This window comes from Streptomyces sp. NPDC058145 (genome assembly GCF_042884245.1).
Classification (GTDB): domain Bacteria; phylum Actinomycetota; class Actinomycetes; order Streptomycetales; family Streptomycetaceae; genus Streptomyces.
In genome coordinates, this window is sequence record NZ_JBHVUH010000001.1 from 247,142 (window position 1) to 288,868 (window position 41,727).

The 41,727-nt window shown below is 71.7% G+C and carries 40 protein-coding genes and 3 pseudogenes (1 of these 43 running past the window's edge); 28 read left to right on the forward strand and 15 right to left on the reverse strand.

Features of this window, described 5'->3' with window-relative positions; translation table 11 throughout:
• Both rplQ and truA read left to right on the forward strand, forming a co-directional pair.
• Positions 1-455: the 3' portion of a 50S ribosomal protein L17 gene (rplQ, locus tag ACFVVO_RS01265; RefSeq protein WP_390050892.1), read on the forward strand. Its footprint begins 25 nt before the window's first position; only the last 455 of its 480 coding nucleotides appear in the window; the start codon falls outside the window, past its left edge; the stop codon is at positions 453-455.
• Positions 456-529: 74 nt separating this feature from the next.
• Positions 530-1,384 (forward strand): tRNA pseudouridine(38-40) synthase TruA, encoded by an 855-nt coding sequence (truA, locus tag ACFVVO_RS01270; protein WP_390050893.1) that lies wholly within the window; start codon positions 530-532, stop codon positions 1,382-1,384.
• Position 1,385: 1 nt separating this feature from the next.
• On the opposite strand, the gene ACFVVO_RS01275 is transcribed toward truA, so the two are convergent.
• Positions 1,386-2,267, reverse strand: coding sequence for a hypothetical protein (locus ACFVVO_RS01275; protein ID WP_390050894.1), 882 nt, complete (start codon positions 2,265-2,267; stop codon positions 1,386-1,388).
• 291 nt (positions 2,268-2,558) lie between these two features.
• On the opposite strand from ACFVVO_RS01275, the gene rplM reads away from it, so the two are divergent.
• From rplM to glmM, 3 genes are all read left to right on the forward strand, one after another.
• Complete coding sequence (gene rplM / locus ACFVVO_RS01280) at positions 2,559-3,002, forward strand: 50S ribosomal protein L13 (protein WP_390050895.1); 444 nt, start codon at positions 2,559-2,561, stop codon at positions 3,000-3,002.
• A gap of 42 nt (positions 3,003-3,044) precedes the next feature.
• On the forward strand, positions 3,045-3,557 hold the full coding sequence (rpsI, locus tag ACFVVO_RS01285) for a 30S ribosomal protein S9 (RefSeq protein WP_276110718.1): 513 nt from the start codon (positions 3,045-3,047) through the stop codon (positions 3,555-3,557).
• 178 nt (positions 3,558-3,735) lie between these two features.
• Positions 3,736-5,094 carry a phosphoglucosamine mutase gene (gene glmM / locus ACFVVO_RS01290; protein WP_390050896.1) on the forward strand — a complete coding sequence of 453 codons (1,359 nt, stop codon included), beginning with the start codon at positions 3,736-3,738 and terminating at the stop codon, positions 5,092-5,094.
• Positions 5,095-5,118: 24 nt separating this feature from the next.
• Here the strand turns inward: glmM and ACFVVO_RS01295 are convergent, their stop codons facing one another.
• On the reverse strand, positions 5,119-6,066 hold the full coding sequence (locus ACFVVO_RS01295) for a DUF389 domain-containing protein (RefSeq protein ID WP_390050897.1): 948 nt from the start codon (positions 6,064-6,066) through the stop codon (positions 5,119-5,121).
• A 37-nt stretch (positions 6,067-6,103) separates the two neighbouring features.
• Entirely contained in the window at positions 6,104-7,072 is a 969-nt protein-coding gene (coaA, locus tag ACFVVO_RS01300; protein ID WP_390051546.1) for a type I pantothenate kinase, read from the reverse strand.
• Positions 7,073-7,549: 477 nt separating this feature from the next.
• On the opposite strand from coaA, the gene glmS reads away from it, so the two are divergent.
• The 3 genes from glmS to ACFVVO_RS01315 all read left to right on the forward strand — a co-directional run bounded on the left by glmS (position 7,550) and on the right by ACFVVO_RS01315 (position 11,319).
• Entirely contained in the window at positions 7,550-9,397 is a 1,848-nt protein-coding gene (gene glmS / locus ACFVVO_RS01305) for a glutamine--fructose-6-phosphate transaminase (isomerizing) (protein WP_390050898.1), read from the forward strand.
• 41 nt (positions 9,398-9,438) lie between these two features.
• The gene (locus tag ACFVVO_RS01310) at positions 9,439-9,810 is read left to right on the forward strand and encodes a holo-ACP synthase (protein WP_143627861.1); all 372 of its coding nucleotides are present in this window, start codon (positions 9,439-9,441) and stop codon (positions 9,808-9,810) included.
• Between the two features lie 66 nt (positions 9,811-9,876).
• Positions 9,877-11,319, forward strand: a complete 1,443-nt coding sequence (locus ACFVVO_RS01315) for an NAD(P)H-hydrate dehydratase (protein ID WP_390050899.1) — start codon at positions 9,877-9,879, stop codon at positions 11,317-11,319.
• Between the two features lie 70 nt (positions 11,320-11,389).
• Here the strand turns inward: ACFVVO_RS01315 and ACFVVO_RS01320 are convergent, their stop codons facing one another.
• Entirely contained in the window at positions 11,390-13,486 is a 2,097-nt protein-coding gene (locus ACFVVO_RS01320) for a neutral/alkaline ceramidase (protein WP_390050900.1), read from the reverse strand.
• A 253-nt stretch (positions 13,487-13,739) separates the two neighbouring features.
• Between ACFVVO_RS01320 and alr the strand changes: the two genes are divergently transcribed.
• The 3 genes from alr to tsaE all read left to right on the forward strand — a co-directional run bounded on the left by alr (position 13,740) and on the right by tsaE (position 16,797).
• On the forward strand, positions 13,740-14,906 hold the full coding sequence (alr, locus tag ACFVVO_RS01325; RefSeq protein WP_390050901.1) for an alanine racemase: 1,167 nt from the start codon (positions 13,740-13,742) through the stop codon (positions 14,904-14,906).
• Positions 14,907-15,047: 141 nt separating this feature from the next.
• On the forward strand, positions 15,048-16,319 hold the full coding sequence (locus tag ACFVVO_RS01330; protein ID WP_390050902.1) for an alpha/beta fold hydrolase: 1,272 nt from the start codon (positions 15,048-15,050) through the stop codon (positions 16,317-16,319).
• Positions 16,276-16,797 carry a tRNA (adenosine(37)-N6)-threonylcarbamoyltransferase complex ATPase subunit type 1 TsaE gene (tsaE, locus tag ACFVVO_RS01335; protein ID WP_390050903.1) on the forward strand — a complete coding sequence of 174 codons (522 nt, stop codon included), beginning with the start codon at positions 16,276-16,278 and terminating at the stop codon, positions 16,795-16,797. The genes ACFVVO_RS01330 and tsaE overlap by 44 nt, the downstream gene beginning before the upstream one ends.
• A gap of 404 nt (positions 16,798-17,201) precedes the next feature.
• On the opposite strand, the gene ACFVVO_RS01340 is transcribed toward tsaE, so the two are convergent.
• Complete coding sequence (locus ACFVVO_RS01340; protein ID WP_390050904.1) at positions 17,202-17,759, reverse strand: hypothetical protein; 558 nt, start codon at positions 17,757-17,759, stop codon at positions 17,202-17,204.
• 113 nt (positions 17,760-17,872) lie between these two features.
• On the opposite strand from ACFVVO_RS01340, the gene tsaB reads away from it, so the two are divergent.
• The 5 genes and pseudogenes from tsaB to ACFVVO_RS01365 form a co-directional block, all read left to right on the forward strand.
• Positions 17,873-18,529, forward strand: a complete 657-nt coding sequence (tsaB, locus tag ACFVVO_RS01345; RefSeq protein ID WP_390050905.1) for a tRNA (adenosine(37)-N6)-threonylcarbamoyltransferase complex dimerization subunit type 1 TsaB — start codon at positions 17,873-17,875, stop codon at positions 18,527-18,529.
• A gap of 20 nt (positions 18,530-18,549) precedes the next feature.
• Entirely contained in the window at positions 18,550-19,077 is a 528-nt protein-coding gene (rimI, locus tag ACFVVO_RS01350; protein ID WP_390051548.1) for a ribosomal protein S18-alanine N-acetyltransferase, read from the forward strand.
• Positions 19,070-20,161 carry a tRNA (adenosine(37)-N6)-threonylcarbamoyltransferase complex transferase subunit TsaD gene (gene tsaD, locus ACFVVO_RS01355; protein ID WP_390050906.1) on the forward strand — a complete coding sequence of 364 codons (1,092 nt, stop codon included), beginning with the start codon at positions 19,070-19,072 and terminating at the stop codon, positions 20,159-20,161. The genes rimI and tsaD overlap by 8 nt, the downstream gene beginning before the upstream one ends.
• The gene (locus tag ACFVVO_RS01360) at positions 20,158-20,415 is read left to right on the forward strand and encodes a hypothetical protein (protein WP_390050907.1); all 258 of its coding nucleotides are present in this window, start codon (positions 20,158-20,160) and stop codon (positions 20,413-20,415) included. Before tsaD ends, ACFVVO_RS01360 begins: the two co-directional genes overlap by 4 nt.
• Before the next feature lie 106 nt (positions 20,416-20,521).
• Positions 20,522-20,641: pseudogene (locus ACFVVO_RS01365) on the forward strand (hypothetical protein); the annotation flags it as partial.
• 327 nt (positions 20,642-20,968) lie between these two features.
• Here ACFVVO_RS01365 and ACFVVO_RS01370 read toward each other — a convergent pair.
• The gene (locus ACFVVO_RS01370) at positions 20,969-23,278 is read right to left on the reverse strand and encodes a glycoside hydrolase family 3 N-terminal domain-containing protein (RefSeq protein WP_390050908.1); all 2,310 of its coding nucleotides are present in this window, start codon (positions 23,276-23,278) and stop codon (positions 20,969-20,971) included.
• Between the two features lie 182 nt (positions 23,279-23,460).
• Between ACFVVO_RS01370 and ACFVVO_RS01375 the strand changes: the two genes are divergently transcribed.
• From ACFVVO_RS01375 to ACFVVO_RS01395, 5 genes and pseudogenes are all read left to right on the forward strand, one after another.
• Positions 23,461-24,492 carry a LacI family DNA-binding transcriptional regulator gene (locus ACFVVO_RS01375; RefSeq protein ID WP_390050909.1) on the forward strand — a complete coding sequence of 344 codons (1,032 nt, stop codon included), beginning with the start codon at positions 23,461-23,463 and terminating at the stop codon, positions 24,490-24,492.
• 103 nt (positions 24,493-24,595) lie between these two features.
• On the forward strand, positions 24,596-25,954 hold the full coding sequence (locus tag ACFVVO_RS01380) for an endo-1,4-beta-xylanase (protein WP_390050910.1): 1,359 nt from the start codon (positions 24,596-24,598) through the stop codon (positions 25,952-25,954).
• A gap of 138 nt (positions 25,955-26,092) precedes the next feature.
• Positions 26,093-26,224: pseudogene (locus tag ACFVVO_RS01385) on the forward strand (LytR family transcriptional regulator); the annotation flags it as partial.
• 135 nt (positions 26,225-26,359) lie between these two features.
• The gene (locus tag ACFVVO_RS01390; protein ID WP_390050911.1) at positions 26,360-26,716 is read left to right on the forward strand and encodes a YciI family protein; all 357 of its coding nucleotides are present in this window, start codon (positions 26,360-26,362) and stop codon (positions 26,714-26,716) included.
• 45 nt (positions 26,717-26,761) lie between these two features.
• Positions 26,762-28,015, forward strand: coding sequence for an RNA polymerase sigma factor (locus tag ACFVVO_RS01395; RefSeq protein ID WP_390050912.1), 1,254 nt, complete (start codon positions 26,762-26,764; stop codon positions 28,013-28,015).
• A gap of 17 nt (positions 28,016-28,032) precedes the next feature.
• Here the strand turns inward: ACFVVO_RS01395 and ACFVVO_RS01400 are convergent, their stop codons facing one another.
• The gene (locus ACFVVO_RS01400) at positions 28,033-29,199 is read right to left on the reverse strand and encodes a methyltransferase domain-containing protein (protein ID WP_390050913.1); all 1,167 of its coding nucleotides are present in this window, start codon (positions 29,197-29,199) and stop codon (positions 28,033-28,035) included.
• 90 nt (positions 29,200-29,289) lie between these two features.
• On the opposite strand from ACFVVO_RS01400, the gene ACFVVO_RS01405 reads away from it, so the two are divergent.
• The 4 genes from ACFVVO_RS01405 to groL all read left to right on the forward strand — a co-directional run bounded on the left by ACFVVO_RS01405 (position 29,290) and on the right by groL (position 33,368).
• Complete coding sequence (locus tag ACFVVO_RS01405) at positions 29,290-30,237, forward strand: polysaccharide deacetylase family protein (RefSeq protein ID WP_390050914.1); 948 nt, start codon at positions 29,290-29,292, stop codon at positions 30,235-30,237.
• A complete protein-coding gene (locus ACFVVO_RS01410) occupies positions 30,234-31,082 on the forward strand; it encodes a polysaccharide deacetylase family protein (RefSeq protein WP_390050915.1) in 849 nt (282 codons plus the stop codon). Before ACFVVO_RS01405 ends, ACFVVO_RS01410 begins: the two co-directional genes overlap by 4 nt.
• A 231-nt stretch (positions 31,083-31,313) precedes the next feature.
• On the forward strand, positions 31,314-31,622 hold the full coding sequence (groES, locus tag ACFVVO_RS01415) for a co-chaperone GroES (protein ID WP_390050916.1): 309 nt from the start codon (positions 31,314-31,316) through the stop codon (positions 31,620-31,622).
• Positions 31,623-31,745: 123 nt separating this feature from the next.
• Entirely contained in the window at positions 31,746-33,368 is a 1,623-nt protein-coding gene (groL, locus tag ACFVVO_RS01420; protein ID WP_390050917.1) for a chaperonin GroEL, read from the forward strand.
• A 94-nt stretch (positions 33,369-33,462) separates the two neighbouring features.
• Here the strand turns inward: groL and ACFVVO_RS01425 are convergent, their stop codons facing one another.
• The gene (locus tag ACFVVO_RS01425) at positions 33,463-33,942 is read right to left on the reverse strand and encodes a carboxymuconolactone decarboxylase family protein (protein WP_390050918.1); all 480 of its coding nucleotides are present in this window, start codon (positions 33,940-33,942) and stop codon (positions 33,463-33,465) included.
• Positions 33,943-34,132: 190 nt separating this feature from the next.
• On the opposite strand from ACFVVO_RS01425, the gene ACFVVO_RS01430 reads away from it, so the two are divergent.
• On the forward strand, positions 34,133-35,050 hold the full coding sequence (locus tag ACFVVO_RS01430; protein WP_390050919.1) for an RNA polymerase sigma-70 factor: 918 nt from the start codon (positions 34,133-34,135) through the stop codon (positions 35,048-35,050).
• 33 nt (positions 35,051-35,083) lie between these two features.
• Here ACFVVO_RS01430 and ACFVVO_RS01435 read toward each other — a convergent pair whose 3' ends face one another.
• From ACFVVO_RS01435 to ACFVVO_RS01465, 7 genes are all read right to left on the reverse strand, one after another.
• Positions 35,084-35,317: a hypothetical protein gene (locus tag ACFVVO_RS01435; RefSeq protein ID WP_390050920.1), complete on the reverse strand. Its 234-nt coding sequence runs from the start codon at positions 35,315-35,317 to the stop codon at positions 35,084-35,086.
• A gap of 103 nt (positions 35,318-35,420) precedes the next feature.
• The gene (locus ACFVVO_RS01440; protein ID WP_390050921.1) at positions 35,421-35,951 is read right to left on the reverse strand and encodes a hypothetical protein; all 531 of its coding nucleotides are present in this window, start codon (positions 35,949-35,951) and stop codon (positions 35,421-35,423) included.
• A 7-nt stretch (positions 35,952-35,958) separates the two neighbouring features.
• The gene (locus tag ACFVVO_RS01445) at positions 35,959-36,639 is read right to left on the reverse strand and encodes a DNA/RNA non-specific endonuclease (protein ID WP_390050922.1); all 681 of its coding nucleotides are present in this window, start codon (positions 36,637-36,639) and stop codon (positions 35,959-35,961) included.
• Positions 36,640-37,204: 565 nt separating this feature from the next.
• Positions 37,205-37,558, reverse strand: a complete 354-nt coding sequence (locus ACFVVO_RS01450) for a hypothetical protein (protein ID WP_390050923.1) — start codon at positions 37,556-37,558, stop codon at positions 37,205-37,207.
• 276 nt (positions 37,559-37,834) lie between these two features.
• A complete protein-coding gene (locus tag ACFVVO_RS01455) occupies positions 37,835-38,299 on the reverse strand; it encodes a type II toxin-antitoxin system VapC family toxin (RefSeq protein WP_390050924.1) in 465 nt (154 codons plus the stop codon).
• The gene (locus ACFVVO_RS01460) at positions 38,286-39,107 is read right to left on the reverse strand and encodes a hypothetical protein (RefSeq protein ID WP_390050925.1); all 822 of its coding nucleotides are present in this window, start codon (positions 39,105-39,107) and stop codon (positions 38,286-38,288) included. The genes ACFVVO_RS01455 and ACFVVO_RS01460 overlap by 14 nt, the downstream gene beginning before the upstream one ends.
• 179 nt (positions 39,108-39,286) lie before the next feature.
• The gene (locus tag ACFVVO_RS01465) at positions 39,287-40,309 is read right to left on the reverse strand and encodes a hypothetical protein (protein WP_390050926.1); all 1,023 of its coding nucleotides are present in this window, start codon (positions 40,307-40,309) and stop codon (positions 39,287-39,289) included.
• A gap of 255 nt (positions 40,310-40,564) precedes the next feature.
• On the opposite strand from ACFVVO_RS01465, the pseudogene ACFVVO_RS01470 reads away from it, so the two are divergent.
• Together ACFVVO_RS01470 and ACFVVO_RS01475 are read left to right on the forward strand one after the other, a co-directional pair.
• A pseudogene (locus tag ACFVVO_RS01470) lies at positions 40,565-41,404 on the forward strand (Scr1 family TA system antitoxin-like transcriptional regulator).
• On the forward strand, positions 41,401-41,601 hold the full coding sequence (locus ACFVVO_RS01475) for a DUF397 domain-containing protein (protein ID WP_390050927.1): 201 nt from the start codon (positions 41,401-41,403) through the stop codon (positions 41,599-41,601). The pseudogene ACFVVO_RS01470 and the gene ACFVVO_RS01475 overlap by 4 nt, the downstream one beginning before the upstream one ends.
• Positions 41,602-41,727 lie beyond the last annotated feature (126 nt).

The window sequence follows — 41,727 nt, forward strand, 5'->3', positions numbered from 1 at the left end:
GTCTGGGCGGCAGCGCCGCGCACGAGAAGCTGCTCCTCGCGAACCTCGCGAAGGCGCTCTTCGAGCACGGCCGTATCACCACCACCGAGGCGAAGGCCCGCCGCCTGCGCCCGTACGCCGAGCGTCTGGTCACCAAGGCGAAGAAGGGCGACCTTCACAACCGCCGTCAGGTGCTCCAGGTGATCACGGACAAGAGCATCGTCCACACGCTCTTCACCGAGATCGGCCCGCGCTACGAGAACCGTCCGGGTGGCTACACGCGCATCACCAAGATCGGTAACCGCCGTGGCGACAACGCGCCCATGGCCGTCATCGAGCTGGTCGAGGCGCTGACGGTGCAGCAGAAGGCCGTGGGTGAGGCCGAGGCCGCCACCAAGCGTGCGGTCAAGGAGTCGGACGACGCCAAGGCGCAGGAGACCGCCGAGGCTCCGGCCGAGGAGTCTAAGGACGCCTGAGGCTCTGCCTGACGCGGGAAGCGGGTTCGCCCTCCGGGGCGGGCCCGCTTTCGCGTACTTGAGAGGATTCCTGTGTGAGTGACGAAGTACAGCCCGGACACGTACGCATCCGCCTCGACCTCTCCTACGACGGCACCGACTTCCACGGCTGGGCCAAGCAGGCCGGCGGCAGGCGGACCGTGCAGGGGGAGATCGAGGACGCCCTGCGGACCGTGACGCGGTCGAAGGAGACGTACGAACTGACGGTGGCCGGGCGGACGGACGCCGGGGTGCACGCGCGCGGCCAGGTCGCGCATGTCGACCTGCCCGCCGAGCTGTGGGCGGAGCACCGGGAGAAGCTGCTGAAGCGGCTCGCCGGACGGCTGTCCAAGGACGTCCGGGTGTGGCGGCTCAGCGAGGCCCCGGCCGGCTTCAACGCCCGTTTCTCGGCCGTCTGGCGGCGCTACGCGTATCGCGTCACCGACGACCCCGGCGGAGTGGATCCCCTGTTGCGGGGCCACGTCCTCTGGCACGACTGGCCGCTCGACGTGGACGCGATGAACGAGGCCGCGCGGGCGCTCGTGGGTGAGCACGACTTCGCCGCCTACTGCAAGCGGCGCGAGGGCGCGACCACGATCCGCACCCTCCAGGAGCTGAGCCTGGTGCGCGGCGGGGACGGGGTCGTCACGGCCACGGTCCGGGCCGACGCCTTCTGCCACAACATGGTGCGCTCGCTGATCGGTGCGCTGCTGTTCGTCGGGGACGGGCACCGGGGGCCGGAGTGGCCCGGGAAGGTGCTCGCCGCCGGGGTGCGGGACAGCGCCGTGCACGTCGTACGGCCGCACGGGCTGACCCTGGAAGAGGTCGGCTACCCCGCCGACGAGCTGCTGGCCGCCCGGAACAAGGAGGCCCGGAACAAGCGGTCGCTTCCGACGGCGGGGTGCTGCTGAGCTACCGGTTCGCCGCCGCGGAGGCCTGTGCCTGGCCGCGGCGGTGGATCTGGTTGACGGTGAACTGGGCCAGGTCGTCGCCGGTGCGGAACACCTTGGTGTCCTTGGTGGTGACGTTCTTGCCGTCGGTGAAGCCGCTGATCGTGAAGTAGGCGTAGCGGCCGTAGGCGTTCGTGGTCGTCCGGCAGATCGCGGAGACGCAGAAGTTCTTGATGCCCTTGCCGGCCAGGGCGTTCACCAGGCTCTTCTTGCTGCCCGCCTGGGACTTGACCTTCGTGGCCTGCGCCTCGTCGTCGAAGACCGCGACACCGACCGTGACGGCGATGTCGCCGTTGACGTAGCTCACCCGCATCAGCCGGGTGCAGCCGCCCGCCGTGAGGATCTTCGGCAGGTTGCCGCCGGTGGCCGAGGCGCAGTTCTTGGTGTCAGCGGTGGCGCCCTTCTTGTACACCGTCTCGCCCATGGTGAGCCGCGTGCCGGGGAAGAGTGTCTCCGGGCTCAGCGGGGCGGTGTCCTTCTTGGCGCTGGCTATGAAGTCCTTCGGGTCCAGCGGCGGCGGGGCGCTGGTGGGCGCGAAGGACGGCGCCGTGGCCGAGCCGCTGGGCAGGGAGGCGCTGGGGGGCAGCTTGGCGGGCTTGCCCGAGGCGCCGTTGTCGCCGTTCGCGGAGACCACGGCCATGGCGACGGCCGTGCCGACGCCGATCGTGGCGAGCGCGCCACCGCCGATGAACAGCAGCCGGCGACGCTTGTTCCGCGTCTCGGACGCCTCGGCGAGCGCGGCCCAGTCGGGGGTTCCGTCGTCACCGCCGCTGCTCCAGGGCTGCTGGGAATTAGGTTTCCAGGGATCCCACTGCGACTGGGGTCCCCCCTGCCCGTAACTCATGGGGCGCATCTTAGACGGGGGACGGGCGATACTGGAGCGCGAGCGGCGGCATGCCACCTTTGTCCGTCGGCATGCCTCGTTTTGACCCGTCCGGGGGCGTCCAGGTAACCTACTTCTTCGTTGTGTATTGGCTTGCTCATTCTCACGGGACGGGCCCTTACACCGGTCCACCGGGCCGATGACCAGCGACCCCACGTACGCGGTATGCGTCGCCGCCGTGCGGTCCAGGCTGTCGTGATCGTTTCGGTGACCTTGTTTAGGACCATTCACTCGAAGCGAAGGCTACGAACCGTGCGTACGTACAGCCCCAAGCCCGGCGATGTGACGCGCCAGTGGCACGTCATCGACGCCCAGGACGTTGTCCTGGGCCGTCTCGCCACCACCGCGGCGACCCTCCTCCGGGGTAAGCACAAGCCGATCTACGCGCCGCACGTCGACACTGGTGACTTCGTCGTCATCATCAACGCCGACAAGGTGCACCTCTCCGGCAACAAGCGGACCCAGAAGATGGCGTACCGCCACTCCGGCTACCCGGGTGGTCTGCGCTCCGTCCGCTACGACGAGCTGCTCGCGAAGAACCCCGAGAAGGCCGTCGAGAAGGCCGTCAAGGGCATGCTCCCCAAGAACACCCTGGGCCGTCAGATGCTCTCGAAGCTGAAGGTCTACTCGGGCGACCAGCACCCGCACGCTGCCCAGCAGCCGGTGCCGTTCGAGATCACCCAGGTCGCGCAGTAGTTCCGGCCACCCCCTAAGACCGAAGAGAATCTGAGGAGCATCGTGGCCGAGACCACTGCCGAGCAGCCGCTCGAAGAGATCGACATCGACAGCTACACCACCGAGTCCGAGGTCCCCGTCGAGGGCGAGTACACCTCGGAGTCCATGGCCTCCCGCTTCGGCGAGCCGCAGCCGGCCGCCGGCCTGGGCCGTCGCAAGAACGCCATCGCCCGCGTCCGGATCGTGCCGGGCACCGGCAAGTGGAAGATCAACGGTCGCACCCTCGAGGACTACTTCCCGAACAAGGTGCACCAGCAGGAAGTCAACGAGCCCTTCAAGGTGCTCGAGCTCGAGGGCCGCTACGACGTCATCGCCCGTATCGCGGGTGGCGGCGTCTCCGGTCAGGCCGGTGCGCTCCGTCTCGGTGTCGCCCGTGCGCTGAACGAGGCCGACGTGGACAACAACCGCGGCGCGCTGAAGAAGGCCGGCTTCCTCAAGCGCGACGACCGTGCGGTCGAGCGCAAGAAGGCCGGTCTGAAGAAGGCCCGTAAGGCCCCGCAGTACAGCAAGCGCTAATCACAGCTGCCTGCTCGTACTCCGAACGCCCCGGCGGCACGCCTCTGTGCCGCCGGGGCGTTCGTTTATCCCAGCCCAAGGGCGTATAACGACACAAGACGCTCAAAGGCTCGTGTGATCGGGTGTCGTGGCGTCTGCCATGATTCCGGGCAGCATGGACGCTTCCTCAGGAGGACAAGTGGGACGACTCTTCGGTACGGACGGCGTGCGCGGGGTCGCCAACGCGGACCTGACGGCCGAGATGGCGCTCGGCCTGTCCGTGGCGGCGGCGCACGTGCTGGCCGAGGCGGGCACCTTTGAAGGCCACAGGCCGACGGCCGTGGTCGGACGGGACCCGCGCGCGTCCGGGGAGTTCCTGGAGGCGGCCGTGGTCGCTGGCCTGGCCAGCGCGGGCGTGGACGTCCTGCGGGTCGGCGTGCTGCCGACGCCGGCGGTGGCGTTCCTGACCGGCGCGCTCGGCGCCGACCTCGGCGTGATGCTCTCCGCCAGCCACAACGCCATGCCGGACAACGGCATCAAGTTCTTCGCCCGCGGCGGCCACAAGCTCGCCGACGAGCTCGAGGGCCGGATCGAGTCGGTCTACGAGTCCCACCGCCACGGTGAGCCCTGGGAGCGGCCCACCGGTGCCGGGGTCGGGCGGGCGCGTTCGTACGACGAGGGCTTCGAGCGTTACGTCGGCCACCTCCTCGGCGCGCTGCCGAACCGGATCGACGGCCTGAAGATCGTCCTGGACGAGGCACACGGCGCGGCCTCATGGGTCTCGCCGGAGGTGTTCTCGCGGGCGGGCGCCCAGGTCGTCACGATCGGTGCCGAGCCGGACGGGCTCAACATCAACGACGGCTGCGGCTCCACCCACCTGGAGAAACTGAAGGCGGCCGTCGTCGAGCAGGGCGCCGACCTCGGCATTGCGCACGACGGTGACGCCGACCGCTGCCTCGCCGTGGACCACACCGGCGAGGAGGTCGACGGCGACCAGATCCTCGCCGTGCTCGCGCTGGCGATGCGGGAACGTTCCGAGCTGCGCTCCGACACCGTCGTCGCGACGGTCATGTCGAACCTCGGCTTCAAGCTGGCGATGGAGCGTGAGGGCATCCACTTCGTGCAGACCGCCGTCGGCGACCGGTACGTGCTGGAGGAGATGAAGGAGAAGGACTACGCCCTCGGTGGCGAGCAGTCCGGACACGTGATCATCCTCGACCACGCGACGACCGGGGACGGCACGCTGACCGGGCTGCTGCTGGCGGCGCGGGTGGCGCAGACCGGCCGTACGCTGCGGGAGTTGGCGTCGGTGATGGAGCGCCTGCCGCAGGTCCTGATCAACGTCCCGGACGTGGACAAGTCCCGGGTGAAGACGTCTGCCGACCTGGCCGCCGCCGTCGCCGAGGCGGAGCGCGAGCTGGGCGAGACCGGGCGCGTGCTGCTGCGTTCCTCGGGGACCGAGCCGCTGGTACGGGTGATGGTCGAGGCGGCCGACATCGACCAGGCCCGGTCCGTCGCCGGACGCCTCGCCGACGCGGTGAAGTCGGCCCTGGGCTAAGGCTTTTCGACCAGGTCCTTTCGACTAGGTCCGTTCGACGTTCGGCTGCTGCCGCCGCTGCCTGGCCCAGAACCACTTCTGGGTCAGGAGGGTCATGATGCCGGCCAGGACGATGCCCAGCAGGTTCAGCAGGAGCTGGTTCGTCGAGCCGACCGTCTGGGCCGTGTCCCCGTAAGCGAGGGCCACGGCCGCGTTGGCGGCGGCGGGCACGGTCGTCACCGAGATGGCCACGCCCACCAGCGCGCCCGACTTGGCGGAGGTCAGGGACAGGGTGCCGGCGATCCCGGCCAGCACCGCCACGACGAACGAGAAGGCGTCGGGGGCGTAGACGAACGCCGTGTTGGGGCGCTCGCCCTCCAGCCCGGACCGGTGGAACAGCCCGATGGCGTCCATGAACAGGCTGAAGCCGACCGTCACCGCCATCGCCGCCGCGAAGCCCACGAGCAACGCGGTCACCGAGCGCAGCGCCAGGCGCGGGCGGCGCTGCACCAGGGCCGTGGAGATACCGGCCAGCGGACCGAACTCCGGGCCGACCGCCATCGCGCCCACGATCAGGACCGCGTTGTCCAGCACCACGCCGCAGGCCGCGATCATGGTGGCCAGGGTGAGGAACGCGACGTAGGTGACCGACAGGGTCGACTCCTCGTGCGTCGCCTCCGTCAGGTGCTCCCACAGCACCGCGTCCGCGGCCTCGCCGGGCGCCTCGTCCTCGGCCCGGTCGGCCCGCCGGGACAGCGAGAGGTCGATGTTCTCGACCGCGATGGAGCCCGTCCGCTCCAGGTCCAACCGCTGCAGGGCGCTGAGGAGTTCGTCGCCCGCCTCGCGTGCCACGTCGCACTGGACGACGTCCCCGGCGGGGTCGCGGGCGGCGCCCGGCAGTACGACGAGGTGGGCCGTGCCGACCGTCGTCTCGATCAGCCGCACCACCTCGTCGGTCTTCTCGGCCGGGGTGATCAGGCGCAGATGCAGCATGGCGCCTTTCTAACAGGCTTCCATGCGCACGTCACACCTACAGTTTGCGCAGCCGCAGCCGCTGCACCTTGTGGTCGGCGCCCTTGCGGACGACGAGGGTGGCGCGGCCGCGGGTGGGCGCGATGTTCTCGACCAGGTTGGGCTTGTTGATCGTGCGCCACAGGGTGCGGGCGTAGTCGAGGGCCTCGTCCTCGGACACCTGGGTGTACTTGCGGAAGTACGAGTCCGGCTTCTGGAAGGCGGTCCGGCGCAGCTTCCTGAAGCGGCTGAGGTACCAGCTCTCGATGTCCTCGGCGCTCGCGTCGACGTACACGCTGAAGTCGAAGTAGTCGGCGAGGCCGACCCGGGTGCGGCCGTCCTTGCCGGGCAGGGCGGGCTGCAGGACGTTGAGCCCCTCGACGATCAGGATGTCCGGGCGGCGCACGGTGAGCCGGCTGTCCTGGACGATGTCGTAGATCAGGTGGGAGTAGACGGGGGCCGTCACCTCGTCCTTGCCCGCCTTGATGTCGGCGACGAAGCGGGTCAGCGCCCGGCGGTCGTACGACTCGGGGAACCCCTTGCGCGACATCAGGCCGCGGGACTCCAGCTCCCTGGTGGGCAGCAAGAACCCGTCGGTGGTCACCAGTTCGACCCGCGGGTGCTCGGGCCAGCGGGACAGCAGGGCCTGCAGCAGGCGGGCGACGGTGGACTTGCCGACCGCCACCGAACCGGCGACGCCTATCACGAACGGGGTGCCGGACTGGGAGCCCTGTTCGCCGAGGAAGGTGTTGAGCGCGCTTCGCAGGCCGTCCGTGGCACCGACGTAGAGGTTGAGCAGGCGCGACAGCGGGAGGTAGATGTCCCGCACCTCGTCGAGGTCGATGACGTCGCCGAGCCCGCGCAGCTTCTCCACCTCCTCGGCGGTGAGCGGCAGCGGCGTCTTGTCCCGCAGCGCACTCCACTCGGCACGCGTGAGGTCGACGAAGGGAGTCGCCTCCGGCCTGGACCGGTGGGCGCTCCTGGGCATCGGGGAGACCGGTGAGATCACAGTCCATTGTTAACGGAGTTTGAACGGGGGTGCGGGGTGGGGTACGTCACGTAGCGGGACGAGGAGAGGGCGGCTCCCCGGCAGCGCAGCCGCCCTCGCCATGGTCAGGCCGGGTGCCGGCGGTCGGACGCCCGCCAGTACGCCGGCCGCCACCAGTACAGAGCGGTTCTGTCCGGCGGCCGTATCCGGACTCCGTCCGCTGGTCCGGACTCCCGTCCCGCGCCACGTCGAACGGCTTCCAGCCCGCTTCCCGCCGGTCGCACGCACGTGGGGCGGTGGCCCAAGGGCGTCGGCGCGGATCACTCACACCACGGCACGGCCGCCGTCGGCAGGATGACGCCGGGCTCGCGCAACAGCGCGCCGGGGCGGGAGGGTTCTGCCCGCCGCGGTGGGAATTTCTGATTTCGGGCACGCGGCGGCTCTTTCGGGGGGCGGGTCGCCCGTAGGCTGCGGCACATGTGCGGAATCGTGGGATACGTGGGGTCGCAGTCGGCGCTCGATGTCGTGATGGCCGGGCTGAAGCGGCTGGAGTACCGGGGCTACGACTCGGCGGGTGTCGCCGTGCTCGCGGACGGCGGGCTGGCCGCCGGGAAGAAGGCCGGGAAGCTGGTCAACCTGGAGAAGGAGCTCGTGGACCGGCCGCTGCCGGCGGGTACGACGGGTATCGGCCACACGCGCTGGGCCACCCACGGGGGTCCCACGGACGCGAACGCGCACCCGCACCTCGACAACGCGGGCCGGGTCGGGGTCGTGCACAACGGCATCATCGAGAACTTCGCGGCGCTGCGGGCCGAGCTGGCCGAGCGCGGGCACGAGCTCGCGTCCGAGACGGACACCGAGGTCGTCGCACACCTGCTGGCGGAGGAGTTCTCGTCCTGCGCCGATCTCGCCGAGGCCATGCGGCTGGTGTGCCGGCGCCTGGACGGCGCGTTCACGCTGGTCGCGGTGCACGCCGACGCGCCGGACGTGGTCGTGGGCGCCCGCCGCAACTCGCCCCTGGTGGCGGGCGTCGGCGAGGGCGAGGCGTTCCTGGCCTCCGACGTCGCCGCGTTCATCGAGCACACCCGCTCGGCGATCGAGCTGGGCCAGGACCAGGTGGTGGAGCTGCGCCGGGACGGTGTGACGGTGACCGGCTTCGACGGCCGTCCCGCCGAGGTGCGTTCGTACCACGTGGACTGGGACGCGTCGGCCGCGGAGAAGGGAGGCTACGACTACTTCATGCTCAAGGAGATCGCCGAGCAGCCCAAGGCGGTCGCCGACACCCTGCTCGGGCGCATCGACGCGGCCGGTTCCCTGACGCTCGACGAGGTCCGGATCACGCCGTCGGAGCTGCGCGAGGTGGACAAGGTCGTCATCGTCGCCTGCGGTACGGCCTTCCACGCCGGCCTGATCGCCAAGTACGCCATCGAGCACTGGACGCGCATCCCGTGCGAGGTGGAGCTGGCGAGTGAGTTCCGCTACCGGGACCCCATCCTCGACGGGCGTTCCCTGGTCATCGCCATCTCGCAGTCCGGCGAGACCATGGACACCCTGATGGCGCTGCGGCACGCCCGTGAGCAGGGCTCCAAGGTGCTGGCGATCTGCAACACCAACGGCTCGACGATCCCGCGTGAGTCGGACGCGGTGCTGTACACCCACGCCGGGCCGGAGGTGGCCGTCGCCTCCACCAAGGCGTTCCTGACCCAGTTGGTGGCGTGCTACCTGGTGGCCCTGTACCTGGGCCAGGTGCGCGGCACCAAGTGGGGCGACGAGATCAGCGCCGTCATCAAGGACCTGTCCCACATCGCCGGCGCGGTCGACCGGGTGCTGGAGACCATGGAGCCGGTACGGGCGCTCGCGCGGTCGCTGGCCGACAAGGACACGGTGCTGTTCCTGGGCCGGCACGTGGGCTATCCGGTCGCCCTGGAGGGCGCGCTCAAGCTCAAGGAACTCGCCTACATGCACGCCGAGGGCTTCGCGGCGGGGGAGCTGAAGCACGGCCCGATCGCCCTGATCGAGGAGGACCTGCCCGTGGTGGTGGTCGTGCCGTCGCCGCGCGGCCGGTCGGTGCTCTACGACAAGATCGTCTCCAACATCCAGGAGATCCGGGCGCGCGGGGCACGGACGATCGTGATCGCGGAGGAGGGCGACGAGGCGGTGGTCCCCTACGCCGACCACCTGATCCGCATCCCGGCCACGCCGACCCTGCTGCAGCCGCTGGTGGCGACGGTGCCGCTCCAGGTCTTCGCCTGCGAGCTGGCCACGGCCCGGGGCAACGAGGTCGACCAGCCGCGGAACCTGGCGAAGTCCGTCACGGTGGAGTGACCTGCCGACGGCAGCGCACCCGCGCGCCATAGGGTCTGCCCATGAGCATCATCGGGGTCGGTATCGATGTCGCCGAGATCGATCGGTTCCGGGCGTCGCTGGATCGGACGCCTGGGCTGGCCGATCGGCTGTTCGTCGACAGTGAGTTGCTGCTGCCGAGCGGGGAGCGGCGCGGCATCGCGTCCCTCGCGGCACGGTTCGCCGCCAAGGAGGCGCTGGCCAAGGCGCTGGGCGCGCCACCGGGGCTGCACTGGACCGACGCCGAGGTGTACGTCGAGGACAGCGGGCAGCCGCGGCTGCGGGTGAAGGGGACCGTCGCCGCGAAGGCGGCGGAACTCGGCGTGCGCTCCTGGCATGTGTCGCTCAGCCACGACGCCGGGATCGCCTCGGCCGTGGTGGTCGCCGAGGGCTGAGCGCCGCGGGTGGCTCCGGCAGGCGCCGGGTGTGGCGGGTGGCCTTTCCGGGGCAGACTCGAAGCCATGCGTACTGCGTACAGCGTGGAGACGGTGAGGGCGGCCGAGCGGGAGCTGATGGCACGGCTTCCGGAGGGTGCGCTGATGCAGCGGGCCGCCGCCGGGCTGGCCGCCGCCTGCGCCGACCTGCTCGGGCGGGTCTACGGCCGGCGGGTGGTGCTGCTCGTCGGCAGCGGGGACAACGGCGGGGACGCGTTGTACGCGGGCGCCCGGCTGGCGCGGCGGGGCGCGGGCGTCACGGCCGTACTGCTTGCGCCGCCCGAGCGCACCCACCCGGGCGGTCTCGCGGCGCTGCGCCGGGCGGGCGGCTTTGTCACGGTGCCCGGCCGCGCCGGGGAGTGGATCGCGCGGGCCGACCTCGTGGTGGACGGCATCGTCGGCATCGGCGGCAAGGGCGGGCTGCGGCCGCAGGCCGAGGCACTGGCCGACGCCGTCGAGCGGTCGGGGGCCGCCGTCGTCGCGGTGGACCTGCCGAGCGGGGTGGAGGCCGACACCGGGGAGGTGCGGGGCACGGCGGTCCGGGCCGACCTCACCGTCACCTTCGGCACGCACAAGCCGGGGCTGCTGATCGACCCCGCGCGCGAGTACGCCGGAACCGTGCGGCTGGTCGGCATCGGTCTCGGCCTGCCGCCCGTCGCCGAGGTGGAGGCGCTGCAACACGTGGACGTGGCCCGGCTGTTGCCGCGTCCGGCGGCGGAGAGCGACAAGTACCGGCGGGGCGTGGTCGGGATCGCCGCCGGGTCGGCGCGCTATCCGGGGGCCGCCGTGCTGGCCGTCTCCGGGGCGCTGCGCGGCGGGGCCGGTGCGGTGCGGTACGTCGGGCCCGCCGCGGACGCGGTGATCGCCCGGTTCCCGGAGACGCTCGTGTCCGACCAGGGCCCGGCGAAGGCCGGGCGGGTGCAGGCGTGGGTCGTCGGGCCCGGTGCCGGGGACGACGCGGCGACCGTGGCGGAGGTGCTGGACACCGATGTGCCCGTGCTGCTCGACGCCGACGGGCTGCGGCTGGCGGAGCGGGACACGGTGCGCGGGCGTACGGCGCCGACGCTGATGACCCCGCACGCGGGGGAGGCGGCGGCGCTGCTCGGGGTGCGCCGGGAGGAGGTCGAGGGGGCCCGGCTGGCCGCGGTGCGGGAGCTGGCGGCGGTGTACCGGGCGACCGTGCTGCTGAAGGGGTCGACGACGCTGGTCGCGGACAGCGGGGGCGGCGCGGTGCGGGTGAACCCCACGGGCACGGGATGGCTGGCCACCGCCGGGAGCGGGGACGTGCTGTCGGGGCTCGCGGGGTCGCTGCTGGCCTCCGGGCTGGCCGCGCCGGACGCGGGGAGCGCGGCGGCGTATCTGCACGGGCTGGCCGGGCGGTTCGCCGCTTCGGGGGCGCCGGCCGGGGCGCACGACATCGCGGAGCGGCTGCCCCAGGCGTGGCGGGACGTCCGGGACGCCCTGGGCTGAGCACCGTTGGGGGAGACGAGGGCCCGGCGCACCGTGGGGGAGGCGCGCCGGGCCCTCGTCGGCCTGTGGGTCAACGCACGGTGAAAGCCGGTGACTTGCCGGTGATCGGGGTGATGGTGCCGAGCAGGTTCCGGGCGTCGCCGTGGTACACGATCCGGTACGCACCGGGGGTGGTGCCCTGCGGGATGTCCCAGGTGATGGTGACCTTGGAGGCGGCGACGCCGTAGCGCTCCCAGTGGAACCTGGTCGCCCAGTCGCCGTCGTCGGCGACCCGGTGCCAGGTCCCGCCGGAGTCCTGGCGCTGGATCTCCAGGTAGGTGTCGCCCCGGTGCAGGTCGTTGCCCGGATGGGCGCCCGCGAAGACGCCCCGGGCCTGGTCGCCCGCCTTGTAGCCGTCCTGGGGCGTCTCCAGCACGTCCCCGAAGGACTTGAGGACCGGCGGCGCGTCCAGCACCACCCCGGGCTGCAGGGAGAGGGCCTTGCCGGACAGGTCCGGTGCCCCGGGGCCGATGGGTACCTGGGTGCCGTCGCGCAGCGCGGTGGCGAGGGCGGCCGCCGTCTGCTGCAGCGCCGGGAGCTGCCAGCGGCCGAAGAGGGTGCTGCCGCCCTCGTACTGCTGGGAGTCGTACTCCTCGGGGGTGGTCAGGTAGTGGAAGTACGCGTTGGCGTATCCGGCGACCAGCACGTCCTCGAGGTCGGCGCCGACGATCGCGGCGACCGTGCGCCGCAGCCGCAGGCCCGCGCAGATGGTGACCTCGCCCGGGATGCCGACGAGGTACAGCCGGCCGATGCGCACCAGCATCACCGGCACCCGCTCCTGCACCCACGGGTAGACGCGGTTCATCTCCCCGATGGGCACGAAGACGTCCTTCGGCGCCTGTGCCTCCTTCAGCTCCGGCGAGACGGTGTAGACGACGGAGTCGGACACCGCGTCCCAGAAGGGGTTCTCGCCCTCCTTGAATCCGGGGAAGGCCGGCCCGTCCTCCATGCTCCCGGCGGCCATGGAGGCGCCGATGCAGGGCTTCGAGGTCCGATGGGTCCGCCCGTCTCCGGTGAACTCGGGGCGCACCGTGATGTCGGAGAGGTCGATGTGGACGAGCCGGGAGTCCACCGGACCGGACAGCCTGACGCCCGGCTGGTGCAACTGCGCCGCGGCGGCCTCGTACTGCCGGAGCCCGCAGGCGTGGGTGTGGGCGAAGTCCTCCGGTGTGGTCGGGGGCTCCAGGTCGAGGTTGGGGGACATGTCGCCGCTGTTTGTCTGGGCGAACGCCGAGACGAACGCCGGGGAGCCGTCGGCCAGGTAGTCGACGCCGTTGACCTCCCGCTCCCAGTGGTAGGCGGCGAACCCCTTGTTGTCCGCGCTGATCAGGCGGTTGTCCCCGGACATGCTGGTGCCGTGCACCGGGAACCAGTTGATGGCGCCCACCGCCCGTCCGGCCCGCTCCACCCGCAGCAGCGTGGTGTGCGGGTCGACGGCGTCCGGGAAGTGGTCGCGGTCGGCCTTCGGGTTGCGGTCGAAGGCCACCCGGGAGCGGTTGGCGCTGGCCCCGGTCAGGGTTCCGTGGCTGAGAACCAGGTCGGACGGTGCCAGGTCGTCGTGGGCACGCCGGGCGGCCTCGAGGAGACCGTCCGTCACGGCCTCGAAGGTCTTGCGGTGGAACCCGAACGTGGTCGCGTTGTACAGCAGATGGTGCGAGTAGCCGCCGGGACCGGCGTGGGTGTGGGTGGCGGTGATGAGCACGTTCTGCTCGGTGTAAAGGTCGCCGTACCTCGCGGCGAGACGCCGCAGCACCTCCTGGTGCACGCTCTCGAAGATCATCGGCGAGTCCGCCACGATCAGCATGACGCGCCGGCCGGTGGCCCTGTCCACCACCACGAACCCGCGGGCCCTCAACCGGGTGTGCAGCCCGGCGGCCTGCTGGTCGAACCGGCCGTAGCCCATCATGCCGACCTCGGCGACCTCACCGGTGGCGTCGGCGACGCCTCGCCCGACGAGGTAGGCGGTCTCACCACCGGACGGCGTGTCACCCGCGGACGACGTGCCGTCGGCGGTCGCGGCGCCGGCCGGTCCCGGGCCGGCCAACTGGGCGCCCGCCAGGCCGAGGCCGGTGAGGGCTCCCGCCGCCAGGACAGTACGCCGGCTGCGGGCGGGGCGTTCCGTGGACATCTGCTGCTCCTCGGCTCGGTGGGGGGTACGAACGCGAAGTGATGCGAAGTGACGGCGGCCAGAAACTTGAACAATGTTCAAGTTTTCCGTCGCGCCATTGCTACACCTGCCGCCGCGGCCGTCGCAAGACCCCTGCGGCAACCTCCGCGCCGTCTCGGGACGTCCACCGCGACGACCGGGCCGTCACCCGCCGGCGGCCCTTCGGCCGGTGCGCCCGGGGGCCGCCGTGGTCCTCTGAGAGACTGGGGGCGCCATGAGTGAGACTGTTGCTGAGCCGACCCCGCCTCTGCGGGCCCGTGCCGAGATCGATCTGGCCGCCCTGCGTGCCAATGTGCGGGTCCTGCGGGCCCGGGCGGAAGGCGCGGCCCTGATGGCCGTCGTCAAGTCCGACGCGTACGGCCACGGGGCGCTGCCGTGTGCCCGCGCGGCCGTCGAGGCGGGCGCGACCTGGCTCGGCACCGCCACGCCGGAGGAGGCGCTCGCGCTGCGCGCCGCCGGTCTGGACACCCGCGTCCTGTGCTGGCTCTGGGTGCCCGGCGGGCCCTGGCGGCAGGCCGTCGAGGCGGACATCGACGTGTCCCTCAGCGGGATGTGGGCGCTGCGCGAGGTCACCGAGGCCGCCCGGCAGGCGGGCCGGCCCGCGCGCGTGCAGCTCAAGGCCGACACCGGACTCGGGCGCAACGGCTGCCAGCCCGCCGACTGGCCCGAACTGGTCGGCGAGGCCCTGCGGGCCGAACACGAGGGCCTGCTCCGGGTCACCGGTCTGTGGTCGCACTTCGCCTGCGCCGACGAGCCCGGGCATCCGTCCATCGCCGCCCAGCTCACCCGGTTCCGGGACATGGTGGCGTACGCCGAGGAGCGGGGCGTGCGCCCCGAGGTGCGGCACATCGCCAACTCCCCGGCCACGCTGACCCTTCCGGAGACCCACTTCGACCTCGTCCGGCCGGGCATCGCCATGTACGGCATCTCGCCCAGCCCGGAGATCGGCACCCCGGCGGACTTCGGCCTGCGCCCGGTGATGACGCTGAGCGCGTCGCTGGCGCTGGTCAAGCACGTCCCGGCCGGACACGGCGTCAGCTACGGGCACCACTACGTCACCCCGGGCGCGACCACCCTCGGCCTCGTCCCCGTCGGCTACGCGGACGGCATCCCCCGGCACGCCTCCGGTACCGGCCCGGTACTGGTGGACGGCAAGTGGCGGACCGTCGCGGGGCGGGTGGCCATGGACCAGTTCGTGGTGGATCTCGGTGGGGACGAGCCCGAGGCCGGTGCGGAGGCGGTGCTGTTCGGTCCCGGTGACCGCGGTGAGCCCACCGCCGAGGACTGGGCGCAGGCGTGCGGCACGATCGCGTATGAGATCGTCACCCGGATCGGAACGCGTGTTCCCCGCGTCCATGTGAACGGGCACCAGGAGGGGTAACCCCTTCAGGGGGGCGGACACCCATGCCCGGTTACTCCTGCCGCCACTGGTGACACGGACAACATCGGCACCACCCGTACCATCCCGGCACCACCCGTTTCACCCACCCAGCGAACTGCAGTACGGCGAAGAGGAGCGGAAGTGAGCGAGAGCAGCGCGGAGGCACTGGTGGACGCCGTCGCCTCGGCGGCCGTCGCCGCCTCCGCCGCGGGGGCGGCCGGTAACTGGCGCAGGACGACCGGCATCGCCGGTGCCGCGATAGGCGTCCTGGCCGCGGGCGCGGCCGCCGGGGTGGCCGTCGAGCGGATGACCGTGGGCCGCGGGATGCGCCGCCGGGCCCGGCTCGTGCTCGACTCGGCCGGCCCCTACGGCACCCTGCGCGGCACCCCCGGCAAGGCGTACGCCGACGACGACACCGAGCTGTACTACGAGGTCGACGACGTGGACCCCGACCCGGGTCCGAACGTCTCCCCCCGCCGCCGCAGGCTCTTCGGCCGCAAGGCCCCCGCCCCCGTCACCGTCGTCTTCTGCCACGGCTACTGCCTCAACCAGGACTCCTGGCACTTCCAGCGGGCGGCCCTGCGCGGGGTCGTGCGCACCGTGCACTGGGACCAGCGCAGCCACGGCCGGTCCGGACGCGGGGTGGCCCAGACCCAGGACGGCGTGACCCTCACCATCGACCAGCTCGGCCGCGATCTGAAGGCCGTCCTCGACGCGGCCGTACCCGACGGGCCGATCGTGCTGGTCGGGCACTCCATGGGCGGGATGACCATCATGGCGCTGGCCGCCCACTTCCCGGAGCTGATCCGCGACCGGGTCGTCGCCACCGCCCTCATCGGCACCTCCTCCGGGCGGCTCGGCGAGGTCAACTTCGGGCTGCCGGTGGCCGGCGTCAACGCGGTGCGCCGGATACTGCCGGGAGTGCTGAGGGCGCTCGGGCAGCAGGCGGAACTGGTGGAGAAGGGGCGCCGGGCCACCGCCGACCTGTTCGCCGGGGTCATCAAGCGCTACTCGTTCGCGTCCCGGGACGTCGATCCCGCCGTCGAACGGTTCGCCGAACGGATGATCGAGTCGACGCCGATCGACGTGGTCGCCGAGTTCTATCCGGCCTTCACCGAGCACGACAAGACCGAGGCGCTGCTCTGCTTCCGGGACTTTCCGGTGCTGGTGCTGGCCGGTGTGCAGGACCTGGTCACGCCCAGCGAGCACAGCGAGGCCATCGCCGACCTCCTCCCGGACGCCGAACTGGTGCTCGTGCCGGACGCCGGGCACCTGGTGATGCTGGAGCACCCCGAAGTGGTCACCGACCGTCTGGCCGACCTGCTCACCCGCGCGGGCGCCGTGCCGGCAGGGGCTACGGTAAGTGGCTATGGAACAGCCAGCAGCACCAGCAGTACCGCACGACCCCGCTGAGACCCGGCTGACCATCACCTCTCCCGAGCAGATGCGGGAGCTGGGCCGCCGCCTGGCCAAGCTGCTGCGCTCGGGTGACCTGGTGATGCTCAGCGGCGAGCTGGGTGCGGGCAAGACGACGCTGACCCGCGGGCTCGGCGAAGGGCTCGCCGTGCGCGGCGCGGTCACCTCGCCGACCTTCGTGATCGCCCGGGTGCACCCCTCCCTCGGCGACGGGCCGCCGCTCGTCCACGTGGACGCCTACCGGCTCTCCGGCGGCCTCGACGAGATGGAGGACCTCGACCTCGACGTCTCCCTGCCCGACTCGGTGATCGTCGTGGAGTGGGGCGAGGGCAAGGTCGAGGAGCTGACCGAGGACCGGCTCCAGGTCGTCATCCACCGGGCCGTCGGCGACACGACCGACGAGGTCCGGCAGGTGACGGTCACCGGGCTCGGGGAGCGGTGGGAGAGCGCGGATCTGGGCACGCTCGCGGCCTGAGCGCGGCCACTTTCCGACAAGGCGTCGGTAACATATTGCGCAGGATGTCCCGGGCGTGGTCACATGGTGTCCTGCTCACGGTTAGGCATACCTAACCGTGCCCGCCCCCGCACTTCAGGAGGCGTCCATGTCCGCTTCTCGGCCCACGGAGCCGCCGGTCGAGCCGCCCGTGTTCGGCGGGGTGTCGATGCGTGAGCTGCTGGCGTCGTGCGAGGCCGCTCTCGCGGTCTCCCGGCCACCGTGCGAGCCTGCGCCCTCCAGGCCGGAACACCCGGTGAGGCCGGAACGGCGCCGGGCCGCCTAGCCGCCGACCGGACCGCGTCGGCCGCGGGCCGCCTCTCCCGGTGCCGCCCGTCCGCCCGGCCTCGATACCGGTACCGCCCGCGGCTGTCGCGGCGCCGCCGTCAGCGGATCACCACCACCGGTACGCCGATCGTGGCGAATTTCCACATCGCGTCGCCGTCCTCACGCCGCTCCCGGATACCGCCCGTCTTCACCCCGTCCCCGGTGACGGAGGCCTCGCCCCGCACCGCCGCGCTGAAGCCGATCACCACTTCGTCCACGCTGGTGAACCGCACGACGTGCTCGATGGGCAGACCGTCGGTCCCGGTGACCGCGTTCGAGCGGGACGTGACCCAGTATCTGCCGGCCGGCGGGTCCACGGTGCCGGGGCTCACCCCGAAGCTGCGCTGCACCCGGTTGTGGTCGTCGACCAGCCAGACCCGGTCGTCGTCCACCGAGTACACGACCCGTTCACCCGTTCCGGAACCGCTCGGCAGGGCGCCCGGATGCAGCCGGTCGCGCGGTGCCTTCCCGGCCGCCCCGGCGGACGCCGCGTTCGGCCCGGGTCTGCCGCTCAGGCTCGGCGGAACGGTCGCCTGTGCCTGGTAGGCGAGGAATCCGACGACACCGATGGCCACCGCGGTGAGGCCGGCCACGATCCCCGAGCTGGTCCCTGCCACGCGCGTCCACCTCTGTTTCGTACCATATGTCGCACTTCTTACGAACCGTAGCAGTCGGTGACCGCCGCACCGGGACGGCGATGCGAGCGGCGCGGGCGCCGTAGGCTGTTCGCGTGCTCTTGCTCGCTCTGGATACCGCCACCCCCGCCGTCACCGTCGCGCTGCACGACGGGACGGACGTCATCGCGTCGTCGAGCCAGGTGGACGCCCGCCGGCACGGAGAGCTGCTGCTGCCGGCCGTCGACCGGGTGCTCGCCGAGGCCGGGCTCAAGCTGGAGGCCGTCACCGGGATCGTCGTCGGTGTCGGGCCCGGCCCCTACACCGGTCTGCGGGTCGGCCTGATGACTGCCGACACCTTCGGCCTCGCGCTCGGCGTCCCTGTGCACGGTGTGTGCACCCTGGACGGCCTCGCCTACGCCGCCGACATCGAGAAGGGCCCCTTCGTCGTGGCGACCGACGCCCGGCGCAAGGAGGTCTACTGGGCGACGTACGCCGACTCCCGCACCCGCCTGACCGGCCCGGCCGTCGACCGCCCCGCCGACATCGCCGAGCGGGTCGCCGGACTGCCCGCGGTCGGCGCCGGCGCGCTGCTCTACCCGGACACGTTCCCGAGCGCCCACGAACCGGAGCACGTGTCCGCCGCCGCCCTCGCCGCGCTGGCCGCCGGGAAGCTGGCCGCGGGCGAGGAACTGCCGGCGCCACGCCCGCTGTACCTGCGCCGCCCCGACGCGCAGGTCCCCAAGAACTACAAGGTGGTCACCCCGAAGTGACGGAGCCTCGACTGCGTGAGATGCGCTGGTGGGACATCGACCCGGTGCTGACGCTGGAGCGGGAGCTGTTCCCCGATGACGCCTGGTCGAGGGGCATGTTCTGGTCCGAGCTGGCCCACTCCCGGGGCGCCGAGGCCAACCGGCGGTACCTCGTGGCCGAGGGGGAGGGCCGGATCGTCGGATACGCGGGCCTCGCCGCCTCCGGCACCGCATCCGAACCCGACAGCGGCGCCGCCGCGGTCGGCGACGTCCAGACCATCGCCGTCGCCCGCTCCCACCAGGGCACCGGCCTCGGCGGACGGCTGCTGACCGAGCTGCTGAAGGCGGCCACCGCCTTCGAGTGCGCCGAGGTCATGCTCGAGTGCCGGGTCGACAACGTCGCCGCCCAGAAGCTCTACGAGCGCTTCGGCTTCGTGCCCATCGGCTTCAGACGCGGCTACTACCAGCCGGGGAACGTCGACGCCCTGGTGATGCGCCTGACCACAGCATCCGACAGCGGCCCCGCCGCGGACTCCCCCCCAGTACAAGGAACCGAGATCAATGGCTGACGAACCTCTCGTCCTCGGCATCGAGACCTCCTGCGACGAGACCGGCGTCGGCATCGTCCGAGGCACCACCCTGCTGGCGGACGCCATCGCCTCCAGCGTCGACGAGCACGCCCGCTTCGGCGGCGTCGTGCCCGAGGTGGCCTCCCGGGCGCACCTGGAGGCGATGGTCCCGACCATCGACCGCGCGCTGAAGGAGGCGGGCGTCACCGCGAAGGATCTCGACGGCATCGCGGTCACCGCGGGCCCGGGACTCGCCGGCGCCCTGCTCGTCGGAGTCTCGGCGGCCAAGGCCTACGCCTACGCCCTCGGCAAGCCCCTGTACGGCGTCAACCACCTGGCCTCGCACATCTGTGTGGACCAGCTGGAACACGGCCCGCTGCCCGAGCCCACCATGGCCCTGCTGGTGTCCGGCGGCCACTCCTCCCTGCTGCTGTCCGAGGACATCACCTCCGACGTCCGCCCCATGGGCGCCACCATCGACGACGCGGCCGGCGAGGCCTTCGACAAGATCGCTCGGGTGCTGAACCTGGGCTTCCCCGGCGGCCCGGTCATCGACCGCTACGCCCGTGAGGGCGACCCGCGGGCGATCGCCTTCCCGCGTGGTCTGACCGGCCCGCGCGACCCCGCGTACGACTTCTCCTTCTCCGGTCTGAAGACCGCCGTGGCCCGCTGGATCGAGGCCAGGCGCGCGGCCGGCGAGGAGGTCCCGGTCCGTGATGTGGCCGCGTCCTTCCAGGAGGCCGTGGTCGACGTGCTGACCCGCAAGGCCGTCCGCGCCTGCAAGGATCAGGGGGTCGACCACCTGATGATCGGCGGCGGTGTCGCGGCCAACTCCCGGCTGCGCGTCCTCGCCCAGGAGCGCTGCGAGGCGGCCGGGATCCGGCTGCGCGTCCCGCGTCCCAAGCTGTGCACGGACAACGGCGCGATGGTCGCGGCCCTCGGCGCCGAGATGGTCTCCCGCAACCGGGCCGCCTCCGACTGGGACCTGTCCGCCGACTCCTCGCTGCCGGTGACCGACCCGCACGTGCCGGGGCAGAACCACGACCATGTGCACGAGGTGAGCAAGGAGAACCTCCACTCGTGACGGTCGCCCTGATGTGGGAGGCCCGGGCCGCCGCGGGCCGGGGCGCGGAGCTGCTGGCCTGGGTGCGTGCGCAGGACCTGGCCCGGGAGCCGCTGCGCCGGGAGACCTTCCGGGCCCCGCAGGACCGGGTACTGGTCATCACCTGGTGGGACGCGCCGTACGACGCCGACCTTCCGGAACTGCCCGAACCGACGGGTGGGTTGGTGACGCGGGCGGTCCACCGGTGGCGGTTCGAGCCGGTGGCGGAGCGATAGGCCGTCCGCCGAGATGCACCCGCGTGGGCCGCACGTCAGCATGGAATGAGAGGACGGCTCGGGGCGCCGCGGGGGAAAGGCTTCACCACAGGGGGGTGGAGACACGGTGGTCGTCGAGTACGCCGGCGACGGGACGCAGACCGGCGATCTGGTCCTGCACGCCGGCACCCTGCCCGCCACCGGGCGTCACGTCACGGTGCACGCCTGCGACATCTACGAGATCAAGGACGGCAAGATCCAGGAAGGCCGCGTCTATCTGGACACCGGCGGCATCATGGCCCAGCTGGGCATGACCGAACGCACGGGCGCCATCGCGCCCGCGGGGTGCCACGAACGCCGGGCCCCGCGGCGCCCGAGCGCCAGGGGATGCGCGCACCCCTGTCGGTGGGCTATGATCATCACACGCGAACGGCCGGAACCCCGGTCCGGACGCAGTGCGTTGGTGGTCCAAGGAAAGACGTCCCACTTCCTGTGGGGAGATGCAGGTGCAAGGCCTGCCCGGCGCTCCATTCGACACCCCGCCACCGGATTTCCGGTGGCGGGGTGTTCGCGTTCACCCCGCCTCGGCCACGTCCACCTCGCAGCGCAGCATCCGCTCGGGCCCGACCACCCGCACCGGACCGGTCAGCCGCAGCCGCGCGGTGTGCCGTACCTCCGCGCTGGACGGTCCGAGCCGCAGTTCCAGCGCGCCCGGCTCCACCACGCGGGCGCCCGTGCGGTCGGTGAAGGACGACAGGTCGGCGTGGAAGCGGAAGGTCAGCCGGCGGGACTCGCCGGGGGACAGCTCCAGCCGCCGGTAGCCGGTCAGCCGGACGTCCGGGCGGGTCACGGACGCCACCGGGTCGTGCAGATAGAGCTGGACGACCTCGGCGCCCGCGCGGTCACCGGTGTTGCGGACGGTCAGCGAGAGGTCGTACGAGCCGTCCGTGCCGATCTCCGTGACATCGTTGCCGGTGAAGTCCTCCCAGGCGAACGTCGTGTACGAGCGGCCGTGGCCGAAGGGGTACAGCGGGGTCGGGTCCAGGTTGCTGACCTCGCCGGCCAGGCCCAGCGGGGGCTGGAGATAGGTCCAGGGCTGGCCGCCGGGCGCGCGCGGGACGCTCACCGGGAGACGCCCCGAGGGGTTCACCCGGCCGGACAGGACGCCCGCGAGAGCCGGTCCGCCCTCCTCGCCCGGGAAGAAGGCCTGGACGGCCGCGCCCAGCCGGCCGTGCCAGCGGCCCAGCGCGTACGGGCGGCCGGTGAGCAGGACCAGGACGACGGGGACGCCGGTGGCGACCAGCGCGTCCAGCAACTCGCCCTGGGCCCCCGGCAGTCGCAGGTCCGCCACGTCGCAGCCCTCGCCGGAGGTGCCCCGGCCGAACAGGCCCGCGCGGTCGCCGAGTACCGCCACGCACACGTCCGCCTCGGCTGCCCGGGCCACCGCCTCCGCGAAGCCCGCGGTGTCCGGGTCCAAGACTCCGCAGCCCTCGGCGAACGTCACCTTGGCGTCCGGGAGTTCGGTGCGCAGGGCGTCCAGGACCGTCGGGATCGAGACGCCGAGCGGGACCTCGGGGTGGTGGGGGAGGACATGGGAGGGGAAGGAGTAGCAGCCGAGCATCGCCAGGGCGTCCGCCGCACGGGGGCCCACCACCGCGATCCGGGTGTCGGGGGCCAGCGGGAGCAGCCCGTCGGGGTTGTCGAGCAGGACCACCGACTCCTCCGCCAGTCGGCCGGCCAGGGCCCGGTTGCGGGCCGAGTCCAGGTCGACGGGGACGTCCGGCTCCGGCCGCCAGTCCTCGTCCAGCAGGCCCAGCTCGCACTTCTGCAGCAGGACCCGGCGGGCGGCGCGGTCCACCAGCGACTCCGGCACACGGCCCGCCCGTACGGCGGTGACGAGCGGGGTGCCGTAGCACTTCAGGGTCGGCAGTTCGACGTCGATGCCCGCCGCGAGGGCCAGGTGCGCCGCGCCGGCCTCGTCCTCCGCGACCCGGTGCTGGCTCCGCAGGAAGCCGATGCCGAAGTAGTCCGCGACCACCGTGCCGGTGAACCCCCACTCGCCGCGCAGGAGTTCGTCGAGCAGCCGGGGGTCCGCGGAGACCGGTACGCCGTCGGTCTCGGTGTAGGAGGCCATCACCGAGCGCGCCCCGCCCTCGCGCAGCGCCATCTCGAACGGCGGCAGGATCACGTCCGCGAACTCCCGTACGCCCGCCCGTACGGGGGCGAGGTTGCGGGCGCCCACCGAGGAGGCGTACCCGGCGAAGTGCTTGAGCGTGGCGATGACCCCGGTCGACTCCAGACCGCGCACATAGGCCGTGCCGACCGTACCGACCAGGTAGGGGTCCTCGCCGATCGTCTCCTCCACCCGGCCCCAGCGCGGGTCGCGGACCACGTCCAGCACGGGGGCGAGGCCCTGGTGGACGCCGACCGAGCGCAGGTCGCGGCCGATGTGCCGGCCCAGCTCGGCGACGAGTGCCGGGTCGAAGGCCGCGCCCCAGGCCAGCGGTACCGGGTACGCGGTCGCGCCCCAGGCCGTGAAGCCCGCCAGGCACTCCTCGTGGGCGACCGCCGGGATGCCGAAGCGGCTCGCCCCGGCGATGCGGCGCTGGGCACGGGCCAGCGCCTGCGTGCCCAGCGCCGGGTCAACGGGGGCGGTGCCGAAGGAGCGGGTCAGCTGGCCGAGGCCGCGGGTGATCAGCTCGTCCCAGTCGTGGTCGGCGGTCATCTCGCGCTGCAGCGGGGCGACCCCGTCGCCGTCCGTGGCGGCGCCCACCCACACTCCGTAGAGCTGGGCGGTCTTCTCCTCGAGGGTCATGCGGGAGAGCAGGTCGTCGACGCGCGCGGTGGCGGGCAGGGCGGGGTCGCGCCAAGGAGCGGTGGTCATGGAACTCCCGTCGGAAGGTTCGGGACGCCGGGCGGTACCCCGTTCGTCGGCACACTCTCGGGCTCTCGGGCGGTCGGACTCTCGACGCTCCCGAATGTTTCGGGCAATGCATCGAATGTTCCGGAAACCTATGGCGCGAGAACACCTTCGTCAAGAGGTCCCGCAGGGATACGATCGCGGGCATGAAGCCTTCGAAGCCCGCAGAAACGCAGACGGCGACCCTCGCCGAAATCGCCCGGGAGGCCGGGGTCTCCGCTCCGACTGTTTCGAAGGTCCTCAACGGCCGCGCCGACGTGGCCCCGGCGACCCGCACCCGTGTCGAGGGGCTGCTGCGCGCCTACGGCTACCGGCGCCGGCGCGCCGAGGCGTCCCGTTCCCCGCTGATCGACCTGGTCTTCCACGAGCTGGAGAGCGCCTGGGCGATGGAGGTCATCCGGGGCGTGGAGAACGTGGCCCGGGACGCGGGTCTGAGCGTGGTGCTGTCCGAGTCGGCCGGGCGGCTCACCCCGGGCCGCACCTGGGCCGACCAGGTCGCCGCCCGCCGCCCGCACGGCGTGGTCCTGGTGCTGTCCGGCCTCGACGAGTCCCAGCGCGCGCTGCTGACCAGCCGCTCCATCCCGTTCGTGGTGATGGACCCGGCGGGCGACCCGGGCCCGGACGTGCCCTCGATCGGCGCCACCAACTGGCAGGGCGGCCTCGCCGCCACCCGTCACCTGGTGGAGCTCGGCCACACCCGGATCGGTGCCATCAGCGGCCCCTCCCGGATGATGTGCAGCCGGGCCCGCGTCGACGGCTACCGGGCCGCGCTGGAGACGGCGGGGCTGCCGGTCGACCCCTCGCTCGTCGTGACCGGCGACTTCCACCACGACGCCGGCTACCGGCTGGGCCTGGAGCTGCTGCGCCGCCCGGACCGGCCCACCGCCGTCTTCGCGGGCAACGACCTGCAGGCGCTCGGCCTGTTCGAGGCCGCGCGCGAGCTGGGGCTGCGCATCCCGGAGGACCTCAGTGTGGTCGGCTTCGACGATCTGCCGGTGGCCCGCTGGGTGGGGCCGCCGCTGACGACCGTGCGCCAGCCGCTGACCGAGATGGCCGAGGCCGCGGCCCGGCTGGTGCTGGAGCTGGGCCGCGCGGAGGACGAGCGGGCGGCGACCCGGGTGGAGCTGGCGACCAGCCTGGTGGTGCGCAGCAGTACGGCGGCCCCGGCCGCCGGGTGACGTGAGTGGCCGGAAGTTGACGTATTGACGGGTGGGGCGTGCGCCCCCACACTCCTCCGAAGTCAATCGGTTGCACGACCGAAACTTTCGGAGGCCCCCCGCCATGAGAACCTCCAGAACTCCCTTACGCGCCTGTCTGACCGCCCTGGTGGCTGCCGCGGCCCTGCTCGCCGCCGGTACCGGCACCGCCCGTGCCGCCGACCCGCCGCTGCGCGACCTCGCCGCGGCGAAGGGCAAGGTCATCGGCACCGCGGTCACCGGCTCCAAGCTCACCGGCGCCTACGCGGACATCACCGGGACGCAGTTCGGCTCGCTCACCCCGGGCAACGCCATGAAGTGGGGCTCGGTCGAGCCCACCCAGGGCGGCTTCAACTGGACCGAGGCCGACCAGATCGTGGCCTTCGCCCAGGCCCACAACCAGCAGGTGCGCGGCCACACCCTGGTCTGGCACAGCCAGAACCCGAGCTGGCTGACCAACGGCAACTGGACCCCGGCCCAGCTCGGCACCCTGCTGCAGAACCACATCAACACCGAGGTGGGCCGCTACAAGGGCAAGGTGTCCGTCTGGGACGTGGTCAACGAGCCCTTCGACGAGGACGGCGGCTACCGTTCGACGATCTGGTACGACGGCCTCGGCTCCGGCTACATCGCCAACGCCCTGACCTGGGCGCACGCGGCCGACCCGGACGCCAAGCTGTACATCAACGACTACAACGTCGAGGGCGTGAACGCGAAGTCCACCGCCCTGTACAACCTGGTCAGGTCCCTCAAGCAGCAGGGCGTGCCGATCGACGGCGTAGGCCTCCAGGCCCATCTGATCCTCGGCCAGGTGCCGGCCACACTCCAGCAGAACATCCAGCGCTTCGCCGACCTCGGCGTGGACGTGGCCGTCACCGAGCTGGACGTCCGGATGTCCCTGCCCGCCGACAGCGTGAAACTGGCCCAGCAGGCGGCCGACTTCAAGTCCGTGGTGGCCGCCTGCGCGGCCGTGAACCGGTGCGTCAACGTCACGGTGTGGGGCTTCACCGACTCCGACTCATGGGTGCCGAGCACCTTCCCCGGCTACGGGGCGGCGACGCCGTACGACGAGAACTACCAGCAGAAACCGGCGTACCACGGCATCGCCGAGGCGCTGGGCGGGGGTGGCACGAGCGAACCGCCGCCCACCGGTGCCTGCTCGGCCGCCTACAGCGTGACCAGCCAGTGGAACACCGGCTTCACCGGCCAGGTGAGGATCTCCTGCTCCGGTGCCTCGCTGTCCTCCTGGAAGGTGAACTGGGCGTACGGCGCCGGCCAGCGGATCACCCAGGCCTGGAACGCCACCTGCGCCCAGTCGGGCACGGCGGTGTCGTGCGCGAACGCCTCGTACAACGGCTCGGTGCCGGACGGCGGTTCGGTGACCTTCGGGTTCAACGCCTCGTGGAGTGGCAGCAATCCGGTGCCCACGGTGAGCCTCGGATGAGAGTTCCCCGAGAAAACCGGCTCTCACGGCTTTCGCTTACAGTCCGCCAGTAATCCGGATTCACGTTCCTTCCGTGACCGGAGAGGACGAGAACGGCGACGAAGGCGGACGGAGGGCCCGGCGGCCCGGCGTACTCGCCGGAGCCTGGAGGGGCTCACCGCGGACCGGGCGCGAACGGTGATGATGCCGGTCGTCACGGCGCCCTCCGACCCCGACCGGGTGGTGGCGAAGGAGCCGGCGGCGAGCGAGCTGCGGGCGTCGCTGCGCTGAGCGGCGGGCCCGGTCCGGACGGCGGGGAAAAAAATCTCCGGGAAGTTTCCGCGTGACTGTCGATCCGGCCGTCTCCCGTTCGACGCATGGGTGAGCGGCGGGGAACGGCCCCGTCGCCCGAACCGAGGAGTCACCATGCCCCGCTACCTGTCGCTCGTGCGCATCGACGAGGCCTCCGCCCCCGCCGAGGGCCCCAGCGAGGAACTGATGCAGCGGATGGGCGAGCTGATCGAGGAGATCACCAAGGCCGGCGTCATGCTCGACACCGCCGGGCTCACCCCCTCCGCCCAGGGCGCCCGGGTGCGCTGGGAGGGCGGCAGTATCTCCGTCACCGACGGACCCTTCACCGAGTCCAAGGAGGTCGTGGGCGGCTACGCGCTCATGCAGTGCAAGGACATGGCCGAGGCGCTGGAGTGGACCAAGCGGTTCCTGAAGACCCACGAGGAGTTCTGGACCGTCACCTGCGAGGTCCGGGAGATCGCCGAGGGCTGAGCCCTTCTTGGCTCCGGGCGGCCCGGGGGTGTTGCATGGTGGGCTGTGGAAGCACAGCCCACCGCGGCACACGCCATCGAGACCGTCTTCCGGCTGGAGTCCCCGCGCGTCGTCGCCGGTGTCGCCCGGATCGTGCGGGACATCGGCATCGCCGAGGAACTGGCGCAGGACGCGCTGGTCGCCGCCCTGGAGCGGTGGCCCCGGGACGGCGTGCCCGACAACCCCGGCGCCTGGCTCATGGCCACCGCCCGGCACCGCGCCGTCGACCTGGTCCGGCGCCGCGAGACCTACGCCCGCAAGCTCGCGGAGATCGGCCGGAACCTCCCGGACGCGGCCCCGCCACCGGAACCCGCCCACCCGGACGACATCGACGACGACCTGCTGCGGCTCGTCTTCACCACCTGCCATCCGGTGCTGTCCCGCGAGGCCCGCATCGCCCTCACCCTCCGCCTGCTGGGCGGCCTCACCACGGCGGAGATCGCCCGCGCCCATCTGGTCCCGGAGCCGACGATCGCCCAGCGCATCGTCCGCGCCAAACGCGCCCTCGCGACGCGGAACGTCGCCTTCGAGGTGCCGTACGGGCCCGACCGCGAGGCCCGCCTCGGCTCGGTCCTGGACGTCATCTACCTGATCTTCAACGAGGGTTACGCGGCCACCGCCGGCGACGACCTGCTGCGCCCCGGGCTGTGCGAGGACGCCCTGCGGCTGGCCCGGCTGCTGTCCGGGCTGATGCCGAAGGAACCGGAGGTGCACGGCCTGACCGCGCTGCTGGAGTTCCAGGCCTCGCGCACCGCCGCCCGCACCGCCCCCGACGGCACCGCGGTGCTGCTGAAGGACCAGAACCGGCGCCGCTGGAACCGCATGCTCATCGCCCGCGGCATCCGGGCCCTCGCCCGCGCCGACGCCACCGCCACCGGCGCACCCGGCCCCTACGCCCTCCAGGCGGCCATCGCCGCCTGCCACGCGCACGCGTACTCCTACGCGGAGACCGACTGGCGGACCATCGCCACCCTCTACGCCCTGCTCGCCGCCCGTGCCCCGTCGCCGGTCGTCGAACTGAACCGCGCGGTCGCCGTGTCGATGGCCGAGGGTCCGGCCGAAGCGCTCGAACTCGTCGACGCCCTGGCCGCCGAACCCGCCCTGCGCGACTACCACTTGCTCCCCAGCGTCCGTGCCGACCTGCTGTCCCGCCTCGGCCGCACGGCGGAGGCCCGCACGGAGTTCGAACGCGCGGCCTCCCTCACCCGCAACGAACGCGAACGCGCCCTGCTGCTGCGCCGGGCCGCCGAGGCCGGCTGAGGGCCCGGACGGTGCGCTCAGCGCGCCGGGTGGCCGACCAGCATCGTCGGGGCCCCCGCCACCCGGGTGAGGAAGACCGTGGCGGAGCGGGGGCCGTGGGGCTTGACCTTTCGGCGCAGTTCCTCGGGTTCGACCGCCGAGCCCCGCTTCTTCACGGTCAGGGTGCCGACCTCGCGCTCGCGCAGCAGGGCCTTCAGCTTCTTGACATTGAAGGGGAGTTGGTCGGTGATCTCGTAGGCGGTGGCGTGCGGCGTCGGGTGCAGGGCGTCGGCGGTGATGTACGCGATGGTCGGGTCGACGAGGCCGCCGCCGACCTCCTCGGCCACCTCGGCGACCAGGTGGGCGCGGATCACGGCGCCGTCGGGCTCGTACAAGTACCGTCCCACCGGGCGCACCTCGGGGTCGGGCAGGCCCCGGCCGGGCAGCGTGCGCGGGCCCGGCAGCAGGGTGGCCCGTACGGTGCCCGGCGCCCCGGTGCCGAACCACAGCACCGCCTCCTTCACGTCCCCGCCGTCCGAGATCCACTCGGCCTCCGCCTCGGCCGGGATCGCCTCGTGCGGGATGCCGGGCGCGATCTTCAGGGCGGCCCGGGGTGCCTTCAGGGCCGCTCCGACGGCCCACGACAGCGGGGGCGAGTAGGCCTCGGGGTCGAAGATGCGGCCCCGGCCGCCGCGCCGGGCGGGGTCCACGAACACGGCGTCGTAGCCGTCCGTGTCCACCTCGGTCACATCGGCCTCCCGCACCTCGATCAGCCCGGTCAGTCCCAGGGCCTCGGCGTTGGCCCGGGCCACGGCAGCCGTCAGCGGATCGTGGTCCACCGCCAGCACCCGGATCCCGGCCCGCGCCAGCGCGATCGCGTCGCCGCCGATCCCGCAGCACAGATCGGCGACCGAGGTCACCCCCAGCCCCTTCATCCGCTCCGCGCGGTAAGCGGCCACGCTCGCGCGGGTCGACTGCTCGACCCCGTTCGGGGTGAAGAACATCCGTGCCGCGTCCTCGGCCCCGAACTTCGCCGCCGCACGCTGCCGCAGCCGTGCCTGCCCGAGCGCCGCCGACACCAGCTCGGCGGGGTGTTCTCGGCGCAGCCGGGTGGCGACGGCCAGCTCGTTCGCGGGGTCGGTGTCGCGCACCTCGTCGAGCAGGGCGCGGCCTTCGGGGGTGAGGAGGAGGGCGAGGTCGTTCACCGGGTCATTGTGGGCCAGTCGGTGGATGGTGCGCCTCCGGCGGCGGTGTCGGGCCGGGTTCGGCGCCGGGGCCTGCGAGGATCCGACGCCATGCGAGAAGTAGTACAAAATGACAAAAAGCGGGCACATGGCAGGCGTTCGAGTCCTCCGGGGGTCGCCCTCCGCTGCGGGGTGGCCGCACTCGTCTCGGCCGCCTTCGTCTCCGGCTGCGGCTCCCCGGCCCCGGGCTCCGGCGCCCCCTCCGGTCCCGGCCACAACTCCGGCCGGGGCGGCCCCGCCCAGGCGCTGAGCCCCGAGGCCCGCCGCGCCGCCGAACAGGCCCGGCTGGCCGCCGCCGCCCAGCGCTGGAAGCTGGCCCGGGTGCCGCTCACGCCCCCGGCGCCGCCGGCCGTCAAACCGAAGATCACCCCGCGCGACGGCTTCGAGGTGGACGGCCAGGAGGAGGAGAACCTGCCCCCGGTCTTCACCACCGTCCCCACCGGCCAGAAGGTCGTCTTCCTCACCATCGACGACGGCGCCGAGAAGGATCCGGCGTTCCTGCGCATGATGAGCGACCTGAAGATCCCCTACTCGGCCTTCCTCAGCAACTACCTCGTGAAGGACGACTACGGCTACTTCCGCCGGATGCAGTCCGAGGGCCACACCCTCAACAACCACACCCTCACCCACCCGTATCTGCCCGGCCTCTCCTACGAGCAGCAGCGGGACGAGATCTGCGGCATGCAGGACGTCATGAAGAAGCAGTTCGGCAAGGCGCCCACCGTCTTCCGGCCGCCCTACGGCAACTACAACGGCGACACCCTGCGCGCCGCCAAGTCCTGCGGGATCGAGTACGCCCCGATCTGGGACGAGGAGGTCTTCGTCGACCACTGGGAGTACCGCGACTGGGACCGCAGCCTGCACCCCGGCGACATCGTGCTCACCCACTTCCGCGGCCGCGACGACTGGGACGGCACGATGGTCGACGACATGCGCAGGTTCCTCGACAAGGTCACGCGCGAGGGATACGCCGTGGCGCGCCTGGAGGACTACCTGTGAGGCGCCGGGGGCAACCGGCGGGCGGGCCGGTACGCGCGCGGACCGCTGCGGCGGCCGTGCTCGCCGCGGCCCTCCTGCTCGCCGGCTGCGCCCAGTCCGTCGACCCCATCGAGCGCCTGGGCAAGCGGGCGGCCCAGGGAGCCCGGCCGCCGACCCCGGCCGCCGGCGCGGTGTACCGCCGCTGGGGCCTGACCGCCCCGCTCGCCGCTCCGCCGAGCCACCCGGCCCGGCCTCTCGGCACCCGCCGGCCGGACGCCTCGCCGCCCCCGGTCGTGGACCACGTCGACACCACCGACCGGGTGGTCTTCCTCACCTACGACGACGGCGCCGAGCGGGACCCGCGGTTCGCCGACATGGTCCGTGAACTCCGGCTGCCGGTCAGCCTCTTCCTCACCGGCGGCGTCGTGGGCCCCGGCTACGGCCACTTCGCCCGGCTGCGCGCGGTCGGCGCCGCGATCGAGAACCACACCCTCGACCACCTGGCGCTGCCCGGACTGCCGTACGCCGGCCAGCGCGCCGAGATCTGCGGCCAGCGGGACGAACTCGGCTTCCGCTTCGGTGTCCGCCCCCGCCTCCTCCGGCCGCCCCGCGGCGCCTACGACGCCACCACCCTGCGCGCCGCCGCCGACTGCGGCGTCTCGGCCGTCGTTCTGTGGCGCGCCGCCCTCGGCTCCGACGGCATCGTCCACCGGAGGGGCGCACGGCACCTGACCCCGGGCGACATCGTCCTCGTGGGCCCCGGCGAGGACGCCGGCCCCACTCTGACGGAACGCACCACCCGTCTGCTGCGCCACGCCCAGAGCCAGGGCCTGACGGTGGCCCGCCTCGAGGACTACCTGGCCTGACCGCGCCCACCCGTGGGGCTCTCCACCGACCCCGGACGGCCGACGCGCCGCACCGCCATTGGCACTCCGCTTGACCGAGTGCTAATCGCGGTCATAGTCTCGGCTCTGGCACTCGGCAGATGAGAGTGCCAACTACGCGACGGGCAGGTCCGGCACCCGCGACGACGGATCCACCTGGTCGCCACCTCAGACAGTTAACCCCGTGAGATCTCCGAAGGGGGAGGTCGGATCGTGACGACCACCAGCTCCAAGGTTGCCATCAAGCCGCTCGAGGACCGCATCGTGGTCCAGCCGCTCGACGCCGAGCAGACCACCGCCTCTGGCCTGGTCATCCCGGACACCGCGAAGGAGAAGCCCCAGGAGGGCGTCGTCCTCGCCGTGGGCCCGGGCCGCTTCGAGAACGGCGAGCGCCTGCCGCTCGACGTCAAGGTCGGCGACGTCGTCCTGTACAGCAAGTACGGCGGCACCGAGGTGAAGTACAACGGCGAGGAGTACCTCGTCCTCTCGGCTCGCGACGTCCTCGCGATCATCGAGAAGTAAGACACCTCGAGCAGTTTTGATGCTTGACGCTGCGCCCCTGGCCCCCGCGACCACATAAGAAGCCGGGCGCCCGGGGCGCAGTGCCTTTTTCACCCACAGATTCCCGAGAGGGCTCCCGCTGTCATGGCGAAGATCCTGAAGTTCGACGAGGACGCCCGTCGCGCCCTCGAGCGCGGCGTCAACAAGCTGGCCGACACGGTGAAGGTGACGATCGGCCCCAAGGGCCGCAACGTCGTCATCGACAAGAAGTTCGGCGCTCCCACCATCACCAACGACGGTGTCACGATCGCCCGTGAGGTCGAGATCGATGACCCGTACGAGAACCTCGGCGCCCAGCTGGTGAAGGAGGTGGCGACCAAGACCAACGACATCGCTGGTGACGGCACCACCACCGCCACCGTGCTGGCCCAGGCGCTGGTGCGCGAGGGTCTGCGCAACGTCGCCGCCGGTGCCTCCCCGGCGCTGCTCAAGAAGGGCATCGACGCCGCGGTCAAGGCCGTCTGCGACGACCTGCTCGCCTCGGCCCGCCCGATCGACGAGAAGTCCGACATCGCCGCCGTCGCCGCGCTGTCCGCCCAGGACCAGCAGGTCGGCGAGCTGATCGCCGAGGCCATGGACAAGGTCGGCAAGGACGGTGTCATCACCGTCGAGGAGTCCAACACCTTCGGTCTGGAGCTGGACTTCACCGAGGGCATGGCCTTCGACAAGGGCTACCTGTCGCCGTACTTCGTCACCGACCAGGAGCGTATGGAGGCCGTCCTCGACGACCCGTACATCCTGATCAACCAGGGCAAGATCAGCTCCATCCAGGACCTGCTGCCGCTGCTGGAGAAGGTCATCCAGTCGGGTGCCTCCAAGCCGCTGCTGATCATCGCCGAGGACGTCGACGGCGAGGCCCTGTCGACCCTGGTCGTCAACAAGATCCGCGGCACCTTCAACGCCGTCGCGGTGAAGGCCCCGGGCTTCGGCGACCGCCGCAAGGCCATGCTCCAGGACCTCGCGACCCTCACCGGCGGCACCGTCATCTCCGAGGAGGTCGGCCTCAAGATCGACCAGGTCGGTCTTGACGTGCTCGGCTCCGCCCGCCGCGTGACCGTCACCAAGGACGACACCACGGTCGTCGACGGCGGCGGCAACTCCGCGGACGTCGCGGGCCGCGTCGCGCAGATCAAGGCCGAGATCGAGAACACCGACTCCGACTGGGACCGCGAGAAGCTCCAGGAGCGCCTCGCGAAGCTGGCCGGCGGCGTGTGCGTGATCAAGGTCGGCGCCGCCACCGAGGTGGAGCTGAAGGAGAAGAAGCACCGTCTGGAGGACGCCATCTCCGCGACCCGCGCCGCGGTCGAGGAGGGCATCGTCTCCGGTGGTGGCTCCGCGCTGGTCCACGCCGTCAAGGTCCTCGAGGGCAACCTCGACAAGACCGGCGACGAGGCCACCGGTGTCGCGGTCGTCCGCCGCGCCGCCGTCGAGCCGCTGCGCTGGATCGCGGAGAACGCCGGCCTCGAGGGTTACGTCATCACCTCCAAGGTCGCCGAGCTCGACAAGGGCCAGGGCTTCAACGCCGCCACCGGCGAGTACGGCGACCTGGTCAAGGCCGGCGTCATCGACCCGGTCAAGGTCACCCGCTCCGCCCTGGAGAACGCCGCCTCCATCGCCTCCCTCCTGCTCACGACCGAGACCCTGGTCGTCGAGAAGAAGGAAGACGAGGAGCCGGCCGCGGGCCACGGCCACGGCCACGCCCACTGAGGCACCTCAGCGACGAGGCCCGGCACCCTTCGGGGTGCCGGGCCTCCCGCGTTTTCCGCCCCTCGTCCTCCGTCCCCCCGGAACCGGCCGCCGGTCAGCTCGACAAGCTGTCGAACATCCCCGGCTCGTACGAACCCCCTGGGTGGTGCACGATCACGTTCATCCGGGTGGCCGCGTTGATCAGGGAGACCACGCAGACCAGCGCACCGACCTGGTCGTCGTCGAAGTGCTTGCGCACCTCGGCCCAGGTCTCGTCGGTCACGCCCCGATCGCCGAGCCGGGTGCCCTCCTCGGCGAGCGCCAGGGCGGCCCGCTCGGCCTCGGTGAACACGGTGGAGTGGCGCCAGGCGGCGACCAGGTTGAGCCGGAGCGCGGACTCACCGGCGGCCGCGGCCTCCTTGGTGTGGATGTCGACGCAGAAGCCGCAGCCGTTGAGCTGACCGACCCTCAGCTCCACCAGCTCCCGCAGGGCCTTCGGCAGCGTCGACTCGTCCAGGGCCAGCGAGGTGCTGTAGAACCGCTTGGCGACCTTCGCGGCGGTCGGGCTGTCGAACAGGTTGAAACGGGGTTCCATGACCTTGTCCTCACTCGTGCGGTACCGCCGCGTGAATCGTTCGCGGCGTCCTGACGACCACGAGACGCCGCCCGCCCGCACCGTGTGACAGCCCTGATGTGTGACGCGGCCCACCCGCCGCCGTGTCACACTTCGGCCCGGTACGGCGTCTTGTGCGTGACACGGACGAGAGCCAACAGGGGAGCCGGCCATGACCGAGCACAGCGCGCACACGGACGACACCACCGAGCCGTCCGCCGACCCGGACCCCGCCACGGAGACCTTCGTCGCCCACCGCAACCTGCTGTTCACCGTCGCCTACGAGATGCTCGGCTCGGCCGCCGACGCCGAGGACGTCCTCCAGGAGACCTGGCTGCGCTGGGCCGGCGTCGACCTCGGCGCGGTGCGGGACCGGCGTGCCTACCTGGTCCGCATCACCACCCGCCAGGCGCTGAGCCGCCTGCGCACGCTGCGCCGCCGCAAGGAGTCCTACGTCGGCCCCTGGCTCCCCGAGCCACTGCTGACCGCGCCCGACGTGGCCGAGGACGTCGAGCTGGCCGACAACGTGTCCATGGCGATGCTGCTGGTACTGGAGACTCTGGCACCGACCGAGCGCGCGGTGTTCGTCCTGCGCGAGGTGTTCGGCCTGGGGTACGACGAGATCGCGGAGGCCGTCGACAAGAACCCGGCCGCGGTCCGCCAGATCGCCCACCGGGCACGCGCCCACGTGGCGGCCCGCCGTCCCCGCGAGGCCGTCTCCCCGGCCCAGACCCGCGACGCGCTCGCGGCGTTCCAGCGGGCCGTCGAAACGGGGGACCCGCGGGGCCTGCTCGACCTGATCGCACCGGACGTCGTCCTGCTGACCGACGGCGGCGGAGTCGTAGGGGCCGCCCTGCGGCCGGTGGTGGGCGCCGCCTCGGTGCTTGAGGTTCTGAGCAGGATCGACCCCGCGGTCTCCCTGCGACCGGCCCAGATCAACGGCCACCCGGCCCTGCTCATCCACCGCGGCCACGAACTCGACACCGTCATAGCCCTCCGCCTCGACGCCGGCCTCATCACGGGCCTCTACGCGGTCCGCAACCCGGAGAAGCTGTCCCGGATGGGCCGGGAGACGGTGATGAGCCGGTGAGCCCTGGGCTCTGGAAGCGCCGGGCTTGTACCTTCAGCCCGTCCGCTGCACAAGGAACCGGACCGGTTCCGCAAGTGCCATCCGCGCCCCCTCCTCATCCGCCAGACGCGCGGCGAGAGTGGCTTCCGCGAGCCGCCGGGGCGGCGCCTCCGCGAACTTCAGGCCGTGCACGGCACGCAGGTCCACCTCGGGCAGTGTCAGCCGTCCCGCGCAGTCCGTCACCGCTGTCCACCAGGACTGCGCGGTGACGCCGTCACGCAGCCGCACGAAGCGGTCGTCGACAAGGCGGTGTCTTGGAACGACGGACGAAAGGCATGCGGCGAGCGTGGTTCTGGCGGCGATCACATGCCCTTGTTCCGCTTCCGGTGACTCAGATGTGCGGGTGGCGTTCGTAGGAGGGCGCTTCGTCCGGGAAGTCCTCCGGAAAGACGTCGCTCACAAGATCCCGCCGCAGGATGCGCAGGAGGTAGCTTTCCACAGGACCTTCGAAGAGGTCGTACTCGCTTCCCCGGCCGATGACAGACAGCACAGCCCACTTGCGGTGGTCCTCGTCGGGGATCAGGAAGCACATGTCCGCGTTGTCCGTGCCGCCCCAGCACACCAGGTCGGACGTCTCCGTTCCGCGTTCGGCCAGCAGCTTCTGGATATGGGGCCGGGTCGTGGCCATGGTCTTCCTGGCCTGCTGGGTCCGAGTCAGGAGATCGGCGTTCAGGTTGTCGGCGCCCGCACGGTAGACGCGAAGAAAGTCGTCGAACTTCGCACCTCCGAAGACGTCCAGGAAGCGCATGAAGGCAGAAGGGAAGGTGACGCCCAGCGCCGCCTCGGTCCGCTCCCAGTCGTTGGGCACCAGGCCCGCTTCGCCCGTGGCCGGGAAGGCCGCCAGAAGTTCCAGGTCAGTCATGTTCTGCCTACTTGTTGATGATCGTCTGGTCGATGTCGAGGCCGCCGCCCTTGGCGACGATCCGGACGCCTGCGGGGATGTCGTCGGCGGGATTTCTGTAGAGGGGCGTCGCCGAGTACTTCACGTCGTGGCCGGCGTCGACAACCTTGTAGATCCGCTCCTCCAGCTTCTCCATGACCTCATTGTTCGCGGTTCTGTACATGATCACGATGTTCTCCGGCGCCGCTCCGTCGCCGCCCAGGGCCCGAGCGAGCAGGTGCCCGCGCGTGTGATCGGCGGTATCCCCCAGCCAGCCAGGTGGCTTCACGCGCCTGCTCGCCTTGCTGCCCGTGTTCAGCATCGACTTGGTGATCGTCGTGTCGACGCCTTGGGCACGCCCGAGGCCGTCGAGCGGCCTGCAGTAGGGCGGCGGTTGACGCGCCGCGCCGTAGCCGCCTCCTTGACCCGTACGGAGTGCCATTCCCAGGTCGTCCGCCGACGCCGTTGCGCCGCCCGGCAGGGCGAACTCGGGGGAGAAGCCGGGCAGCCGGACTCCGCCCAGGAGTTCGCTCCAGCCGCCTGCCCTGCTCGCGGCTCTGACGGCAGCGCCCCCGCCGCCGAAGCCACCGCCCAGGAGCGCGCCGTAGGCGGCGGCGTCGCGGGCCTCGTCGAGGCTGAGCCCCTTCTGCTCACCCAGGGCGATGGACATGGGCTGGGCGACGGCGAGGTCGACGGTGACGGACTCGATGCCCGCGATCGCGGCGGTGGCCAGGGTGGTGCCCGCGATGGTGGCGACCTCGGCCGTGACCGTGACACCCAGCCCGGCGGCGGTTCGGCGACGGTCGCGGCGGCCGCGACGGCCGCTCCTTCGGAGAGGCCCGCGGTGAAGACGGCCAGGAGGGTGCCCGCCACGAGGGTGGCGCCGACGATCTCCAGTTCGTGTTCGAGCCTCTTCTTCGCGGCGTGTACGGCGTCGGCGTAGGCGTCCAGGGCCTTGGCCATGTCGCGGGCGCCGTCGGACAGGTCCTTCAGCCAGCCGTGTTTGTCGTGGTAGTAGCGGCGCCAGAAGGGGTCGTCGAAGGCGGAGATGGCCTCGCCCTTGTTGTGCTCGATCAGGGAGCGGGCGGCCCTGTTGGCGGCGGCGGTGACGTCCTCGATGTCGTCGGCGAAGTCCCGCCACGCCTTCGCGGCGTCCCGCAGCCCGTCGACGTCGGCCGCGGGCCACCACATGCCCGTCAGGTCCTGGACGACCTTGCGGGCCTTGTCGGCGACGCTCAGCTGCCGTGGCCCCCGGTGTCGTGAGGGACGTCGATCCGGCTGAACATCGAACGGATCAGCTGCTCGTTCTCGATGTGGCCGTCGGCCATGTCGGCCATCGCCGTGTGGATGCTGGCCAGTCCGGTGGCCAGAGTCTGGGCGGACTGCTCGATCCGCTTGACCAGAGGCCCGTAAGTCTCGTGGAACTTGGTGCCCTGCTCGTCGTCGCCCCAGGGCGCGCCGACCGCCGACAGGCCGGTCTTCAGCTTGGTCAGAGCCTGTGCGAGCGCAACGCTCTCGTGGCTGAAATACGGTGCTGTCCGCTTGATGTCGGCGATCTTGATGTCGAGTATCTCGCCCTTGTCGCCCATGACTTGGTGCTCGCCCCCTCCGTCGGCCGCCCGGACCGTTCGACTCTAACCCGGAGGAGTCGTGCGCAAGTTCGATCACTGCAAAGGGGGAGCAAAGGCTGTTGGCGGGGTCTGGGCGTGGCCGGTGATGTGGCCCGGATCCGGCGGGACAACGCGCACCACGCCTCGGGCAGGACGTTCCTCCCACTGGTCCGAGGCGTGCGACGCGAGAGCCCCCGGTTCGTCCCTCCGGTCGGGGCGGGCCGGGCTTGGGGTTGCCGGGCCTGCCACGGCCGATCAGTCGGCGTCCGAGGCCGCGAAGAGCCCTTCGCCTCCGAACTCGAACGGCACGCGCAACAGCACGCCCCGGTACACGTCGTCCGGCTTGAAGTCGCGGAAGTTGCGCGTCATGAGGACGTCGACCTTGGCGAAACACGCACAGGCGAGGTGAACGGCGTCGGCTCCCTTGATCTTCGGGCGCTCGGCGGTGATGTCGTTCGCGAGGGGGCCGACGCGCCGGGTCACTTCGACGAGGGTGATGTAGGGCTCCTGGAGCAGTGCCCGGATGCGGAGTCGATGGGTGCTGTCGCTGGTGCCACGGGCCTCAGCGAGGGTGAGTGTCGAGGTGTACAACCGCACGCGCCCTGCCTTGCCGGCCCTCAGCATGCTCTCCGCCTCGCGCGGGCAACCCGTCCCCTGCGCCCAGTCGACGAAGCAGTTGGTGTCCAGGTACACCGACCCCGGGTGGTCAGTTCTCCCCACGCAGGGCCTCCAGATATTCCACTGCGTCCTGGCCGCCGGTCATGTCGGGCCAGAACCCCGCCCGCAGTTCGTCGTCCGACAGCTGTGGTTCCGTCGGCAGCAGTTCGATCTCCGTCGCCCGCATCTGGACGCTCTGTCCCTGTGCGTTCTCCGTGATCTCGCCTGTCACCTCCACACGGTCGCGGCGCCACGCCCGGCGGAGGGTGGGATCGAGGTCGTCGGCGAAGTGAACGGGGATGATCTCGCCGCCCACCTCGGTGCGCAGCAGGGCGTGAGGGCGCTGCTGCTTGCCTTCCCCCAGTCCGCTGAGGCGGCCACGGCGGGACCCGAACGTGCGGAAGCGGGCCTTCGTGGCACTGTCCAGATGCAGCGCCGCTCGCTGCGTGACCTCCGCCGAGCGAAGCGCCACCCCGTCCCCCCGGACCTCCACGAACATGCCGACGTCCGGAGACGCTCCGAGGGACCGGGCGATGCGCCGCCCGAGATGCGCTGCCCGGAACGTCCAACCGGTGGGAATGCGCGCGCTGGCCTCGGCCTCGTGGAGTCCTCCCACCGCGCTGCGCACCACACGCTCCACGACGTCGTAGGTGGAATGCTCGGCGATCCGCAGGGGCTCCAGGACACAGGCGACACTCCCGAGTCGCAGTTCGTTGAAGGCCCAGCGGGTTCCTTCACCGCTCGGTCGAGCGGTCTCTGTGACCTCCAGCTCGTGCAGCAGGGACAGCATGGTCTGCATGGTGCGAAGGGAATCCTGGGCGTCCATGCCCGCGTCCGGACCGCGCAGCTTCAGGGCCAGTTCGATCCTCATGCCGTACCCCCTTCCGTCGCCGGCGCCGTAGGCCGCCACGGTATGCGAAGCCTGCCACCATGCTGGTGCACATCCCCCGAAACTGTCACCCGGAATCGAGGCTGTCGAGCAGCTCGGACATGCAGCCGTTTGCCGTTCCCAGGTGCCGGGGACGAGGGGCTGGCGCGAAGCTGGCGCGATCACCTGGGCACGGTGGTGGTGCGGGCGGTGCATGCCGGACACAGGGGCTCCTCTCCGGTCGGCCGGAAGAGGGTCGCCTGTACGTGGTCGCCCTCGCATTCGCGGAGGGTGGCGAGCCGGGTGGAGAGGCCGGGGTGCTCCTGCGGGGCGTGCGGAGGCGTGTTTCGCGGTGGCGGCGAGGTGAGGGCGGGCGGTACCGGCGGGACCTCGCTGAGCAGGTAGCGCAGGAGGCCGCCGGGGCGGTGGACGCGGGTGTCGCCGTCGGGGAGGTTGCGCAGGATGTGGGCGCGGATCGCGGCGGGCGGGTGCCCGGCGGCGAGCCAGCGGGCGGTGAGGTCCGTCAGCTCGGCGTGCATCGCGCGGGGGATGGTGCGCAGGGCCGGGTCGAGGTCGCGGTAGGAAGCGGCGAGGGTGCGGGCCTCTTCGAGGTGGGGGGTTGGGGGATCGGGCCGGTGGTTCTCGTGGTCTACCTCGGCTTGCGGGGCTTCCGGGGTTGGCGAGGCGTGCGGGGCTTCGGCGGCTTGGGCGGGTGCGGGGGCATCGGGTGCGTCCTCGGGGGGTTTGGGGGGTCGGTTGCGGGTGTTCCCATAGGTGTCGCCGTAGGGAAGACCGTCGGTGAGCCGACCGGTCCGCTCACCGACCGCCGGATTCCGGGGACTCGGTGCGACCTGCGGCGATGACGGCGACACGGGCGTCCGGGCGAGGAGCTTGGCGGCTTCGGCGGGGCTTAACGGCACGTTGGAGACGAGCTGTTGGGTGACCCAGTGGCCGCCGGGGCCCTGGACGCGTCGCTCGTGCACGAACCCTTCGTCCTTGAGCTGGCGCTTGGCGCGGGTGAAGGCACAGGCGCCGATGTTGGCTCGTTCGGCGGTTCGGGAGAGGGATTCCCGGGTGCCTTGGGGGAGGGAGAGCTGCCAGGTCAGGAGGCGGACCGCGTCCGAGGAGAGGCGGGGGTGCCGGATGATGTCGTGCGAGAACTGGGTGTAGGCGCGCGGGGGCGCGATACAGTGCCGGTAAATCACGGTGGAGTCTGCTTCCACTAGTGGTTCAGGCCCTCGCGAACGGCTGCAACCGTTGCGGGGGCCGAGTCATGTGCGGTGCGCTGTTGGGGTGACCGTACCGCACGGAGAGTGTGCGGATGGACGCGTCGAGTGAAGAAAGCTTTCGCTGGTCAGCGTTCACTCACACGAGTCAACCTGCCCGAGTTTGCGATCGGTTGACGCACGCGACTCCTACTCTGCGATCACGGACAGTGAGCGGTGGGTCAGGAGGGTTGCATGGAGTCGGGGGCCGACTCGGGCGCGGGTGTTGAGGGAGAGGCGGGCGGGGAGTTCCTGCGCTGCTTCGGGCGTCAGATCAAGTTGCTGCGGGAGCAGGGCGGGCTCACCCAGGCGCAGTTGGGGGAGCGGGTCGGGTACGGCGAGGCGCAGATCGCGGCGGTGGAGCAGGGGCGACGGATTCCCAAGCCGGACCTGATCGACGCGGTGGATCGGGCGCTGGGTGCGCGCGGTGTGCTGGTGGCGATGAAGGAGGAGGTTGCCAAGGCTCGGTATCCGTCGTTCTTCCGGCCCTTTGTGCGCTACGAGGCCGAGGCCGCCGAACTGCACGCGTATGACGTCCACTTGGTGAACGGCCTTCTCCAGTGCGACGAGTACATGCGCGCTGTCTTCGAGATGTGGCGGCCTTTGCTGGACGCGGACACCGTGGAGTAGCGCATCTCGGCACGGCGCGATCGACAGAAGCTGCTCTCACGTGTGCCCAAGCCGCTCCTCAGCTTCGTTATCGAAGAGCACGTGCTCCTACGGCCGCTGGGCGGCGAGGAGGTGCACCGCGCCCAACTGGAGCACCTACTGCTGCTCGGGCATGAACGGAACGTCGAAGTTCAGGTCATGCCTACAGACCGGGATGAGCACGCCGGAGTTGCCGGGCCGTTCACGTTGATCCTCACGCGTTCAGGGCGCAGGATTGCGTACACAGAGGTGCAGAGTCACAGCGCCTTGTACACACAGCCGGCGAAGGTCCAGGGGTTCGAGTCCACGTACGGAGTCATCAGGGCACAAGCGAAGACCCCCAAGGGGTCGCTGGCTTGGATCGAGAAGCTCATAGGAGAGCTGTGAAGGTCAAAACCGATCAGGCAGCCGAGCTTGTCTGGCAGAGGAGCAGCTACAGCGCGGGAGACGGCGGCCAGTGCGTCGAGGTCGCCGACGCCGGTACGGCCGTGCTGGTCCGTGACTCCAAGCGGCCGGGGGAGGCGTCCCTCTCCGTCGGCGCCGATGAGTGGGCCGCGTTCGTGCGGATGGCCGCGCGCGGTTGAGGTGGACGAGGGGCGGTCGGAAGCCGAACGTCGGCTTCCGACCGCGCCCCGGTGGTCGCATTCCCCGAGGCGCCCCCCCCCCGTGGGCGGGATGGGCCCACCACCACGGCGGCACCCGGGGGGACC

Coding starts and splice junctions, on each gene's coding strand:
- ACFVVO_RS01275 (WP_390050894.1), bottom strand. CDS start 2,267: ATGAGTTACGGGCAGGGGGGACCCCAGTCGCAGTGGGATCCCTGGAAA.
- ACFVVO_RS01295 (WP_390050897.1), bottom strand. CDS start 6,066: ATGCTGCATCTGCGCCTGATCACCCCGGCCGAGAAGACCGACGAGGTG.
- coaA (WP_390051546.1), bottom strand. CDS start 7,072: ATGCCCAGGAGCGCCCACCGGTCCAGGCCGGAGGCGACTCCCTTCGTC.
- glmS (WP_390050898.1), top strand. CDS start 7,550: ATGTGCGGAATCGTGGGATACGTGGGGTCGCAGTCGGCGCTCGATGTC.
- ACFVVO_RS01310 (WP_143627861.1), top strand. CDS start 9,439: ATGAGCATCATCGGGGTCGGTATCGATGTCGCCGAGATCGATCGGTTC.
- ACFVVO_RS01315 (WP_390050899.1), top strand. CDS start 9,877: ATGCGTACTGCGTACAGCGTGGAGACGGTGAGGGCGGCCGAGCGGGAG.
- ACFVVO_RS01320 (WP_390050900.1), bottom strand. CDS start 13,486: ATGTCCACGGAACGCCCCGCCCGCAGCCGGCGTACTGTCCTGGCGGCG.
- alr (WP_390050901.1), top strand. CDS start 13,740: ATGAGTGAGACTGTTGCTGAGCCGACCCCGCCTCTGCGGGCCCGTGCC.
- tsaE (WP_390050903.1), top strand. CDS start 16,276: ATGGAACAGCCAGCAGCACCAGCAGTACCGCACGACCCCGCTGAGACC.
- rimI (WP_390051548.1), top strand. CDS start 18,550: ATGCGCTGGTGGGACATCGACCCGGTGCTGACGCTGGAGCGGGAGCTG.
- tsaD (WP_390050906.1), top strand. CDS start 19,070: ATGGCTGACGAACCTCTCGTCCTCGGCATCGAGACCTCCTGCGACGAG.
- ACFVVO_RS01370 (WP_390050908.1), bottom strand. CDS start 23,278: ATGACCACCGCTCCTTGGCGCGACCCCGCCCTGCCCGCCACCGCGCGC.
- ACFVVO_RS01375 (WP_390050909.1), top strand. CDS start 23,461: ATGAAGCCTTCGAAGCCCGCAGAAACGCAGACGGCGACCCTCGCCGAA.
- ACFVVO_RS01380 (WP_390050910.1), top strand. CDS start 24,596: ATGAGAACCTCCAGAACTCCCTTACGCGCCTGTCTGACCGCCCTGGTG.
- ACFVVO_RS01390 (WP_390050911.1), top strand. CDS start 26,360: ATGCCCCGCTACCTGTCGCTCGTGCGCATCGACGAGGCCTCCGCCCCC.
- ACFVVO_RS01405 (WP_390050914.1), top strand. CDS start 29,290: ATGCGAGAAGTAGTACAAAATGACAAAAAGCGGGCACATGGCAGGCGT.
- groL (WP_390050917.1), top strand. CDS start 31,746: ATGGCGAAGATCCTGAAGTTCGACGAGGACGCCCGTCGCGCCCTCGAG.
- ACFVVO_RS01425 (WP_390050918.1), bottom strand. CDS start 33,942: ATGGAACCCCGTTTCAACCTGTTCGACAGCCCGACCGCCGCGAAGGTC.
- ACFVVO_RS01430 (WP_390050919.1), top strand. CDS start 34,133: ATGACCGAGCACAGCGCGCACACGGACGACACCACCGAGCCGTCCGCC.
- ACFVVO_RS01440 (WP_390050921.1), bottom strand. CDS start 35,951: ATGACTGACCTGGAACTTCTGGCGGCCTTCCCGGCCACGGGCGAAGCG.
- ACFVVO_RS01445 (WP_390050922.1), bottom strand. CDS start 36,639: ATGTCCATCGCCCTGGGTGAGCAGAAGGGGCTCAGCCTCGACGAGGCC.
- ACFVVO_RS01450 (WP_390050923.1), bottom strand. CDS start 37,558: ATGGGCGACAAGGGCGAGATACTCGACATCAAGATCGCCGACATCAAG.
- ACFVVO_RS01460 (WP_390050925.1), bottom strand. CDS start 39,107: ATGAGGATCGAACTGGCCCTGAAGCTGCGCGGTCCGGACGCGGGCATG.